This window comes from Bradyrhizobium sp. GW821-FHT12B03 (genome assembly GCF_058807535.1).
In genome coordinates this window covers 54,500-112,170 of record NZ_JBXAQU010000026.1, presented here as the reverse complement: position 1 = coordinate 112,170, position 57,671 = coordinate 54,500, and the positions used below count along the sequence as shown (strand labels likewise).

The 57,671-nt window shown below is 65.1% G+C and carries 44 protein-coding genes (1 of these 44 cut by a window edge); 24 read left to right on the top strand and 20 right to left on the bottom strand.

The window, feature by feature from the left end:
• Positions 1-45: 45 nt before the first annotated feature.
• The 7 genes from AC1RUR_RS34845 to AC1RUR_RS34815 all read left to right on the top strand — a co-directional run bounded on the left by AC1RUR_RS34845 (position 46) and on the right by AC1RUR_RS34815 (position 7,102).
• Complete coding sequence (locus AC1RUR_RS34845) at positions 46-852, top strand: FRG domain-containing protein (RefSeq protein WP_492852547.1); 807 nt, start codon at positions 46-48, stop codon at positions 850-852.
• A gap of 711 nt (positions 853-1,563) precedes the next feature.
• Positions 1,564-2,481 carry a substrate-binding periplasmic protein gene (locus AC1RUR_RS34840; protein WP_492852545.1) on the top strand — a complete coding sequence of 306 codons (918 nt, stop codon included), beginning with the start codon at positions 1,564-1,566 and terminating at the stop codon, positions 2,479-2,481.
• A 330-nt stretch (positions 2,482-2,811) separates the two neighbouring features.
• Positions 2,812-3,942 (top strand): helix-turn-helix transcriptional regulator, encoded by a 1,131-nt coding sequence (locus AC1RUR_RS34835; protein WP_492852543.1) that lies wholly within the window; start codon positions 2,812-2,814, stop codon positions 3,940-3,942.
• Positions 3,943-4,127: 185 nt separating this feature from the next.
• Positions 4,128-4,256, top strand: a complete 129-nt coding sequence (locus AC1RUR_RS34830) for a hypothetical protein (RefSeq protein ID WP_007600646.1) — start codon at positions 4,128-4,130, stop codon at positions 4,254-4,256.
• A gap of 7 nt (positions 4,257-4,263) precedes the next feature.
• Positions 4,264-4,503, top strand: coding sequence for a hypothetical protein (locus tag AC1RUR_RS34825; protein WP_492852541.1), 240 nt, complete (start codon positions 4,264-4,266; stop codon positions 4,501-4,503).
• A gap of 206 nt (positions 4,504-4,709) precedes the next feature.
• Positions 4,710-6,116, top strand: coding sequence for a 3-carboxy-cis,cis-muconate cycloisomerase (pcaB, locus tag AC1RUR_RS34820; protein WP_492852539.1), 1,407 nt, complete (start codon positions 4,710-4,712; stop codon positions 6,114-6,116).
• Positions 6,113-7,102, top strand: coding sequence for a Bug family tripartite tricarboxylate transporter substrate binding protein (locus AC1RUR_RS34815; protein ID WP_492852537.1), 990 nt, complete (start codon positions 6,113-6,115; stop codon positions 7,100-7,102). The genes pcaB and AC1RUR_RS34815 overlap by 4 nt, the downstream gene beginning before the upstream one ends.
• Before the next feature lie 58 nt (positions 7,103-7,160).
• Here the strand turns inward: AC1RUR_RS34815 and AC1RUR_RS34810 are convergent, their stop codons facing one another.
• The 9 genes from AC1RUR_RS34810 to AC1RUR_RS34770 form a co-directional block, all read right to left on the bottom strand.
• Entirely contained in the window at positions 7,161-7,958 is a 798-nt protein-coding gene (locus tag AC1RUR_RS34810; RefSeq protein ID WP_492852535.1) for an adenylate/guanylate cyclase domain-containing protein, read from the bottom strand.
• A 112-nt stretch (positions 7,959-8,070) separates the two neighbouring features.
• Complete coding sequence (locus tag AC1RUR_RS34805) at positions 8,071-9,279, bottom strand: adenylate/guanylate cyclase domain-containing protein (protein WP_492852533.1); 1,209 nt, start codon at positions 9,277-9,279, stop codon at positions 8,071-8,073.
• 109 nt (positions 9,280-9,388) lie between these two features.
• The gene (locus AC1RUR_RS34800) at positions 9,389-9,973 is read right to left on the bottom strand and encodes a HutD/Ves family protein (RefSeq protein ID WP_492852531.1); all 585 of its coding nucleotides are present in this window, start codon (positions 9,971-9,973) and stop codon (positions 9,389-9,391) included.
• Between the two features lie 29 nt (positions 9,974-10,002).
• Positions 10,003-14,991, bottom strand: a complete 4,989-nt coding sequence (locus tag AC1RUR_RS34795; RefSeq protein WP_492852529.1) for an NB-ARC domain-containing protein — start codon at positions 14,989-14,991, stop codon at positions 10,003-10,005.
• Positions 14,992-14,993: 2 nt separating this feature from the next.
• Positions 14,994-16,193 carry a toll/interleukin-1 receptor domain-containing protein gene (locus tag AC1RUR_RS34790; RefSeq protein WP_492852527.1) on the bottom strand — a complete coding sequence of 400 codons (1,200 nt, stop codon included), beginning with the start codon at positions 16,191-16,193 and terminating at the stop codon, positions 14,994-14,996.
• A 264-nt stretch (positions 16,194-16,457) separates the two neighbouring features.
• A complete protein-coding gene (locus AC1RUR_RS34785) occupies positions 16,458-17,612 on the bottom strand; it encodes an ABC transporter substrate-binding protein (RefSeq protein WP_492852525.1) in 1,155 nt (384 codons plus the stop codon).
• A gap of 27 nt (positions 17,613-17,639) precedes the next feature.
• Entirely contained in the window at positions 17,640-18,488 is an 849-nt protein-coding gene (locus AC1RUR_RS34780) for an amidohydrolase family protein (protein WP_492852523.1), read from the bottom strand.
• A gap of 25 nt (positions 18,489-18,513) precedes the next feature.
• Positions 18,514-19,353 (bottom strand): shikimate dehydrogenase, encoded by an 840-nt coding sequence (locus AC1RUR_RS34775; RefSeq protein WP_492852521.1) that lies wholly within the window; start codon positions 19,351-19,353, stop codon positions 18,514-18,516.
• A 227-nt stretch (positions 19,354-19,580) separates the two neighbouring features.
• Positions 19,581-21,668 (bottom strand): adenylate/guanylate cyclase domain-containing protein, encoded by a 2,088-nt coding sequence (locus AC1RUR_RS34770; RefSeq protein WP_492852519.1) that lies wholly within the window; start codon positions 21,666-21,668, stop codon positions 19,581-19,583.
• A 312-nt stretch (positions 21,669-21,980) separates the two neighbouring features.
• Between AC1RUR_RS34770 and AC1RUR_RS34765 the strand changes: the two genes are divergently transcribed.
• Genes AC1RUR_RS34765 through AC1RUR_RS34750 form a run of 4 tightly spaced genes read left to right on the top strand, consistent with a single transcriptional unit; the run spans position 21,981 to position 24,520 of the window.
• Positions 21,981-22,286 carry a BufA1 family periplasmic bufferin-type metallophore gene (locus AC1RUR_RS34765; RefSeq protein ID WP_492852517.1) on the top strand — a complete coding sequence of 102 codons (306 nt, stop codon included), beginning with the start codon at positions 21,981-21,983 and terminating at the stop codon, positions 22,284-22,286.
• A gap of 47 nt (positions 22,287-22,333) precedes the next feature.
• Complete coding sequence (gene bufB, locus AC1RUR_RS34760) at positions 22,334-23,242, top strand: MNIO family bufferin maturase (protein ID WP_492852515.1); 909 nt, start codon at positions 22,334-22,336, stop codon at positions 23,240-23,242.
• On the top strand, positions 23,232-24,011 hold the full coding sequence (locus tag AC1RUR_RS34755; protein WP_492852513.1) for an HvfC/BufC N-terminal domain-containing protein: 780 nt from the start codon (positions 23,232-23,234) through the stop codon (positions 24,009-24,011). The genes bufB and AC1RUR_RS34755 overlap by 11 nt, the downstream gene beginning before the upstream one ends.
• Entirely contained in the window at positions 24,011-24,520 is a 510-nt protein-coding gene (locus AC1RUR_RS34750) for a DoxX family protein (RefSeq protein ID WP_492852511.1), read from the top strand. Before AC1RUR_RS34755 ends, AC1RUR_RS34750 begins: the two co-directional genes overlap by 1 nt.
• Before the next feature lie 208 nt (positions 24,521-24,728).
• On the opposite strand, the gene AC1RUR_RS34745 is transcribed toward AC1RUR_RS34750, so the two are convergent.
• Genes AC1RUR_RS34745 through AC1RUR_RS34735 form a run of 3 tightly spaced genes read right to left on the bottom strand, consistent with a single transcriptional unit; the run spans position 24,729 to position 26,811 of the window.
• Positions 24,729-25,577, bottom strand: a complete 849-nt coding sequence (locus AC1RUR_RS34745; RefSeq protein ID WP_492852509.1) for an SDR family NAD(P)-dependent oxidoreductase — start codon at positions 25,575-25,577, stop codon at positions 24,729-24,731.
• A 9-nt stretch (positions 25,578-25,586) separates the two neighbouring features.
• Positions 25,587-26,138 carry a carboxymuconolactone decarboxylase family protein gene (locus tag AC1RUR_RS34740; protein ID WP_492852507.1) on the bottom strand — a complete coding sequence of 184 codons (552 nt, stop codon included), beginning with the start codon at positions 26,136-26,138 and terminating at the stop codon, positions 25,587-25,589.
• Positions 26,116-26,811: a TetR/AcrR family transcriptional regulator gene (locus AC1RUR_RS34735; RefSeq protein WP_492852505.1), complete on the bottom strand. Its 696-nt coding sequence runs from the start codon at positions 26,809-26,811 to the stop codon at positions 26,116-26,118. Before AC1RUR_RS34735 ends, AC1RUR_RS34740 begins: the two co-directional genes overlap by 23 nt.
• 162 nt (positions 26,812-26,973) lie before the next feature.
• Between AC1RUR_RS34735 and AC1RUR_RS34730 the strand changes: the two genes are divergently transcribed.
• The 6 genes from AC1RUR_RS34730 (at position 26,974) to AC1RUR_RS34705 (ending at position 33,931) form a co-directional block, all read left to right on the top strand.
• Positions 26,974-28,185: an ABC transporter substrate-binding protein gene (locus AC1RUR_RS34730; protein WP_492852503.1), complete on the top strand. Its 1,212-nt coding sequence runs from the start codon at positions 26,974-26,976 to the stop codon at positions 28,183-28,185.
• Between the two features lie 3 nt (positions 28,186-28,188).
• Positions 28,189-29,082 carry an MBL fold metallo-hydrolase gene (locus tag AC1RUR_RS34725; protein WP_492852501.1) on the top strand — a complete coding sequence of 298 codons (894 nt, stop codon included), beginning with the start codon at positions 28,189-28,191 and terminating at the stop codon, positions 29,080-29,082.
• Between the two features lie 11 nt (positions 29,083-29,093).
• Complete coding sequence (locus tag AC1RUR_RS34720) at positions 29,094-30,062, top strand: Bug family tripartite tricarboxylate transporter substrate binding protein (RefSeq protein ID WP_492852499.1); 969 nt, start codon at positions 29,094-29,096, stop codon at positions 30,060-30,062.
• A 25-nt stretch (positions 30,063-30,087) separates the two neighbouring features.
• Complete coding sequence (locus AC1RUR_RS34715) at positions 30,088-30,627, top strand: VOC family protein (RefSeq protein WP_492852497.1); 540 nt, start codon at positions 30,088-30,090, stop codon at positions 30,625-30,627.
• Between the two features lie 116 nt (positions 30,628-30,743).
• The gene (locus AC1RUR_RS34710; protein WP_492852495.1) at positions 30,744-33,065 is read left to right on the top strand and encodes a caspase family protein; all 2,322 of its coding nucleotides are present in this window, start codon (positions 30,744-30,746) and stop codon (positions 33,063-33,065) included.
• A 53-nt stretch (positions 33,066-33,118) separates the two neighbouring features.
• Entirely contained in the window at positions 33,119-33,931 is an 813-nt protein-coding gene (locus AC1RUR_RS34705) for a class I SAM-dependent methyltransferase (protein ID WP_492852493.1), read from the top strand.
• A gap of 24 nt (positions 33,932-33,955) precedes the next feature.
• Here AC1RUR_RS34705 and AC1RUR_RS34700 read toward each other — a convergent pair whose 3' ends face one another.
• Positions 33,956-35,515, bottom strand: a complete 1,560-nt coding sequence (locus AC1RUR_RS34700) for a L,D-transpeptidase (RefSeq protein WP_492852491.1) — start codon at positions 35,513-35,515, stop codon at positions 33,956-33,958.
• 227 nt (positions 35,516-35,742) lie between these two features.
• Positions 35,743-35,988, bottom strand: coding sequence for a hypothetical protein (locus AC1RUR_RS34695; protein WP_492852489.1), 246 nt, complete (start codon positions 35,986-35,988; stop codon positions 35,743-35,745).
• A 279-nt stretch (positions 35,989-36,267) separates the two neighbouring features.
• Between AC1RUR_RS34695 and pstS the strand changes: the two genes are divergently transcribed.
• Complete coding sequence (gene pstS / locus AC1RUR_RS34690) at positions 36,268-37,320, top strand: phosphate ABC transporter substrate-binding protein PstS (RefSeq protein WP_492852487.1); 1,053 nt, start codon at positions 36,268-36,270, stop codon at positions 37,318-37,320.
• A 17-nt stretch (positions 37,321-37,337) separates the two neighbouring features.
• Here pstS and AC1RUR_RS34685 read toward each other — a convergent pair whose 3' ends face one another.
• Both AC1RUR_RS34685 and AC1RUR_RS34680 read right to left on the bottom strand, forming a co-directional pair.
• The gene (locus AC1RUR_RS34685; RefSeq protein WP_492852485.1) at positions 37,338-38,354 is read right to left on the bottom strand and encodes a fatty acid desaturase; all 1,017 of its coding nucleotides are present in this window, start codon (positions 38,352-38,354) and stop codon (positions 37,338-37,340) included.
• A gap of 378 nt (positions 38,355-38,732) precedes the next feature.
• The gene (locus AC1RUR_RS34680; protein WP_492852483.1) at positions 38,733-40,169 is read right to left on the bottom strand and encodes a lipopolysaccharide biosynthesis protein; all 1,437 of its coding nucleotides are present in this window, start codon (positions 40,167-40,169) and stop codon (positions 38,733-38,735) included.
• 261 nt (positions 40,170-40,430) lie between these two features.
• On the opposite strand from AC1RUR_RS34680, the gene AC1RUR_RS34675 reads away from it, so the two are divergent.
• Positions 40,431-41,519 carry a glycosyltransferase family protein gene (locus tag AC1RUR_RS34675; protein WP_492852559.1) on the top strand — a complete coding sequence of 363 codons (1,089 nt, stop codon included), beginning with the start codon at positions 40,431-40,433 and terminating at the stop codon, positions 41,517-41,519.
• Positions 41,516-42,583 (top strand): endo-1,4-beta-xylanase, encoded by a 1,068-nt coding sequence (locus AC1RUR_RS34670; RefSeq protein WP_492852481.1) that lies wholly within the window; start codon positions 41,516-41,518, stop codon positions 42,581-42,583. The genes AC1RUR_RS34675 and AC1RUR_RS34670 overlap by 4 nt, the downstream gene beginning before the upstream one ends.
• Positions 42,584-42,596: 13 nt before the next feature.
• Here AC1RUR_RS34670 and AC1RUR_RS34665 read toward each other — a convergent pair whose 3' ends face one another.
• The 3 genes from AC1RUR_RS34665 to AC1RUR_RS34655 all read right to left on the bottom strand — a co-directional run bounded on the left by AC1RUR_RS34665 (position 42,597) and on the right by AC1RUR_RS34655 (position 47,900).
• Positions 42,597-43,544, bottom strand: a complete 948-nt coding sequence (locus AC1RUR_RS34665) for a DUF6492 family protein (protein ID WP_492852479.1) — start codon at positions 43,542-43,544, stop codon at positions 42,597-42,599.
• A 95-nt stretch (positions 43,545-43,639) separates the two neighbouring features.
• Positions 43,640-44,434, bottom strand: coding sequence for a protein-L-isoaspartate O-methyltransferase family protein (locus AC1RUR_RS34660; protein WP_492852477.1), 795 nt, complete (start codon positions 44,432-44,434; stop codon positions 43,640-43,642).
• A gap of 1 nt (position 44,435) precedes the next feature.
• Positions 44,436-47,900 carry an ATP-binding protein gene (locus tag AC1RUR_RS34655; protein ID WP_492852475.1) on the bottom strand — a complete coding sequence of 1,155 codons (3,465 nt, stop codon included), beginning with the start codon at positions 47,898-47,900 and terminating at the stop codon, positions 44,436-44,438.
• A 135-nt stretch (positions 47,901-48,035) separates the two neighbouring features.
• Between AC1RUR_RS34655 and AC1RUR_RS34650 the strand changes: the two genes are divergently transcribed.
• The 4 genes from AC1RUR_RS34650 to AC1RUR_RS34635 all read left to right on the top strand — a co-directional run bounded on the left by AC1RUR_RS34650 (position 48,036) and on the right by AC1RUR_RS34635 (position 56,729).
• The gene (locus AC1RUR_RS34650) at positions 48,036-54,491 is read left to right on the top strand and encodes an amino acid adenylation domain-containing protein (protein ID WP_492852473.1); all 6,456 of its coding nucleotides are present in this window, start codon (positions 48,036-48,038) and stop codon (positions 54,489-54,491) included.
• Between the two features lie 140 nt (positions 54,492-54,631).
• Positions 54,632-54,799, top strand: coding sequence for a hypothetical protein (locus AC1RUR_RS34645; RefSeq protein ID WP_015688246.1), 168 nt, complete (start codon positions 54,632-54,634; stop codon positions 54,797-54,799).
• A 221-nt stretch (positions 54,800-55,020) separates the two neighbouring features.
• Entirely contained in the window at positions 55,021-55,752 is a 732-nt protein-coding gene (locus tag AC1RUR_RS34640; RefSeq protein ID WP_492852471.1) for a 4'-phosphopantetheinyl transferase family protein, read from the top strand.
• Positions 55,749-56,729, top strand: a complete 981-nt coding sequence (locus tag AC1RUR_RS34635; RefSeq protein WP_492852469.1) for an LLM class flavin-dependent oxidoreductase — start codon at positions 55,749-55,751, stop codon at positions 56,727-56,729. Before AC1RUR_RS34640 ends, AC1RUR_RS34635 begins: the two co-directional genes overlap by 4 nt.
• Before the next feature lie 76 nt (positions 56,730-56,805).
• Here the strand turns inward: AC1RUR_RS34635 and AC1RUR_RS34630 are convergent, their stop codons facing one another.
• On the bottom strand, positions 56,806-57,671 hold the 3' portion of the coding sequence (locus AC1RUR_RS34630) for a histone deacetylase family protein (protein WP_492852467.1). It continues 160 nt past the right edge of the window; the window shows 866 of its 1,026 coding nt (coding positions 161-1,026); its start codon lies off the right edge, out of view; it ends in the stop codon at positions 56,806-56,808.

Sequence of the window (57,671 nt, the reverse complement as noted above, 5' to 3'; positions counted from 1 at the left end):
GATATAAAACGCACGTCTAGGTTTATTTGACGTAGGAGGCGCAGATTGGCGGGCACCGAGGTTAGTTGGGAGGATTTCAAGAAAGAAGCTTCATCACTCGCAAAGAAGGCGCGCGACGAAGGCTCCATAGTTTTGTTTCGTGGTCAGGCGTCGAGTGAGTGGCGATTGCAGACCACCCTCGAAAGAAGCGGTTTGTTAGAAGGGGTGGCCGACTATTACAGGATAGCCTTACGGGTAAAGCCTGAAGTCGAGGCTTACACAGGACTAACGTGGAGCGAGGAGCCTTCGATTTCTGAAATCGAGCGCGGCGTGTTGGCTGGTTACGACAGTTTCAGTTCGATCATGCTGCGCGGCTCGTTGCCCCACTACTCATACCTAGCCTATTTGAGGCACCACGGCTTCCCTTCTCCTCTCCTGGATTGGAGTGCATCAGCGATGGTAGCGGCGTTTTTTGCGTTTCGAAGTGCGGACGCCGACAACGTGGCGATCTACGCCTTTCGAGAGCGGGATGCTAGTGGGATGAAAACAGGCGGAAGCGATGAACCCGCAATAAGGCTGCTTGGCCCTTACGTTGCGGCTCCAAAGCGTCACTTCGCTCAACGCTCATATTACACCGTTTGCACACAATGGCAGGAAGTCAGCCCACACTTCCTTGAGCATACAAACGTCTGCAAGCCATTCGATCCCAAGGCCGATTTTCAGCAGGACATTCTCTTCAAATTCGTTCTGTCAAATGACCAGCGGCGTGAAGTCATAAGGGAGTTGGCCGAGTACAATCTAAGCCCATATACTCTCTTCGGTTCAGAAGAGGGACTTATGGAAAGCTTGGCGATGCGCGCAGAACTCGACTAACCGATTTCGAGCTAGGTGGGTGACGTCGATCTATCGAGCAAGCCAGTAAGACTACGTCCAACGAATATCTTGGTAGGCCTCCCACTATCGGGATGGCGGTCGGGAAGGCGATAACGAATGGCATTACGATGTACACTTAATTCCTTCGTGCCCGCGAAAGGGGTCATTCGAATGCACTGGCACCGTAATCCCCGACACTCGAGGCAGAAATGGTGGGGCCGTTGACGGGCGATTCGATGAAATTGCGGTGACAGCGCACTGGATTTACGCGCCTTCGCACCCGCAAATGCGGCTGAGCCATCGAGTGCACTGTTACCGCAATATATCAATTAAGACCCAATACGTGCACTGGACCGTAGTCAGGCCGCGCCTGTAGCTCAATGGTTAGAGCCGGCCGCTCATAACGGTCCGGTTGCAGCTTCGAGTCCTGCCGGACCCACCAGCCTTCGCTCGCAAAGCGAATGAAGGCTGCGACGCTGAAGCCCACTTGGGCGAAGGCGGGCGTTGCCACGAGCTACGGCTCGGCAAGCCCCGCTTCCCAACCGCAAGGCCGAACACGGCTCGCGCTCCCAACTCAATTATCGAAAGCACCTTCGTGCAAAGTAACAGGGCTCCGGCATCGATGCCTTTGGGCCAATCCTGCAAGAAAGATTTTGACAGGTCGGGCAAATCACCGACACTATTCCATCATCGCGCAACTCTCAGATCGTCATGGCCTTGCCCAACGGGCCCCTCGGCGCGATCACGGAAGCTGTCGCGGAAAATCCGCAGGGTGCTCGCGGCGAAACGAATGTCGGACCCACGCCCCTCATCTTGCAAAGTCAGTCGATGCCATTCCGTATGTCCCAGGCTTCCGGCGACCGTCCACGCAACTACGTGCAGCACCTCCTGATCGCGGCTCTGCTCGCGTCGTTTGCCGTGATGCCTGCCCGCCTCCGGTCGGAGCCGATGAAACCCCTGGTCATGGCCACGAACCAGCCGGACACCACTTACGAAGGCAAATGGCAGCGGCGGGTCTATCAGGAGGCGTTCAGGCGCCTCGGCGTTCCGATCGAGGTGACGCTGCTGCCGACGCCGCGCATGACCGCGATGGCGGACTCCGGTGCCGTCGATGGCCAGTTCGTGCGCGTTTTTGCCTACGCGGACGCGCACCCCGAGCAAATGCGGGTGGAGGAGCCGATCTATCACGTGGTGTTCGGGCTGTGGGTGAGCAATCCGGCGCTCAACCTGTCGCGCCCGGAAGATCTGGCCGCAACGAGCTGGACCGGGATCTACCGACGTGGTGTCGAGCAGTGCCAGAACGTCTTGTCCGGAGTGCTGCCAAGCGACCGGCTGTCCAGCGTGGCGACGCCGGAGCTTGGGCTGCGCATGTTGCTCGCCGGGCGCGTCGACTTCTATTGCGAGCTGGACGCCGCCGTGCTGAACGCGCTGTATCTGCCTGAATTCAACAATGTCACCTCGGTTCGTCCGCTGCTCACGTATGGCGATACGATCGCGCTTCATCCCTATCTGCACAGGAAACATGCAGAGCTGGCGGGCCGCCTGGCCGCGGTCCTGAAAGAGATGAAGGCGGACGGTGCGCTGGAGCGCTTTCGCCGCGAGGTCAAATACGAATTGACGGGGCAGTGATCCCAACGCGCGGCGCCGTTCCACGTCACGGCGCGCGGATTCGAAGGCTCATGAATTGAGCAGCACTTTCACCGCCCCCCGTTCCACTCGACAAAGTGCCTGTTCGCTATGCGCATCTGGCCGTCTCACACGAGACTGGCGCGCCAAATCTGGGCTGGCCTGCGATATTCCACACCTGTACAACGCTCGACCAAGGCGGGAGGCCATCGGCTCGCGCCATAGACACGCTGAAGGCCATCGGGTCTCAGAGCATATTGGTGTCCCACAGGCGGTTGATGCGATTGCTCCGTTGCATCAATATCGCAGTCCGTCGAACGAGCGGTGTCGGGAATGGTCGATCCGGAACTTTTGTCGCAGTTGATCGGCGATATCTACGACGCAGCACTCGACCCCAGTCTGTGGGTCGGCGTTCTCGAGCAGGCGACGCAATTCATCGGCGGAACTGCGGCTGGACTCTACTGGAAGGACATCACCGTTCAGGGTGAGCTTCACTACGTCTACAATGTCGAACCATCCAGCGTGGACGCGTATTTCAACAAATATATCCGCCTCGATCCGAGCTTGACGGCTCAATTCTTTTTCCAGGTCGAGGAGATTTACAACACGACCAACGTCTTGCCCTATAGTGAGTTCGTCGAGACGACTTTCTACAAGGAGTGGGTCAAGCCGAACGGATGGGCCGATCATTTGGCTGCCACGCTCGACAAGACCGCAACGAGCTTCGCTCAGTTCGGAGTCTTCCGAAACGAGCGCCAGGGGCTTGCCGACGACACGATGCGGCGGCGCATGCGCCTGCTGGTTCCTCACGTGCGCCGCGCGGTGTTGATCGGCAATGTCGTCGACCTTCAAAAGGAAAAGGCCGGAAGTCTGTCAGACGCGCTCAACAGGCTCGACGCCGGCGCGTTTCTGCTCGACGAGCATTGCCATATTGCATTCTCCAACACGGCCGCGCAAACGCTGCTCGATGATGCGACGATCTTGCGAGCCGTCAACAATCATTTGATCGCCGTCGACCCGCATGCGGCGCAGGTATTGCGCAACGTTGTCGCCGCCGCGAGCGGTGGCGATGGCGCTGTCGGCGCGGATGGTGTTGCCATTCCGCTGTCCAGCAAGCCTGGCCAGAATTGGGTGGCTGATATCCTGCCTCTGACATCAGGGGCCCGCCGTCGAGCCGGGGGCCTTCACGCTGCGGTCGCTGCCGTCTTCGTCCGAAAGGTATCAATGGCCGCGCCTGATCCGACCGAAGTGGCGGCGCGACAGTTCCAGCTCACGCCGAGCGAAGTGCGGGTCCTCGATGCGGTGCTGAAAGTAAGCGGAGTATCCGAGATAGCGGAGGCGCTCGGCATCAGCGAGTCCACCGTGAAAACTCACCTCCAGAATATCTTTGGCAAGACCGGCGTGCGCCGTCAGGCTGACTTGATCAAGCTCGTTGCGGCCCATGCCAGACCGCTTCCCCGGTAACAGAGGAGCCACCGGGCGGCCTCAGGAAATTGTTTTTGGGCACCGGACATCCGTGGTCCTGGTGGACGGAAGCGTGCCGGTGCTGGTGGTGCCGAAGCCGGCATAAGTGTAGGGCTTACCCGGCACAGCCCGGCCATTCCGCCGAGCACCCGCACAAGACCGCTCTCTGGCGGCAGGAGACTATCATGACCAGCGAAAAAGGCCCGAACATCAAGAAGAAGCAGAAATGCAAGAATTGCGAGGGCAAAGGTCTGCTCAAGAAGGGCGACAAGGTGGTGAAGTGCCAGCGCTGCAAGGGCACGGGCGTGCGGTGATGCCGAGATGAAGATCTCGCTGATACCAAGGCCGCAGCGCCAGGGAATTTCAGCCGAGCAAGACGCCGGCCTGACCCGCCACAACCTCCACCGCTCCGGCACCCCCTTTGAGCGGATGCACCCCGCGATCCCCGAAGCCGATCGTCGACTGCGTCTTCACGCAGATCCTTCACCGCAGGCGCTACCAAGCTTTGCCGGCGCGCGTTCTTCGATTCAGAACGCACATATCTCAACAATGCATTTTTGAGAGATGGCGAGGTGACCTAGGCTCGATCGATATTGAGCCATACGGTTGCGCAATGGGGCGTGACGGCGGAGGGACGGATACCGACCGATGCGGCTAATTTTTCAGCGGCGATTGCTCTCCGGATCATCAGACAACGTTCGCGACGACGGAGCGCGCGTGACCGGAAGCGACGCGACCGCCCGGCGATCGACGCGTGCGGTATCGCCATGCTGAATTTCGAGCCCGCGACGGTCTTCGGCAGCCGCCACCTCGCCGACATCTTCAGCACCGCGCCGATGCGTGCCATTTTCGCCGAGAGCAATTCGCTGGCCGCGATGCTGCTGGTCGAGACGGCGCTGGCGAAGGTTCAGGCGCAGCTCGGGGTGATCCCGGCCGAGGCCGCGGCGGCGATCGCGTCCGCGGCCCGAGCCGAGCGGCTCGACCTCGACGAGCTGGCCGCGGGCACGCTGCGCGCCGGACTGCCGATCGTGAATCTGGTCGAGCAGCTGATCCGGCTCACCGGCAAGCCCCATGGCGAATTCGTCCATTGGGGTGCCACGAGCCAGGACATCATGGACACCGCGCTCGTGATGCAGATTCGCGACGCGCTCGAACTGGTCGAGCGCGATCTGGAGAGACTGATCGCGGCGATCACGGAGCTGGCGCGGACCCACCGCGACACGCCGATGGTCGGCAGGACCAAGCTTCAGCACGCCATTCCGATCACCTTCGGCTTCAAGGTTTCGGTCTGGCTGTCGGGCCTGCTGCGCCACCGCGAACGTCTCGCCGAGCTCAAACCACGAGTGCTGCAGGTGCAGTTCGGCGGCGCCGTCGGCACCTTCGCCTCGCTCGGCGACGACGGCGACCGCATCCGCGCTGCGCTCGCCCGCGAGCTCAGGCTCGCCGAGCCGCTCGTGGCATGGCACGCCGCGCGCGACGCCCTGGCCGAGACGGTTTGCCTGCTCGGACTGATCTCCACCAGCCTGAGCAAGATCGCGACCGACGTCGTGCTGATGGCGCAGACCGAGGTCGGCGAAGTGCTGGAGCCGGGCGGCCAGGGCCATGGCGGCTCCAGCACCATGCCCCACAAGCGAAATCCGATCATCTGCGAGCAGCTTCTCAGCACCGGATCGGCGCTGCGCCGGCTCGCAAGCGCCATGCTCGATGCTTCGGTGCACGACCATGAACGGGCGACGGGACCGTGGCAGGCCGAATGGCTGCTGCTGCCGGAAGCCTTCATGCTGATCGCCCGGGCCATGGACAACGCCATCCGGCTCTGTAGCGGGCTCGTCGTCCGCCCCGATGCGATGCAGGCCAATCTCGGCCGGACCCAGGGACTGATCGCAGCCGAGGCGGTCATGATGGCGCTCGCGCCGCATGTCGGGCGCCATCATGCGCATGAGATGGTGGGCGCGGCCTGCACGCACGCCATCGCGTCGGGCCTCACCCTGGCCCAGAGCCTTGCGCGCGATCCGGCCGTGACGGCCCACCTCGCGCCGCACGAGATCGAGGCGGCCGCGGATCCGGCCCGCTACGTCGGCCTGTCCGGCCGCGAGGTCGACCGCGTCCTCGCGGCATCCGCCGACCGGCCGCGCCGCGCAGCGCCAGAGGCGAAACGGAGCGGACCCCCATGAGGCTGAAGCGCATTCGCCCGTTCGTTGCCGCAGCCGCGGTGCTGACCATGCTGAATGCGGCGAAGGCCGAGGCGCCGTTTCCATCACGGCCGATCACGCTGGTGGTCCCGTTCGCGGCGGGCGGCCCGAATGACGTGATGAGCCGGATCGTATCGGAGCACATGTCGCGGCAATTCGGGCAGCCGATCATCGTCGAGAATGTCGCCGGCGCGGGCGGCACGACCGGCTCGACGCGCGTCGCCAAGAGCCCGCCCGACGGTTATACGCTGGTCAGCGGTCACGTCGGCACGCATGCGGCATCGGTCGCGCTGTATCCGAGCCTGCGCTACGATCCGCTGGTCGATTTCACGCCGATCGGCCTCGTCGCGGAAACGCCGATCCTCGTCGTCGCCCGCCGGGACCTCGGCGCGGACAGCATGGCGTCGTTCATCGCGATCGCCAAGGCGCGCGGCCCGGACCTCACCCTGGCCCATGCGGGCGTCGGCTCGATCAGCCACATCAGCTGCCTGCTGTTCACCGACGTGGTCGGGTTCAAGCCGGTCGGGGTGCCCTATCGCGGATCGGCGCTGGCGATGACCGACCTGATCGCAGGCCGCAGCGACTTCAGCTGCGCGCTGCTGGGCGACGTTCTTCCCTTCCTGGCCGACGACCATTTGCGGTTTCTGGCCGTCTCGGCGCCCGCCCGCGTTCCGCAATTGCCTGATACGCCGACGGCGGCGGAAGCGGGGCTCGCACGGTTCGTCGCGTCGAGCTGGTTCGCATTCTACCTGCCGAAGAGCGTGCCGGAGGCCATTCGCGACCGGTTCACCGATGCGCTTCGCGCGGCGCTCGACGACGACGGCGTGCGCAGAAGGCTCGAACAGGCGGGGTTGATTCTGCCGCCGCCGGATCAGCGAGGCCCCGCCCCGCTCAGGCAGCGGATGACCGACGAGATCGCGCGCTGGCAGGACATCGTCAAGACCGCGCAGATCCGGCTCGATCAATAGGCGCGGCCGGTCCGCCCTCGAGATTCCGAACGTATCTGGACTGTCGCGGCCAGCCGCCTCAATCCTCGATCCGATACAACCGCCACCGCTCCGGCACGCCCTTGAGCTGGTGCACGCCGTGATCCCTGAAGCCGATCGCCGACTGCGTCTTCATCAGGTCCTTGACCGCGCTCGACACCAGAACCTCGCCGGCGCGCGCCTTGGCGGCGACGCGGGTGCCGATGTGGAAGGCGAGGCCGACCATCTCGCCGCCGCTCACCGTGTACTCGCCGGCATGCAAGCCCACCCTGATATCGAGGCCCAGCGTGCGCACCGCCTTGCGGATCGCGGTCGCGCAACTGATCCCGGCCGCCGGCGCCTTGAACGTCGCGAGCACGCCGTCACCCGTCGTCACCACTTCCTTGCCGCGCGAGGTCTTCAGCTCCTTGCGGACCGCGGCGTAATAGTGGCCCATGATCTTGGTCCAGCGCGCATCGCCGAGCTTGGCGGCCTTTGCGGTGGAGCCGACGATATCGACGATCAAGATGGTGGCGAGTGCCTGCTTGGGCTCGGCACCGCCGCCGGCCGTTCGGCGCCGGTTCGCAATGGGCCCGGCCAGCGGCTCGTAGCGATGGCTGCGGCGCCGCGCGATCGCGGCCTTGGCATAGTCCTGGGCACGCTGCGCCGTGCCGCAGCGGATGGTCTTTTCCTGCGGCGAACGCGTCCAGTAGACCCTGCGCCCGTCTCCGGCGCCGTGGACCTCGACGGCGCCCCATTTCAGGAAGACCGCCGAGCCGACGCGCCTGACACACCATGCCTTCGACGTGTATCCGGAGACGTTGGACTGATGGACTCCGATGCGAAGAAATTTCGGCATGAACGCGCGGCCAATCGTAGGAACGTTCGGGCTACCCAGGGTAAAGGGTAGTCGGACATTCCCGCGTTGGCAACAAGACTCCCCGATCGCAGATTTGCCGATGGCGTTCGCGTCAGCTCGCGCTGGAGCCCGGCTCAAACGCGAACAGCTCGATCGGATCGCTGAAGCCGCGCACCGCGTGCTGGCCGACCCGCTCCAGCTCGAATTTCGGCTCCACCAGCTCGGCGAAGTCGCGCGACAGCAGCACCTTCTTGCCAAGCTGCTTGGTGAGCGCTTCGAGACGCGAGGCCATGTTGACGGCGGGGCCGATGACGGTGAAGTCGAGCCGGGTGGTCGAGCCGATATTGCCGTACATGACGTCGCCGACATGGACGCCGATGCCGTAGTTGAGCGGCGCGCGGCCGGTGCCGTTGTTCCGCTCGTTCAGTGCGGCCATGGCCGCTCGGGCTTCGGTGACGGCATGCAGCAGATTTGCGCAGGCATTGGGCTCGTGAAGCGGGAAGATCGCGAGCAGGCCGTCGCCGATGAATTTCAGGATCTCGCCGCCGTGCCGCGCGATCGGCTCGGACATCGCGTCGAAATAGTCGTTGAGCAGGTCGATGACGTCGTCGCGCGGCCAGTTGTCGGAGATTTTCGTGAAATCGCGCAAGTCGCAGATCATGATGGCGGCGCGCACCGTGGTGCCGGTGCCGCGCCTGGTGGCACCGGCGAGGATCAGCTCGCCGGCGTGGGCGCCGACATAGGTTTCCAGCAGGGTTCGCGCCAGGCGGTTCTTGATGCGGATCTCGCTGACCAGCGCCAGCACCGGCAACAGCTTCTTCAGCGCGGCGATATGCGCCTCGTCGAAGCCGCCGGGCCGGTCGGTGGCGAAGGTGACGAGATGGCGCTTGCCGAGGGTGTGGTAGAGCGGCCAGGCCACATAGTCGGTCAGGCCTTTCGTCCGCATCTCGTCATAGAGGGCGTGCTTGCGGCCGAGCGCGGGATCGCGTTCCAGATTCTCGCGCACCTCGGTCGCACCCTCGAACATTTCGCTGGCGGGACTGCCGATGAATTCGGAGCGCTCGCGCACGTCGTAATCGACCCGCGCGATCTCGGCCTCGCGCATGCCGTCGGACCACATGAAGCGGGCCCCCAGCCATTGCGGATGATGGATCAGGACATGAAGCGTCGACCGCTTCAGCGGAATGCCGGCCTGCTGGAGGCGGATGCACATCTGCGCAAAGATATTGTCGATGAAGCGCTCGTCGCGCGTGCCGTTGGTCAGCCAGTCGACGACGCCGTCGGACAGCGTCGTGGCGGGATTCTTGTCTGGCGTGGTCATATCCTGCCCCTTCGCGGCGGTCTGCACGTGGGGAGATATCGTGCGCCGGCCGGGCCGCGTCAACCTGGCCAGTTGCCCGGATCGTGCGCATCAGCAAGGCGATTGCGATCTAGCCGGCCAGCTGGATCGAGCCTAGCACCGCAAGCCCCGAAACGAGCGTCAGCTGCGCTGCCTCGGTCAGCTCCGCCTTCAGCGTGCTGCCATCGGGGATGACAAACTCCCCGTTATCGAGACGGATGCTGCAATTGCCGGACACCGCGTAAACCAGATGCGTGCCGGCAGGCAATGACCGCTTCCCGGGCTCCCGGAGCGCCAGAAGCTCGATCTCGGCCGCACCGCGCCGGGCCATCAGGTTCACGACCTCGACCGGACCTGCCTCGAGCTCGGTCACGATCTCGAGCTCGCCGGTGAAGCGCACGGTCGTGAAAGGTTCGCGCTCGTCGAATTCCCGTCCCGGTGCCTTCAGCACCAGTCCGCGCCCCTCGACGACCATCTGCAGGCGGTCGATGCCGGGCATGTAGGAGAACGGGCCGGGCGCCACGATCGGCGTGAACGCAAAGCGCCACAGCAGGCTGTCCCAATCCTTCGTCGGGCTACCTGCGCGATGGGCATCCGCGATATCGGTAAAAATGCCGCCACCGTTCTTCCAGGGCGAGCGGGTGTAATCTTCGGATTTGAGCAGCGTGGTTTTCATGTGGTGGAGACTGTCCGGAACAAGGCACGTCAGCCGATCCGCTCATGTTGCGCGGGAACGGCTGATTTGGGCGACGATAGCTTGATCCGGCCGTATCGCAAATAGAACCAGTTCAGCGGGAAAAGATGCACCAGCGCGATCAGCCAGCCGACCACCACCATGAAGACGCCTGTAACGATGACAGTGGCGCCCTTCTCGGTCCCGAAGAGATAATGGAGCAGCCATAGCAGTGCGCTCACGACGGTCATGAACAGGACCAGCAGGATCGCCAGCGCCAGTGCCACGCCCGCGGTGGAAAGCAGCCACCAGCCGATGTCGGCAGGTGGCGCGGTGAGCCAGTCGAGCAAAATGCTGCCGGTCGTCCCCTTGAGCATCTCGCACATCGTTGGCCCAGAGCAGGCCAACTTGAGAACCATTCGCAAGCCCGTAATCCCGGCAAGACCCGCGCCGATCGAGATCGCGATTGCGAGCCAGCGCAGCACGGGCCAGAGCTGCCACACCTTGAAAAGCAGCCTGGAGCCGACATCGAGCTGCTTCAGCAGATCGGCGTGTTCCAGTTCCTTGTTGGACGTTCTCAGGGCGATATCCCTGACGGCAAGGAAGTCCCATTGGACCTTCGATTCGTCGCTGAACGACAGATGGGACAGGCTGGTCTGCACCTCGTCCGTCATCATGCGATAGCCACTCAGCATCAGGGCATAGGCCTCGCTGTCGGAAAACGCGTCGAGATCGGTGCGGATGGCAGCCAGTCGCGACTGGACGGACCGAGGGATTCCGTAACTGGTCAACGGCTTCGAGGCGTTCTGCTCCCTGATCGCCTCGTTTTCCGTCGGATCCTGGCAATCGACCCAGTCGATCTGACTGGCGTCCAACCCCTTCTTGAGGTGTAGAAATGCGAGGCCGTTCAGCGCCGAACCGCGCCGAAGCAGATCGACTTCACGGAATTCGGATGCCCGCACGCGGGCCATCAGGATGTCGCTGGAGCGCAGACTTACCGACAGAACCTCGCCGCTTGGCACGTTTTCACTACCGGTCTGCCCGCTCGCATCGCTGACGAGCATCACGGTGCATTCCTGCTCCAGGAGCCCGACGATCCCCTGATTGTCGTGCGTGCCGCCATCGACCAGGCGGATGATGCGGTCGGGATACAATCCTCGCAATTCGACGGGGTCGAACAACGACGGCACGCACGCCGATGCCGCAACGGCCTCGCCCAACGCAACACGCCGATGGTCCAGCGGCGCCTCCCAATAATACATGCGGCGAAGGATATCGTTGCGGTCGACGGGAGAGCTCGCGCCCAGAGGCGGCTCACCCATCCAGCTGACCGCGAACTGCCAGTTATGGCCGGTGTTCAACGTCGTCGCGTTCAGCAGCAGGATCGGAGCCTTTGCGGCGCGATCCCAATTGTCCACCTTGGGGTTGAAGTCGCTGCGGCCGCCTTCGGGCGCGATCTGCAATTCGTTCAGCCAACGGCGTCCATCCTTGTGCCCGTCGCGCACGCGCGAATAGATGTGTTGTTCGAATAGCAAGCCAAGTCGCGTCGTTCGCGTATAGCCGGGGACGATCAGGGACTTCAAGTTGACAAACCAGTTGGCGAACAGCCGCAGGCGAAGGTTTTCCTGAATCGCCTCGACGAAGTCGCGCGCAACACGCTGCACCAGGTCGATGTAATCCTGACGCGTGATCTCGGTGTCCGGCTTTTCCTGCAGCAGACGGCGCACTTCCAGATAATAGTGCGCGCCGACGATCGATCCTCCGGATACGCAGGACAGGACCTCGACATAGCGCAGCATGTCGAGTTCGGCCATGCGCGCGAGAACGCCGATGTGGAACAGCGACGCGCGGAAACCGCCCCCGGACAGCGCGAGGCCGACCTTGCCGATCGTCGCCCCGCGCATGGCGTGGACGGCATCGCCGAACAAGATCTGCAGCGTGCGATAAGCTTCCTTTCCCTCGGACAGGTCCTGCTGCTGCGCGGTCGCCACCGAAACCAGCTGGCGCGTGGTGCTTTCGAGCTCCCAATCCGGAGGATTGAGCGCCAGACCCTCGCGCAGCCAGTAGCGTGCCTCGTCGTAGCGCAGCAGGCCGAAACAGGCTTCGGCCAGCGTGGCGACGAACCACCAATTCGTCTTGAGTGCGGCATTGGCCTTGATTTCAGAGGCCGGCACGAGCTCGGCGATCAGCCGTTCACGGATCGTGCGAGCGTCCGCGGCATGGCGAACCGCGTCGTCCGGGCTACCCTCGCGCTCCTGCTGAGCGAGAACATCCAGCATGAAAGCGGCATTGATCCCGGTGTAACCCCAGTCTTCCGCGATATCGCGGTCGGCGCCCGCGGCGTACCATCTGACGGACCGTTCGAGGTCGCGCCGACGCCCGGTCAGCTTCCACCGGTATTTGTGGAGCGCGCCGGCGAGACCGAGGGTCTCCGAGGACGGCCGTGACGCATGGAGGTCTGCCGATTCGAGAAGCTTTAGTGCCTCGTCGAACCGCGTCTCCGCCGGAAGGTCCGGATCGCGGTAGGTGCACAAGGCCTGTCTCTGAATCAATCTCAGCCGGACGCGCTCCTGCCGCTTCGCCTCCGGAAGCTCGCTCGCGATCGCGAAGAGCTCCCTGGCGTAGGTAAAGTAGCGCTCCTCCTTGAGGCGCTCGGCAAGCTCCCTGATCGTATCGAGCGTCGCATTTTCGCCCCGAATGATCCGCCTTGCCTGCTCGACCGTCGGGTTGGCCTCCCCACTCCTGCCTTGCCTGGCGGCCTTGTCGGCCGAACTGGCGATCTTTGCGTTGCGCGACCAGCCGCCCAGCTTCTCGTCAAGCCTTCCCTCCGTGAGCAAGTACGCCTGGACCAACGGATGCAGCGCCACCGGCTGAGACAACGGATCGACCAGAGCGAGATTGGCAAGACGCTGGAGTCGGGCCAGGGCCGCCACCGAATCTTTACCACCCTCGGTCTCGACATGCTTGCCCTTGGCGATCGCGATCAGCAAAGCCTCCTCATCCGGCTTCAATCGCGAGACGGTTTCCTTGAGGCTCTGAGCAATTGATGTGCTCCGCGTTGCCGACAGCAATTGATCGAAGGCCACAACGTCGTGACGGTCGAATTCTTCCCTGAGCTGCTCACAGGCCTGCGACAGCGTCGCGCCTTGCGAGATGCGGCGATCGAGCGCCGACCGCACCAGGGTTGCCCCCAGCGGCAAAGTCACCAATTCGCGTGCATATTTGTAGCGCGCGCTTTCCGCCGGCGTCAGAAAAATATCGTTGGTCTTCAGGACCTGAAGGGCCTGATCCTCCGTGAGCGGCCCGACATTGATCACCTTCCCCTCGAACCGGCCGGCGACGCTCGCATCGCGGGTGATGACGATCTGCGTGCATTGCGCCCCGAGCTTGAAAAACTCCTCGACATATTCCATCAACCAGACGTCATCGACGACGAGTAGATAACGGCGATCCGCGAGAGTTTTCTGGAGCCAGGCGTCGCCGCTTTGACGACCGCCGCCGAAGATCTTCCGGAACCATTCCTGAACGGCCTCGCGCGTCCAGTGGCGGTCGGCGTTCACCCAGAGGATACCTCCCGGATACTTGTCAACAACCTCGGGGTCTCTACAGACTTTTGCAACCAGCGTCGTCTTTCCGGTCCCGCCTCCACCGCACACGGCCAGCCGCGTCAGTTGCGAGGAGGCCGCACGCACGACCTCGTCCTTGAGCTCCTTGATCGCCGCCGGACGGTCGACCCAGGAGTCCGCGACCAGCGGGGCGAGCTGCGGTGCGAGTTTGTACAAGAACGGAAATGCGGCCTGGATCTCGCCGGCGAATACGCTGCGCACGCGGCTGGTCTCCGGCGCCAGCAGCGCGAGGTGGAGCGCGATGCGACGATACGCGTCGATGAGCTTCTGGGTCGCCGGATCCGGAGGCGCGGTGTCCGGACCGATCACCCGCGCTTCCCGATAGTTGTATCGGGGGATGTAAGGGATCTGGAGATTCCAGAGCGGCCGATCCATGTCCTGGAACGGCGCTGGGACGAAACCGCCCCGCTCGACCTTGTCGGCAAAGCTGGCCGAAAACTCGGCGAGACGATCGGACTCCGAATTGTCGATCCGCGTCGGAATCACCAGCGCCTGGACCGCCCGATCATCACGCGCCTGCTTCACATCGTGCTTGTTCAGTCCGGAAATGACGCGCACCACGCCGTCGACGTTCTGAAAATTCGGAGCGCAGAATGCGACCACGGCGTCGGGAATGTGGCGGGTGCAGATGCCGCCCATTTCGGTGACGCCGGTGCGGCTGTCGATCAGGACGACGTCGGCGATCGCGAGAAGCTGGTCGCGAAACCAGGAGAAATATTGCTGTCCCTCGTATGCACCGTAGAACTCGCTCCAATCGAAGCTCTGGATCATCGCCGCATAGTCGCCAAACTTGTCGGCGGGTCGGGCACCCGCGGAGAGCAGGAAGACGCCGTTCTCGCCTTTGTCGGGCGCGTGTAGCTGTTGCAGAAACGGCCCGAAGACGGACCCAGCCAGGACACCACCGACATTTCGCGACGACGCGCGGGGCTTCACCGCGTAATAGAGCTTGTCGAGGAACGCCTCGAACGTCTCGGGAGGCTCCTCTTGTGGACTTTCGACGATGTCGCGAAGAAGAAACTCCGGCACATTGGCATCCAGCAGCACCTTGCGGTTCTGTTCCGCTGCCTGCGCCGCTTCGATAGTCGTCTGCTGCGAGGAGTCATGTTCGCTCGCCGGGGACCGCAGCTTGATCTGCGCCTTGAGCCTCTGCGCGGAGAACCCGGGATAGGCATCCCTGTAGGCGACGACCATGTCGATCAGCCCCAGATGGGACTGCAGCGCGGCAAGTTCCGATTCATGGCCCGGCAGGCAGAAAAATGTTTCGAGGCCCGGCGCCTCCAGATCCCAATCAATCAGGACGACGCGGAGGCCCATCTGGTGGAAGGTCTCGGCGACGTTGGCGATCGCCATGGAGCGGCCGACGCCTCCTTTGTAGGAGTAGAACGTGTAGATCATGGCTAGCTCCCCGGCGTCAGCAGCGGATTCGTCCCGCTCCGCTTCTTCTGGAAGTAGTAGTAGCCGAGGCCGCTCCGGATCAGGCGCTCGACCTGGACGGCGTGCTGGACGTCGATCCCGCAGAACGCGAACGGTTCGAAGGTGAGAATTTCCGGAATGAGATGAGCGTCCAGAACCGGCCTGCTGTTGCCCAGCAGGCTGCTGTAGAGCTGGTAGGCACCGACCGCCTCGACCGGCGAGATCGATACGATCATCGACTGCTGCTTCTTGGCGTAGGCGTCAAGTCTACGGAAGATTTTCTGAACGACGGGATGAAACAGCGAAACCGGATCGGTGACCACGACCGAGGGCCCGTCGGACAGCGTCTCTACGAACCGCCGTACCGCGGCCGCGTCCGGCAGCTTTTTGACTTCCTCCACAAGATCGATCGGCCGCCAATGAAACCGATGGGCGGCATCGAGACTCGCGTTGACCTTTTCCCGGACATCCTGCGCCAGATCGATGATGGTCTTGGCCGTGCCGAACGGTTTCCAGTCGAACGCACTCGCACCGTATCGCGCCTTTGCATCCGCCAGAGCCAAGCCAACCGATTGCAGAAACTCACCTAGCGACGGCTCGCTCGCGACCATCTTGTCGTTGATGATCCTGTCGAGATAGTCCGCCCCGGCGGCGGGCTCGGATGTCAGCACCGTCAGTGCGAGCGTGACGGGTTGCGAGGGCAACCCTTCGAGAACCGCATTGCCGATATCGCGCACGATCCGAGACCAGATTGCGTCTGCTGGCGCCGCGTCGACCTTGGCGACACCGAGATCGCCTGCGATCTTGTCATAGACACCGCGAAGAGCCGTAAAGCCCTGGAGAACGGTCAGCGGACCATAGTCGACGCCGTTTTCCAGGGGGATGTAGAAGAGCTTTCGCTTGCGGCCGTCCGGCATCGTCGGGTTGGTCTGCTGGTGCTGCCGAAACGCCTCGATCTCGGGTGCAACTTCGTTGGACTGATGTGCATTTGAGGACCAAAAAACGACGAAGTTCGCCGAGTCCCGGGCCTCATTCTGGAAGACAGGTCGCCACTGCTCACCGGGCGGAATCGAGTTGGGCGCCAAGAATGGCTTGATGGTCGGGAAGCGCGTCCGGATATCGCTAAAAAAGCGCTTCGCCCAGACTTCGTCCTTGCTGCTGTAGGAAATGAACAGATCCGACATTTGCCGCTCCGGGCAGGAAATCAATTTCAAGTGGCAGAAAATGAACGGATATTCCTTCGGCTGCATCGGAACGGCAAGAGGCTTTCTCGGAATATTTTCCGAGTCCCCTCCGATTGGTGTTGGCTGGAACTTACCGGGGACCGAATCTCGGCCCTTCAATCGGCAATTGAAGGTGCGACGCCCGTGGCATCATCGGGGAGACACCGCGCAGTTTCGTAGCCCGCATGAGCGAAGCGACATGCGGGCTACAGGTCTAGGTGACCCTCACTCGCCCTTGCCGGCCTTCAGCTTCGGCAGCGTCTCGACGATCTTCTGCTTGCCGTCGACGATCTCGGCGAGGAAGCTGGCGCGGTCGATGTCGCCGTTCTGGTCCCAGCTGGCTTCCATCAGCATGCCGGGCGCCTTGTCCGGCGTCAGCGTCAGGCCTTTCATCGCGGCGCCAAAGGCCTTGCTGTCGAACTTGCCGATCTTTTCGGTGACGTATTTGACGAGATAGACCGCGGTGTAGCCCTTGATGCCGTTGTGGTCGGGCCGATATTTGTAGCGTTCGCTGAACTTCTTCGTGAAGTCCTCGATGGCCGGGATCGGGGCGTCGGCGGACAGGCCGACATGGCCGCGCACGCCGTTGGCGGCGGGGCCGGCGAGCTCGACCACCTTCTGGCTGAGCAGCGTGGTCTCGCCGAACAATGGCGTCGTCAGGCCCTGCCGCTTCGCCTCGATCAGGAAGCGGGCGCTCTCCTCCTCGTTGGTGTAGACGAACACGGCATCCGCCTTGGCGCCCTTGAGCTTGATGACGTCGGAGCCGAAATCGACCTGGCCCTGCTCGGTCGAGATGTCGGCGGCGATCTCGATATTGCGCGCTTTCATCTCCTTCACGAAATTGTCGTGGCCGCCCTTGCCGAAATCATTGTTGACCCAGACCAGCGCGACCGTCTTCACCTTGAGCTTGTCGTGCAGATAGTTGGCGATCTTGGGCATGGAGAATTGCTGGCCGAAGGCGGTGCGGAACACCCAGGGTTTGCCCTGCGTGGTGATGTCGGCAGCCTCGGCGCCGACGATCTGCGGGATCTCGGCCTGCTGCGTCAGCGCCATGTTGACCTTGACCGAGCCGGAATAGATCGGCCCGAGCACGACGTAGGGGTCCTTGTCGAGAACCTTCTGCACCTGGGCGCGCGAGATTCCGGGATTGCTCTGGGTGTCCAGATGCTCGGTCTGGATTTTCCGGCCGAGAATGCCGCCGGCATTGTTGATCTCCTCGACGGCGAGCGCAACACCGTCACGCCAATTGGTGCCCGACACAGCGCCGGGTCCGGAGAGCTCAATGACGTCGGGGATGTAGACCGTGGTCTGCGCGCAGGCCGCGCCCGCCCACAGCGATGCCACGATGGCGATACCGAGCCTCCCTTTAAGATGCCTCATCACGTCCCTCCCCTGTTTGCTCTGTTGTTATCTTGTCTGGTCTGCAGCTCCGTCGAAGCCGAGCAGCCGTGCCGGCGTTCGCCACAACAGGCGATGCTGGTCGCTCGCGTCCGGAAACAGTCTTGTCAGCACCGCGAGCAGCGGGCCGTAATCCAGCCGTTCAGCGGCGCGCAGGAACGGATAGTCCGAGCCCCAGACGCAGCGATCGAGCGTGAAGGCGTCAACGAGCGCTGCGATGAACGGCCAGGTGTCCTCGTAAGGATGCGGCTGCTGCGAGAACTTGTAGTAGCCGGAGAGTTTCATATGCGCGTCGCGCTCGCGGCCGACCGCCAGCAGCGCCTGGAAGGCCTTGCCCTGTAGCCCCTGCCCGACCGAGGGACGGCCGCAATGGTCGAACACCAGACGCACGGGTGATTTTTCGATCAGCGGCAACAGATCGAGCAGCTGGTCCTGCTCGACCTGGATTTGCAGGAACAGGCCGAGGCTGGTCAGCTTCTCCAGCAGCGGCGCGGCCTTGAGATAATAGTCGGCGCCGTGGAACGGCACATTGAATGCGACACCGATCACGCCGGCGGCTTTCAGCCGTTCCAGCTCGCGGATCCCAACGTCGTTCTCGACGACGGCGACACCCCTGAAGCGGCCGCCGCCCTGCCTCAGCGTATCGAGCAGGATGCGGCTGTCGCTGCCGTAGCCGGTGTTGGTGGCCACCACGAGCGCGTGCCTGACATCGAAGGCGTCGAACACGCGGATGAGCTGCGCGGCGGGCGCGATCTCCTGACCGCCCGGCCGGTATGGCGTGTCGGCGGAATAGGGAAAGCGGACGGGATCGATGGCGTGGATGTGGCAATCGATCCTGGGGGACGCCGGCATTGTCATGGCGCAAAACTCCCCGGTGTTCGTATCAGAACGTCGCCTCGATGGCCTTGATCAGCTCCGGCGTCACGTCGGGCATGATTCCGAACCAGGCCTTGAAGGCAAGCCGGGCCTGGTTGAGCAAGAGGCCGAGCCCGTTCACGGTGACGCAGCCGCGCGCACGGGCCTCCGCCAGGAACGGCGTTTCCAGCGGCGTGTAGATCAGATCGGCGACAAGCGTTTCGGGCCTCAAGCGCGACAGGTCGATCTCCAGCGCATCCTTGCCGACCATGCCGCGATCGGTGCAATTGACGAGCAGGGCGACATCGCCAAGCGCGGCGGCGCGGTCGTCCCACGCGACGATGCTGACCGCGGAGCCGAACTCCCTGGCGATCGCCTGCGCCTTCTCCGCGGTCCGGTTGGCGATACGGATCTCGCGCGCGCCGTTCTCCAGCAGCGCCACGACCACCGCGCGCGAGGCGCCGCCTGCGCCCAACAGCAAAATCGGCCCGGCATCGCCGCGCCAATCGGCCTTCGCATCGCGCAGGCTCTGCACGAAACCGTTGCCGTCATTGTTGAATCCGGAAAGCGTGCCGTCCGCTTCGACGACGATGGTGTTGACGGCGCCGATGCGTTTTGCGGTCTCGTTGACGTGGTCGAGCAGCGGCATCGCCGTCTGCTTGTGCGGCATGGTGACGTTGCAGCCGCGGAAGCCAAGCGCGATCAGCCCGTCGAGCGCGTCCTCGAGCCGCTCCGGCTTCACCGCCAGCGGCACATAGGTGCCGCGGATGCCGTGCGCCTTCAGCCAGTAATTGTGAATGACGGGCGAGCGCGAATGCGCGACCGGCATGCCGATGACACCCGCAAGTCCAAATCCGTCCAGCGACATGCTGCGCTTCCATCCCTGAGACCGCCGGCGCATTTTCGCGGGGCAGCTTGTTCCTCCATGGCCACGCCTTTCGGCGCTCGACCATGCTATTTGGTCGTTTGTCCAATTCTATTATGCGGAACGGTCAGCTCGCGCAATCTGAATCTCGCGGGGGTGCGGCATGCCGGGGACCTGGTGCCGAAGGCCGGCAGGCATCGATCCCCACGTGCAATGCCGGCTTCAGCGCGTCATTTCGACGTCAATGCCGCGACCGGACGCCAGCCATCGTCAGGCGCGGCGGCGATGAATTGCCAGCAACGGCCGCGCATCAGCTCGGCGGGACGATCGTGCGCGCGTTGCTGCAACACGGCTTCGAAATCGGCGAGCGCAGCGACAAACCGGCGCGCCCGATAGTTGGCGAGACCGTGCTCGTAATCCGCGATCCAGCCGGCTTCGGTCACACCTTGATCCACGATTCCGACCAGCTCGTGGACGGAAAGCCCCTCCTCCCGTCCGTAAACCGCGATGCTCTCGATCTCGCGCGTGAGGATGCCCCCGCGCGCCAGGCGTTCGGTCGCCTCGCCGATCAGGATGCGCGTTCCGTAGGATTTGTTGGCGCCTTCAAGCCGGCTGGCGACGTTCACGGCATCGCCGATCACGGTATAGTTCAGTCGCAGCTCCGAGCCGATATTGCCGACCAGCATGCGACCCGAATTGATGCCGATGCGGATCTGAAGCGGCTGGCCGAGATCGTCGACAAGGCCGGACTCGTCCATCGCCCTGCGGCAAGCCAGCGCCGCGCGACAGCAGCGCAAGGCGTGATCTTCCTGCGGCTGCGGCGCGCCCCAGAATGCCATGACGGCGTCGCCGATAAATTTGTCGATGGTGCCGCCATCGGCGACGATGATTTCCGAGGTGAGGTCGAGATAGCGCGACAGCAGCGGCACCACGCGGTCACCCATCCGCTCGGACAGTCCGGTAAAGCCGGCGATGTCGATGAACATCACGCTGAGCTCCTGGATGCTGCCGCCGGGCCTTGCCTCGACGCCCTGTTGCAGGAGCGCACGGACCAGATCCGCCGGGATGAATTTTCGGAAAGCGGAAAGGCCGGCCGCCATCTCGGCGATCGCGCCCGACAGGCTCGCGATTTCCTTGAGGCGCGAGGGGTGGCGGCGGACCTGCTCCAGCGCGAACGCTTCGACATGGCGAAGCTCGCCGACGACGCGCGACAACGGCGCGGCGATGACGGAGCGCGCCAACATCGCCGACGCCAGCGCCGCGAGCACGGCGCCGACGGCAAGGCCGAGGATCAGGCGACGAAGCGTGGTCTCGACGGGCCCGAGGAACTCCGCTTCCGGGATCACGGTGGCGAGCGACCAGCCGGGAAACGGCAGCGGCGTCAGCGCGACCTCGTAGGCCGCGCCGCGCGAGGTCAGGCGGCTCCGCCAGGCCTCCTTGCGGCCGGCCTCGCCTGCCTTTTCGAGCGCTGCGCGCGCCAGCGGGAGCAGCGTGATATCGCCGCGCGCCGGATGCAGCTCGTCGGCCTCCTTGTCGGGGGCCGCGACGAGATCGCCGCTGCCATCGACGATGAAAGCGGTTCCGGTGCGCCCGACCTCGAGCTGCGACAGGAAGCGCGCGAGCCTCGTATATTCGATGACGACGGCCAGAACACCTTGCCGCTCCTGGTAGACGTCGATCGGTCCGGCAAAGGCGATCGACGGCCGCTCGCCGGTCGGATGGTCCGCGACCCTGAACCATTGCGGGTCGTCCGCGGTGAGCCCGGCCTTGAACCAGGCCTGGTCAGCGACGCGGAAATCAGTCGGCTCGAACCGGCGGTTGGCGAATTCGATATCCCCGGGCACGACGTCGTATTCATCGACGCGGCGCTGACCGGGATGATCGGTCAGCGAGATCTCCATCATTTCCAGCCGCCGATCGCCAAGCTTATGCGCGGCAAAGAACGAACCGTCGGGCCAGCCGAAGGCAACCCAGGAGATCGTCGCCTGCGACTGCAATTGCGAGAGAAAGACGAATTCGCGCTTGTCGGCCTCGCGGGTGTCGAGCACGTTCTGGAGGAACAGGGTGCGGATCGCGGTGTGCGCCGCGCGCGCCTCGTCGACGATGGCCGAGACCTCCTTGCGCACCGCCGCCACGATCTGCTCGTTGATGGTTGAGGCCAGCTGCCGGCTGGTCGCCTCCGCCGTGCGCCACCACAACAGGCTGGACAGAGCGGCGGTCAGCAGGATCGCGGCCAGAACGAGCGCGGACACGGCGAGGCGGATGCTGACGGTCAGCCCCGCGATCTCCCGAATTCGCCGTGCGGGATCAACATTCATCGCCGTTTTGCCTTCTCAGGGCCTGCGCATCATCTGACATCGTTCTACGCCGCCGGCCGTCAATCGTTACCTCTGGCAGCTGCGGGCCGTCCCCGCCAATGCCCGCCGGCTAACGTCTCGATAGCGCCAAGGCATTGGATTGGCGCCGGCGTTTGCCCGTTAATCCCGGCCCAAGCGCACCAACCGGGCGCCCCGACCAACCGGTCTCACGGACTCGTGAGCACCCCGGCAGTAACGCCGGCTGCGCGCGAGGCGAACGAGACCATGCGCCTTCGCCTGCCAGGCGATGCCATCTCGAACAGGAGAACTGCGATGTCTGCCAAACACGTTGTCACCACGCTCGCTCTCGCCGGCGCCATGTCGACCGCGCTCGCGACGCTTGCCGCCGCCGGCCCGCTGACCAAGGCCGAGGCCGAGGCCGCCGTCGCCGCCAAGAAGGAGAAGTGCTTCGGCGTCGCGCTGAAGGGCCAGAACGATTGCGCCGCGGGCCCGGGCACGACCTGCCAGGGCACCTCGACCGTCGATTTCCAAGGCAACGCCTGGAAGTTCGTCCAGGGCGGCACCTGCACCAGCATCGACCTACCGGGCGGCAAGAAGGGCTCGCTGAAGCCGGTCTGACGGCCCGGCCGATCCATCACGCCACACGAAGGAAGCGGAGAGGTACCATGATCACGGCCATCAAGCCCGCCACCGTGCCGCTCCGCTTTTCACGTCCGATCGGCGGTGTCGCCGGAACGAGCTTCAAGACCGAGCACCTTCCCGCGATTCTCGAAACCGGCCCGCAAGCCGGCTTCTTCGAGGTGCACGCCGAGAACTACATGGGCGCCGGCGGACCGCCGCATCGCGCGCTGGAGATGATCCGCCGCGACCATCCGCTGTCCCTGCACGGCGTCTGCATGTCGATCGGCGGGCCCCAGCCGCTCGACAAGACGCATCTGGCGCGCTTCCGCAGCCTTGTCGCGCGCTACCAGCCCGCACTGGTCTCGGAGCATCTGGCGTGGTCGACGCATGAGACCAGCTTCTTCAACGATCTCCTGCCGCTGCCCTATACCGAGGCGACACTGGCCTGCGTCTGCGATCACATCGACCAGGTGCAGGAGGCGATCCGCCGTCCGCTGCTGCTGGAGAACCCGTCGACCTACCTGACCTTCCGCGAGTCCGCGATGAGCGAGACCGATTTCATTGGCCGCATCGTGGCGCGCACGGGATGCGGCCTGCTGCTCGACATCAACAACGTGTTCGTGTCCGCGACCAATCACGGCTTCTCCGCGCTCGACTACCTCGCCGATTTTCCGCTTGCTCACGTCGGAGAGATTCATCTCGCCGGTCACGCGGAGCAGACCGACGATGACGGCAACCTCCTCCTCATCGACAGCCATGACGGCCCCGTCGCCGATGCGGTGTGGAAGCTGTTCGAGATCATCATCGCACGGCGCGGTCCCCTGCCGACGCTGATCGAATGGGACAGCAGCATCCCGGCATGGCCGATTCTGCGAGCCGAGGCCGCCGCCGCGCAGGCGATCCTCGATCGCTGCAAGCTGGCCGCGGCAGCGGAGGATCGCCATGCGGCGTGATGCTGACCTTGGATTTGCCGCAGCCTTCGCGCCGCCGCTGCTCGACCCCGCGCGCGAGGTGCCGATGGCCGTGGCCGGCCGGAACGGCAAGCCGGCAGGCCGACGCTATGACGTCTACCGCAACAATGTCACGGTCAGCCTGATCGAGACGCTGGCTGCGATCTACCCGGCGGTGCACCGCATCACGGGACCCGATTTCTTCCGCGCCATGGCACGCTTCCATGTCCGCAGCACCCCGCCGGACTCGCCGCTGCTGTTCGAATATGGCCGCGACTTTCCGGACTTCATCGAAGCTTACGAATATGCGCAGGACATGCCCTGGCTTGCCGACGTCGCACGGATCGAGCGGGCCTGGCTCGATGCCTATCACGCCGCCGACGCGCTGCCGCTGTCGCCGGCGCGGCTGTCCGCCATCGCGCCGGAGCGACTTGGCGATCTCGTTCTCGCACCGCATCCGGCCACACGGATCGTACGATCGCCATATGCGGTCGTGACGATCTTTGCCGCCAATCGCGTCGACGCGCCCACCGCGCGCGTCGACGCGTCCACCCCGGAAGACGCCCTGATCACACGTCCCGAATTCGACGTCGTGGTACGCCACCTTCCGCCCGGCGGCGCGATCTTTGCCGCCAGCCTGATGTCCGGTCAGGCGCTCGGCGCGGCCGCAATGGCGGCGTTCGACGCATCGGCTGAATTCGACATCGCCGCGAACATCGCCGGCCTGATCGAGGCGGGCGCATTCACCTCGCTTGCTGCTGGAGACGCATGATGATCACGGACCAACGCATGACGACCGGCGGCAGCCTGCCGTCACCCGGGCTGCTCGTCGACAAGGCCAATCAGCTGGTGCAGACGATTGCGACTCCCTCGCTTGTCCAGCTCGTGCTGCGCGTGGCGCTGTCCGTGCCGTTCTGGCGCTCGGGCATGCTGAAATGGGGCGGCTTCCTGAAGCTCAACGACACCGCGGTGACGCTGTTCAGCGACGAGTTCATGCTGCATCTGCCCGGAGGGCCCTACCACTTTCCAGCGCCGGCGGTGATGGCCTTCCTGTCGGGCTGCGGCGAGATCATGTTCCCGATCCTGCTGGTGCTGGGTCTCGGCACGCGGTTCGCCGCGCTCGGGCTCCTGTTCATGACCGTCATCGTCGAGCTCACCGTGCCCGACGGTTGGCCGATTCATCTCACCTGGGCGGCGATGGCGCTGGCCCTCATGGCTTACGGGCCCGGCAACATCTCGCTCGATCATCTGATCTGTCGCGCACGATCGCAGGCGCAATAGGCCCCCCTCCTTTGTGTCCGCAAGCACGCCGTCATCCTGAGGTGCGCGCCCTCGCGCGCCTCGAAGGATGGGCCGCGGGCGCCTGTAGCCCATCCTTCGAGGCTCACCTTGCGATGCGAATGCATCGCAGGGTGAGCACCTCCAGCGACAACCGCTTTGCGGTTGCGCGGGGATGACGTCGGTGGGTGTGGTTGACGTCGTTAGCCTCTCACATCCCGCTCAGGCCGCTATCGACCGCCAGCGTCTGCGCCGTGACGTAGACGCTCTCGTCCGACAGGAAGAACAACACGGCATAGGCGATCTCCCAGGCGGTCGCCTGGCGGCCGAAGGGGACGTGGCCTTTGCCGCGCGAGGGACGGCCGGCGCCGGCTTCGCGGCCGTTGGGGGTGTCGACGAGGCCGGGATAGACGAGGTTGGCGCGGATGCCGCGGCGCGCGCCGAGATGGGCGATGTTGCGCATCAGGCCGCCGAGCGCAGCCTTGGAGGAATCATACACCGCCATCTGCGAGCCGGCCTTCAGCGCCGCGATCGAGGAAATGAAGACGATGGCGCCGCCATCGTCGAACTTCGGCAGGCCTGCGCGGCAGCACAGCATCGGGCCGCGGACGTTGACGTCGTAGATTTTGTTCCACTCCTCGGGGCTGACGGCATCGAGGCCGGTCTTGCCGAAGGTGCCGATGTTGAGCACCATGCCGTCGAGGCCGCCCATCGCGCCATGCGCCTCCTCGATCATGCGGACGACGTCGGCTTCGCTCGTGACGTCAGCGGCGATGGCAAAGGCCTCGCCGCCTTCGTCGGTGATGCGCTTCACCGTCTGCCCGGCGGAGCTGCGGTTGAGATCGGCCACGGCAACCTTCGCCCCCTCGCGCGCGCATAAAATGCTCATGGCGCGGCCGTTGCCGATCGGATCGGTGGCGGCGTCGAACACGCGCTGGCCGCCGCCGACGATGAGGATGCGGCGGCCTTTCAGGCGGCCCCTGCCCGGCGCTTCGCCCAATGATTCAGCGCTGGGTGGACGGACGTAACGCTCCGGCTTGCTCTCGGAATTTTCGGCCATGCGACCCGCCTATTTCTTGCCGCCGTCATAGACCTTCATGCCGGCCGCGGGATCGAGATCGGTCTCGGTCGCCTCCGTGAGGCGCGCCATCATCATGTAGAAGCCGAGCGCGACGATGGATTCGACGATCTCCTGATCGCTGAAATGTTTTCGCGCGGCGGCGAAGGTCGGCTCGGGTACGCGGACGTTCTCGACCACTTCGCGGCCGAACTTGAGCAGCGCGCGCTCCGCCTCGCTCAACGCGGCAGAGTCATAATCGCTGCGCTCCACCGCATCGATTTGCGCTTGCGTGCAGCCGACGCCGAGCGCGATCGGCACGTGCTGGCGCCATTCATAGGCGCCGCCCTCCAACTGCGCGGCCTGGAGGATCAGCAGCTCGCGGTTGACAGCGCTGAGCTTCTGCTTGTGCAGGATCGAATTGCCGAGCCGCATCGCCGGGATCATGTTGGCCTCGGCATGGGCCATCATGCGAAAGATGTTGAGCTTGACCGGCATGCGGTCGAACGAGGCGCGGATGTCGCCGCTCGTCGTCTCCGGGTCAATCAGGGGCAGCCTTGCCACGCGTTTCTCCCTTGGCTTTGCGCTTCTTGTTGTCCTCGCCACCTGCCGCGATCAGCGACAGGAAGAAGGCGAGATAGCGGTCGATCGCCTCGATCACCTTCGGCCGCGCAGACGGCGTCGCGCCCATCACGTAATGCTCGAGACGGATGTAGATCAGGCCCGCCGCGAACAGCCGCGCGGTCTCGCGCGGATCCGGCGTCGAAATCAGGCCGGCGAGCGCAAAGCCACGGAAATAATCCGTCATCAGGCTCTGCTCGCGCGCATAGAAATGATCGGCGAATTTGGCGCGGATGCCGGGCACGCGGTTGCGCTCCGCGGTGATCACCTTCTGGAACTGGTGCTCGCGCGGGTCGGACCATTGCGCGACGAGGTCCAATGCAAACTGCCGGCAGAACGCGGCGGGCTGCCGCGCCAGCTGCTTGTAGCGCGGCTCCTCCAGCCGGCTCGCCGAGCTGGCCGGACCGTGCTCGGCCACGATCGCTTCCAGGATCGCGGCCTTGCCGACGAAGTGATTGTAGAGGCTGCTCTCACGGATGCCGACGCGGCGCGCGAGCTCGCGCATCGAGGCGCCGCCATAGCCGCTCTGCGCGAACAGATGGAGCGCTTCGTTGAGAATGCGCTCGCGGGTCGTGGGCGCGGCGGCTTCCGCCGCGCTGGTGGTGTGGACAGCCATGATGCCTTGACTAACGAACGATCGTTCGCTAGTCAACCGGACGAACGATCGTTCGTTTGCCAGCCTGGCGAGAACGATCGCGGCCCGCAAGTCCGCGGGCGCTGTTCTCGCGTTTCAATTCCGCCCCTTGAGAGGCGGAGAGCAATTTGGGGAGACGATGTCATGGCGCGCTTTGCCCGCCTTCGCCTGGGTGCGGCCTGCATCCTGTTGCCGCTGCTCGCAGCCGGCACCGTCCAAGCCCAGAACGCGAAATACGATCCCGGCGCCGACGACAGGACCATCAAGATCGGCACCACCGCGCCGCTGAGCGGCCCGGTCTCGGCGTTCGCGCAGATCGCGAAATCCGCCGAGGCCTATTTCCGGAAAGTGAACGACGACGGCGGCGTCAACGGACGGCGCATCCAGATGATCATCGCGGATGATGCCTATAGCCCGCCGAAGACGGTGGAGCAGACGCGGCGGCTGGTCGAGAGCGAAGAGGTGCTGCTGATTTTCGGCGGCGTCGGCACGCCGACCAACAGCGCCGTGCACAAATATCTCAACGACCGCAAGGTGCCGCAGCTCTTCCTGGGCTCGGGCGCGGCGAAGTGGGACGATCCCAAGAACTTTCCGTGGACCGTCGGCTGGCAGCCGACCTATCGCGACGAAGCGATCGCCTACGCCAAATACATCAAGGCGAGCCATGCCAATGCAAAGATCGGTGTGCTCTATCAGAACGACGATCTCGGCAAGGATTATCTGAAGGCGCTGGAAGAAGGGCTCGGCGGCGGCGAAGCCATCGTCGCGCGTGCGGCCTACGAGACCTCGGCGCCGACGGTCGACACGCAGATCCTGCAACTGAAGACCGCGGGCGCTGACGTGGTGCTGGTGGCTGCGACGCCAAAATTCGCGGCGCAGGCGATCCGCAAGATCGGCGAGATCGGCTGGAAGCCTGTGACCATCATCTCCAACGTCTCGGCCTCGATCAGCGGCGTGCTGGAGCCGGCCGGGAAGGACAATTCCACCGGCATCATTTCCAGCCAGTATCTGAAGGACGCAACCGACCCGGCCAACAAGAACGATGCCGGGTACAAGGAATGGCTGGCGTTCATGGACAAGTATTTGCCCGACGCCAACAAGAGTGACTGGCTCAACGTCTACGGCTACACCATCGCACAGACGCTGGTGACGGTGCTGAAAGCCTCCGGCGACGACCTCACCCGCGCCAATGTGATGAAGCAGGCGACGAGCCTCAAGGACGTCAAGCTGCCGATGCTGATCAACGGCACCGCGGTGAGCAACTCGCCGGAGCGCACCACGCCGATGACGAGCCTCCAGCTGATTCGCTTCGACGGCACGCGCTGGGTGCCGTTCGGCGATCTCCTGAAGAACTAAAGCATGCGGCAGGTCAGGGTCGGCAGCATGCGGATCGATCTCGTCAGCGAGATCGCTTCGCTCGCCTTCGACAAGACCTGGCTGTTCGCCAACGTCACCGACGCGGTGATCGCGGAGAACCGGAGCTGGCTCAATCACCGCTATATCGAGCCGGAGACCGGCCGCTTCATCCTCAGCCATCACTCCTATCTCGTACGCACGCCGCGCTGGACCGCCATCGTCGACACCTGCTGCGGCAATCACAAGAAGCGGCCGCGCGTGCCGGTATGGAACGACCTCGACCAGCCCTATCTCGACAACATGCAGGCGCTCGGCGTTGCGCCGGAAGAGGTCGACTTCGTGATGTGCACGCATCTGCATGTCGATCACGTCGGCTGGAACACGCGGCTCCTCGACGGAAGCTGGGTACCGACCTTCCCCAACGCGCGCTATCTGATGGGACGCGAGGAGTACCGGCATTTCGAGGCCGCGCACAATGCGGCGCCGAGGAGCCCGGTGAACCATGGCTCGTTCGAGGATTCCGTGCTGCCGGTGGTCGCGGCTGGGCTTGCCGAGTTCGTCGAGACCGACCATCGCCTGTTCAGCGACCGCGACGCCGCCTTGCGCTTCGCGCCGGCACCCGGCCACACCGCCGGCAACATGCAAATCCACCTCAATGGCGGCCACGACCATGCGGTGATGTCCGGCGACGTGATCCATCATCCGATCCAGTGCGCGGCGCCGTGGCTGTCGAATGCCGCCGATGTCGATCCGGCTGCGGCGGTGGCGACACGGATGGCGCTGCTGGAGGAGCTCGCGGATACGCCGAGCTATCTGCTCACCGGCCATTTTCCGGCGCCGACCGCGGGCCGTGTGATCCGGCACGGCGATGCCTACAGATTTCGTTTCGAAGATTAGGGAATGCCATCATGATGCTGCGCACGGTCACGCTTTCGTTTCTCGCATTGCTGTCTGCCGCGCTGCCGGCACGCGCCGAGGATTCCGCCGCCTACCCCACCCACAAGATCAGGATGCTCTTGCCCTACGCGGCCGGCGGCGGCGGCGACGTGGTCGGCCGGCTGCTCGCGGACAAGATGGGCAAGCAGCTCGGACAGAGCATCTATATCGAGAACCATACGGGAGCTGCCGGCACGCTCGGCACGCAGATGGTCGCGACCTCGCCGAACGACGGCTACACCATCACCGTCGGCGGCATGACCACGCATGTGCTGGCTCCCGCGATCTATCCAAAGCTGGCTTACGATCCGATCAAGGATTTCACGACGATCGGCCGCGTCGGCACCTCCTCGATCATGCTGGTGGCGACCAAGGATTTTGCCGCGAACGACATCAAGGGCCTGATCGCGCTCGCCAGGAAGGGCGAGCCGGTCCAGTACGGCAGTTGGGGTGTCGGCTCGACCGGGCAGTTCTGCGCGGAGATTCTGGCGCAGCAGACCGGCATCAAGATGGAGCACGTGCCGTTCAACGGCATCGCGAAACTCGCCGGCGACCTGCTCGGCGGCCACATCTCGCTGGCCACGCTCGACATGGCGACCGCGACGCCGCTGGTGAAGGACGGCTCGATCAAGGCGCTGGCGGCCTGCGGCGAGCGCTCGCCGAGCCTGCCCGATGTCGCGAGCTACAGGGAGCAGGGCGTGCCGTTCGACCGCAGCCTGTCCTGGGCGATGTATGCCCCTGCCGGCCTTGCCGAGCCGATCGCGAAAAAACTATCGGCGGCGCTGAAGGAAGCGCTCGGCGATGCCGAGGTGAAGACGAAGCTCTTGGGGCTCGGCATCACGCCGCAATTCGTCCCCGGCGACGAGCAGCGCGACATCAACGCACGCGACATCGCGGCCTGGAAGCAGGTCGCCAAGGATGCCGGCATCGAAGTCAAATGAACCAAGCAATAGAGGGAGCGCGGGCATGAGCCGCATCTTCGGCGCAGTGCGCCAGAACGGATATGTGGTGCGGGACATCAAGGCCGCGATGACACACTGGATCGACACCATGGGCGTCGGCCCCTGGTACTACATAGACCGGGTCAAGACCGACTGGTTCCGCCATCGCGGCCAGGACTCCGCCGTCGAGATGAGCATTGCGCTGGCCAATTCCGGCGACCTCCAGATCGAGCTGATCCAGCAGCGCAACGATGCGTCCTCGCTGTACAAAGAGTTCCTCGACGCCGGCCACGAAGGCCTGCAGCACATGTCCTACTGGAGCCATGACTACCAGGCGCTCTACGACAAGGCGCTCGGACTTGGCTACAAAGTGGGCCACGAGGGCCAGATTGGCGGCGACAAGGGACGCTTTGCCTATTTCGACACCCAGGCGCATCCGGGAACCGTGATCGAGATCTCCGATATCAGCGGCACCAAGGGGCCGTTCTTCGAAAAAGTCCGGCAAGCGGCGATGAACTGGGACGGCTCGCGGCCGATCCGGGAGGTCGGCGGCGCGAAATCGTAACGTCCATCGCCGGCGCTGCGACGAGGAGAAGCGCGGGCCGGCGCCAAATAGAAATTGTATTGCGGCCCCGGTCGGATATTCTCGACGATATTGCAGATCCCGGCTTGGGGGCCGTGATGCGGTTTTTTTATCTCTTTGTTCTCAGCGCCGCTCTCAGCACTTCGGCGCTCGTCTTTCAGCCGATCGCGGCATTCGCCGACCAGCGCATGGCGCTGGTGATGGGCAATTCGGCCTATCAGCGCGCGCCCAAGCTTGCCAATGCGACCAACGACGCCAACCTTCTGGTCGAGACCTTCAAGAAGGCCGGTTTCACCGTCGTCGATGCCCGCAACGACCTCTCCGCCCAGGACATGCGGCGCACCTTGCGCGATTTCGGTGCCAAGGCCCGCAGCGCCGACATTGCCGTCGTCTATTACGCCGGTCACGGCATCGAGATCGACGGCAGCAATTATATCGTTCCGGTCGACGCCCAGCTCGAGAACGATACCGACGTCTATGACGAGACCATCGGGCTCGACCGCATATTGGTCGCGATCGAGCCGGCGAAGCGGCTGCGCCTCGTCATCCTCGATGCCTGCCGCGACAATCCGTTCGCCAAGAACATGAAGCGCACGATGGCCTCGCGCGCGGTCGCGCGCGGCCTTGCCAAGGTCGAGCCGTCGAGCCCGAATACGCTGGTGGCCTTCGCCGCCAAGGCCGGCCTCACCGCACTCGATGGCGACGGCAAGAACAGCCCGTTCGCGACGGCGCTGGCGCATCACCTCGCAACGCCGGGCCTCGATCTGCGCAAGGCGTTCGGCTATGTCCGCGACGAGGTGCTGCAGGCCACGACCAACCGGCAGGAGCCCTTCATCTACGGCTCGCTCGGCGGCGACGACGTCGTGCTGGCACCGGCAGCAGCGCCTGCTGCTCCGCCGCCCGCGCCGGTCGCGTCCACCGATGCGAGCGCATCGCGTGACTACGAATTCTCCGAGCGCATCGGGACGATCGAGGCCTGGGACCTCTACATCGCCGCGCATCCCAGCGGGTTCTACACCGATCTTGCGAGAGTTCAGCGCAACAGGCTTGCCGCAGCACCGCCGCGCACGGCGCCGGCCACCGCCGAGATCGAGCCGAAGAAGATTCAGATCGCACCCGCCCTGCCGCCGCAGCCGGAGGCAACCAAGCCCGTTGCCGCGCCGAAGCTGGCGGCCGCACCGGCCATCGTCACGCCCCTCGCGCTCACCGCCCCACCGGCACCCGAGACCAAGAGCGTCGCCGCCGTGCCGGCCTCGACCTGCACCACGCGAACGGCGCGGCGCGGCAACGATGCCGTCGGCGGCCCCTTCATCCCGGTCTCGATCAAGCCGAATGTCGAGGGCGCGAGCGTTCGCACCATCGCGGTCTCTCCCAACGGAAGGGAGATCGCGACCGCCGGCGACGACGGCGTGATCCGGCTCTGGGATGCATCCTCGTTCCGGCAGACCCGCGTGCTGCGGGGACATGCCGGAGCGGTCTACGCACTCGACTACTGGACCGACGGCACGCAGCTCGCCTCCGCCGGATGGGACGGCAAGGTCAAGGTGTGGGACCTCAGAAGCGACGGCCAGAGCCTGACCTTCGATGCCGGCGCCAAGCAATTCGCGGTCGCCTTCGCGCCGGAGCCGTCGCTCAAATATGTGGCGTCGGCCGGCGAGGACGGCGTCGTACGGATCTGGAATCTCGGCACCCGCGAGCTGGCCAGGAGCAGGCTGGATCACCAGAGCCCCGATCCCGCGCGCGCGGCGGTGCGTTCGCTGAGCTATGCGCCCTCCGGCTCCGGCGAATTCGTCTCCGCCGGCTATGACGGCAGGATCAGGTTTTATCGCACCAGCGGTGCCATCGACGCAAAGGACGCCTACGGTCGCAAGGCGCTGCGCGTGGCCTACTCGCCCGACGGAATGCGCGTCGTCACCGCCGGCTCGGATGCGGAGTTTGGCTCGGCCAAGGTCTGGGACGTCAGGAGCGCGACGTCACGCCTCCTGACCGGGCACAAGGACTATGTCGTGTCGGCGAGCTGGTCGGCGGACAGCAAGCGCATCGTCACTGGTGGCGGCGGGCGCGACAAATCGGTAAACCTGTGGGATGCCGACAGCGGCCGATTGCTCGCAAGCTTCGCGGGCCATCAGGAAGACATCGAAGCGGTCGCGTTCTTCCCGGGGGGTACCCGGCTGATCTCCGCGAGCGAGGACAAGACCATCAAGGTCTGGGATGTCGCAGAACGACGCCTGCTCCTGACCGCCATCGGCTTCGGCGACGACGGCTTTGTCAGCTTCACGCCCGAGGGCTGTTATGCCGGTTCAAACGGCGTCGAGAGCCGGCTCAGCATCTCCAACGGCAGCCGCTACGAGCCGATGTCGCTCGAAGCGCGCAAGGCGATGCAGGAACCGGCCGGGTTCACGTCATTGCTGGCGCGCTAGAGGGCGACCCATGGTAGCCTGAGCTCGCGCTCCAAACCTTCAGCGAGGCAAGCATGTCCAGCACTGACAAGGTTTTCGCCGGCTCGATTCCGAAAATCTACGACGAGTATCTCGTCCCGCTGATCTTCTCCCACTACGCTGCCGACATCGCGAGGCGCGTCGCCGCTCTCTCTCCGTCGACGCTGCTGGAAACCGCCGCAGGCACTGGCGCGGTCACGCGGGCCGTGACGGCGGCGCTGCCTCCCGGCATCCGTTACGTCGCGACCGACCTCAACGAGCCGATGCTTGCGGTCGCGGCGCAGCACCAGAGCGGGGACCCGCGCGTGACCTGGCGCCAGGCGGATGCCACCGCCCTGCCCTTCGACGCCGCGGCGTTCGACCTGGTCTGCTGCCAGTTCGGCGCCATGTTCTTTCCGGATCGCGTCAAGGGTTACGCCGAGGCGAAGCGGGTGTTGCGGCCGAACGGCACGTTCGTGTTCAACGTCTGGGACCGCATCGAGGAGAACGTGTTCGCGGACGAGGCGACGGCGGTGCTCGCAAAGATCTTTCCCGATGATCCGCCCCGTTTCATGGCGCGGACGCCCCACGGCTATCACGACAAGGCCGTCATCAAGGCCGACCTGGAGCAAGCGGGCTTCGGCGACGTCTCGATCGAAACGCTTGCCGCGGTGAGCCGCGCGCCGACGCCCGAATATGTCGCGTTCGCGTACTGTCAGGGAACGCCCTTGCGCAACGAAATAGAGGCCAGGGATGCGAGCAAGCTCCAGGCTGCAACCGACGCCGTCGCCGAGGCGATCCGTGCGCGCCATGGAGCAGGCCCCGTCGAAGCCAAGATCCAGGCGCTGGTGATCACGGCGCGGCCGTAGTCGCGGGACGCGTCAGCCCGCGTCCTACCAGAAGCTCCGCGGCATCGGTTGCGCCGGCTGATAATACTGGTACTGGCCGCCGCGCTGGCGGCGCGGATTGACCGGTTGCGGGTTCGGGTCGCGCGGCTGGAAGAAGAAGCCAAAACCGTTGCCGCCCCAGCCGTCGTCGCTTGCCATTTCCATCGGCGGCGCGGTCGGCTTGCGGGTGATGAAGCCGCCCTGCGGATGATTGCTCAGGACCGCCACGAACTCGGTGCGGTAGTTGGTCTCGGCGCTCAGCGGCTCGTCCGAGATGACGATCGACGAGCGCGGCAAGGCGGTCGGGCCGATGCGATCCCACACGTCCTGCGGGATGGTGATGCGGTCGAGCGCGTTCTTGGCACTATCGCCGTTGTCGATCGTGACCACGCTCCAGCGCAGGCCGGTATCGTTCTTCGCCATGGCGGTGAAGATGTGCGTGCCGAGCGGCTGGTCGGGATTGCGGATCGTGACGGGAACCTCGATGCTGGTGTCGAACACTTCGCCGCCACCATCCGGCGCCGGCTTGTGCGTGTTCCGCCGCACATAGAGTTTTTGCGTCGCGCGGCTGATGTAGACGGACACCGGCTCGAGCGCGAGCTTGGCGTCGGTCGCGGCTTTTACAGCCTCGGTCTTCTTGGCCGCGGCCACCTTGGCGGCTTCCTTCGTCGCGGCGACGGCGTCGCGCTTCGGCTGGGCGGCGGCCTTGGCGGCGTCGAGCTGGGTTGCCGCATCCACGGCCCTGGCCGCGGCCTTCTGCTTCAGCTCATCGGCCTTTGCCTTGGCCTGGTCGTTCCTGGCATTCGCAACCAGCTTGTCGGCATAGGCGTTCTCGGCGTCGGCGCGCGCCTTTTGCTGCTCGAGCTTGCGGAGCGAAGCCGGGAGCGATTGCGCCTCCTTCGCGGCCGCTGTTGCAGCCTTCTTGGCCTCGTCGGCTGCCCGGATCGCCTCCTCAGCTTCGCCGGAGAGCTTGCCGATCCGGTTGGGCGCCGCCGCAATGGCTTCACGCTTCGGCACGAACAGCGAGGGATGGGCGAAATCGACCGGGGCGGCGTCATCAGGCGAGATGATCACGCGCATGCCGATGTTCGTCTTGTCGAACAGCCCCTCGGCAAAGCCGAAGGGCATCCGCACGCAGCCGTGCGAGGCGGCATAGCCCGGCAGCGGCCCGCCGTGCAGCGCGATGCCGTTCCAGGTGATGCGCTGCATGTTCGGCATCCAGGCATCGTCATACATGGTCGAGCGGTGGTCCTTGTCCTTCTCGACGATGGCGAAAACGCCGGCCGGCGTCTCGCGCCCCGTGGTGCCGGTCGAGACCGGCGCGCGCAGGATCCAACCGTCGGCGTCGTAGAAGGTGACCTGCTGGCTCTTGATCGACACGATCGCCATGATCGGCTCGCCGGCCTCGCGCGGCGCCACGGCTTCGGCTGCCTGGCGCGCCTGCTTGGCCGCGGTCGCCGGACCCGCCACCGCAAATGCGACCATCGCCGCCAACGTCACAATTCCGGGAGGTCCCCAACGCCGCATCGCCAGGGTGGATTGCGCCGTTGTCTTCAGGTTTTTCATGCGATCCTCGGTCGAAATGCCAGTCCGCGCCGGTATCGGCCAAATGTCAGTCAGATTGCGATCTTTGGATTAAGAAATCGCAGCCGCCATCCGTTCCGTATCCAGCGATATTCGGCCCGTTCCGCCGGCAAATCTCTCATATACGACGGCCCGCGCGGGCGGAAGGGCGGCCTGTGGCCGGGGCTGGCGTGAAGCTGACGGTCAATGCTGCGGCACAATGTCCGTCTTCAGGGGCGGCGCGGACGGGAGCCGGGCGAACGACGTCCCCCCTCGATGAGCCGCGCCATCCCGGCCCCGAGCGCCCCGAACAACGCAAAAACCATGAGGGGAAGCACGCGCGAAGCGGCCGGCGCAACCTGTTCATGTTGCACGAGCAGGAGCACCAGAAGCACGGCGATGCTGAGAAGCACGCAGATGAGCGCCGCCGCAACGCCGACCTTGCGCAAGACGAAGGCAAGCTCGGTCGTGGTCATGATCCTGTCCGGCGCTGTTGAGCGGTCCGCAATCTAGGCTCCGCCAGGGCGGCAGGATGTGACCGGGATCACGGAGATTTGCGTGATGTGGCGTTACTCAACCGATTGTATGACCTTGCCGGTGCTCACCGCGATCCATTTCGACGCTTGAGCAGGATAGACGTTCCGTCATCACGGTCCTGCATCACACAGAGACCGAACCAGATGGTTTTTGTTTCCATTGCATTCTTGTGACATAAACCACAGAGGCTTTCGCTGCGTGCTGCTAACGTCGCACGCATGATGAAACATATCGGACTACCGATCGCGCTCACGGTTCTGCTCCTCGCGACGCAAGGCTTCGCTGCCGAAACCACCGGTGCAGGTTCGACTTTCGTGTCGCCCGTGATGACGAGATGGATCGACGCCTACAAGGCGAAGACCGGCAATGCCGTCAGCTATCAGGCGGTGGGATCCAGCATCGGCGTCGGCCTGGTCAAGAAGGCCGCCGTCGATTTCGGCGCGACCGACATGCCGCTCGATCCAAAGGAGCTGGAGAAGCTCCACATGATCCAGTTCCCGATCGTGATCGGCGGCGTCGTTCCGGTCGTCAACATCGACGGCGTCAAGCCGGGCCAGATTCATTTCACGGGGCAGGTGCTCGCGGACATCTATCTCGGCAAGCTCAAATCCTGGAACGATCCCGCCATTCGCGCGATCAATCCCGAGCTGACGCTTCCGAACACGCCGATCACCGTCGTTCACCGCATCGACGGCTCCGGCACGACATTCAACTGGTCGAACTATCTTTCAAAAGTCAGCTCGCAGTGGAGAACGACCGTCGGCGAAGGCACCGCCGTCGAATGGCCGGTGGGGCTCGGCGGAAGGGGCAATGACGGCGTCGCCTCGCTGGTCGGCCTCGTTCCGGGCTCGATTGGTTACCTCGAATATGCCTATGCCCTGCAGCGGCTCGACAAGATCTCGTTCGGGGTGGTGCAGAACAGCGCCGGCAATTTTGTTGTCCCCGACGCCGCCTCGTTCCAGGCAGCAGCCGCAAGTGCGGACTGGAAGGCCGAGAAGGATTTCCATCTCGTTCTCACCAATGCTCCGGGCGAGGATGCCTACCCGATCACGGCCACGACATTCGTGCTGATGTCCAGGCAGCCGAAATCACCGGAGAGATCGGCCGCAGCCATCGACTTCATCCGCTGGTCGCTGGACAGCGGAAAGTCGCAGGCCGAAACGCTCAACTACGTTCCGTTGCCGCCGGCCCTGGTCCAGCAGGTCGAGCAATACTGGCAGCAGAATTTCGAGGCGGGCACCATGACGGCGGCGGCCAGCGGCAAGCGCTGACGACGCCGAACGTGCTGTCACCGACGGCCGACGGACAGACCAGCCTCCCCAAACGAGACCAGCCGCAGCCGCTCCTCATCCCACAAGGCCAGCCGCACGGTCCGCAAACTCTGGAGCAGCGTTATTCGCCCGATTCCGGCGAGCTGCGGATGGTCGCGCAACACGTCCGGCAAGCGATAACAGGGAATTCGACTGGACAAATGATGGATGTGGTGGACGCCGATATTGGCCGTGAACCATCGCAGGACGCCCGGCAAGTGGTAATGGGAACTGCCGTGCAGCGCAGCGTCGTGAAAATTCCAGGTCCCGTCATGGGACCAGTATGTGTGCTCGAACTGGTGCTGGACGTAAAACAGCCAGACACCGATCGACGCCGCCAGAACGATGATCGGCAGATGTACGAGCAGCAAGGGCCCATAACCGACCAGCCAGATCATCGCGGCGACGAGAACCGCGATCGCGATGTTCGTGCCCATTGTGCTCAGCCAGGGCTTCCAGCCGCCGCGCATCATCCCGAGCGGCAATCGATGCTTCAGGATGAACAGATACGAGGGACCTACGCCAAACATCACCATGGGGTGCCGATACAAACGATACAGCGTCCGACGCCATCGCGGCTGCGCGAGAAACTCGCGCACGGTCAACGTATCGATGTCGCCCAGGCCCCTGTGATCGAGATTGCCGGAGCCCGCATGATGGTGTGCATGGTTATGCCGCCAGTAACCGTAGGGCGTCAGCGTCACGACACCGATGGCCCGGCCGACCCAGTCGTTCACACCACGGCCGCGGAAGAACGAACCATGTCCGCAATCGTGCTGGATCATGAAGAGGCGGACCAGCAAGCCCGCCGCGGGCACCTCGAGCAGCAGGGCCAGCCAATAGCCGTGGTCGAGAGCGACCCAGATCAGAGCCCAGATGATGAGGAACGGCACCGCCGTGATCACCAGCTCGAGGACACCGCGCGCACTGTCGGGCTCGCGATAACGGGCGAGCAACTGCGCCGATGCGCGGATTTCCGGCGTCCTTTGAGTCATAACTGATCTGCTCCTGAAAATGCCCGCCTTGAGAGGCACGGTTGCTGCCCACGGCCGCCTCCGGCCGTTGTGCCCCGCGCATTCTCATATTGATCCGTGCCTGGATATCGGGCCGAGCGACATTGCTCACGCCAAGAGCCAGCGCTCCCGCCGACAGTACAATACCCCGCGACCGAGGCCGAAAGCCAGCACTACCATCCTGTCGTCAGCAAACGGCGAACATATTTGCCGGCCGGCCCGCAATTTTTCGGGATCTGAGCGATATTGAACCGTGGCCGCCCCCGGAGCACGGCATGCTCACCGTGTCGCGCAGCCGGCGAATCGGCTGCCTTCGGCGGCCCTGGGTCAAGCATACCGCAGCCTCGTGAGACATCGCGGCTAGACGCCCAGCGCCTTCCGGTTGAAGGTCCGCAGGAGGCGCAGCGACAGCGTTCGCACATTTGCGACATTGAGGAGCCACGCCGTGGCGGCGTAAGCGAGCCCGCCGGCGAGGCTCACGATGGTCAGCGCGACGGGGCCGGTGCCGTCGACTTGCGATCTCGCGATCAGGATCGCGCCCGCCATCGCCGCGGCGGAGGCAGCAACGCCGGCGAGGCGGTTGACGTCGAACGGCACGGGATGGGCACGGTGCATCAGAACGATTGCGACGACGAAGCCCATCGCCTCGGTCGCGAGCGTCGCCAGCGCCGCGCCATGGAGGCCGTAGCCCGCAACCAGCGCGAACATCAGCGCCACGCTCACCACCAGCGTGAGGAAGGACTGCGTCGCCAGCATGAAGGGCCGCTCGGCAAGCTGAAAGCTGATCTGCACGTAGAACTGATTGGCGATGCCGAAGAGGCGGGCGAGCACCAGGGTCGGCAGCAGCGCCGACACGCCGGCGCGGAAATCGACGCCGACGAGCGTGCCCGCAACCTGGTCGGCTGCAAGCGCCAGCCAGATGGCGACGGGTGCGACGACGACGAGCAGCAGCTCGAGGCTCTCGGTGAGCCGTTCGCGAGTCGTCTCGCCGTTCTTCTCCGACAGCGATCGGAACACCAGAGGCACGGTCGCCGCGGCGACGCTCGAGGCGATCATCACCATGAACTGGCGCGGCAGATCGGCGGCGACGCCAAAGATGCCGGCGGCGTCCTTGCCGAGGAGATAGGCGACGATCAGACGGTCGCAGGTCGAGTACAGCGCGACCGAAAGGCCGGCCAGTGTCAGCGGCAGGCCATAGCGCGCCAGCTGCATGAACTGGCTGCGCTGGAAACCTGCGATTCTGGTGCGGTCGCCGACGAGATTGAGGATGATGCCGGTCAGCGAGCCGAGGCCGAACGCTGCGAGCAGGCCGATGCCGCCCCAGCCGAGCCAGATGCCGAGCAGGCCAAAGCCCACGCTCGATACGCTGCGGACGATCGAAATCGCCGCGAAACGGTAGGGACGCAATTTGGCGCGCTCGAACTCCTGGCCGACATCGACCGCATTGGCCATGATCGCGACGAACATGCTGGCGAACAGCAGCTCGACGCTGACGTCGCTGCGGAACAGAAAGACCAGCGGGGTGGCGGCGCAGAGCACCGCGACCGTGAGCCCGAAGGCGACCATCGCCGTGCCGCGAAAATCCACCTCCGCCGACATCGCCTGATAGCGGGACACCGACAGCTTGATCCAGGCGAAGAAGACCGCGCCCAGAATGCCGGCGAGGCTGATCCCGACGACGTAGACGCCGTATTCCGCGGGCGTCAGCAGCCTCGTGTAGGCGGTCACGGCAAAGAAGCCCACCGCCGCAGGCAGGATGTAGGCGACGAGGTAGATCGAGAAATGGCGGTTCAGCATGCGGGCACGGGACCGGCGGCGTCTCGAGGATTAACGGGGCGTTAAAACAGTTGGCCTTTGCTGCGGCATCGCACTGCGCCACCAGCGCCGGTCAGGATAGTCGCATAAGCCTGCAAATCGGATCGCGAATGAAACGTGTCCGCGGTTATCGCGCGTTAGCGTTAAATTTGCCCTGTCCTTGTAGGAACCGGCGGGATCACAGAAAAGAAGCAATAATATCAAACGGTCGCCCGACTTCTCCGATGCCTGGACGTGACTGACATGGACGTTGCCGAACGAACACAGGCGCACCCGACCTCCTGGCCGCATGGCGGCACCGACGCTCCGCTGGTTCCGGCGGGGTTCGGCACGCAAAGGCGCGACAGGATGGTCCTCAACCTCTTCTTCGAAGAGCGGGACGATCGCTGGTTTCCCGGCGACCGCCACATCCGGCCGCTGCTGCGGCGCCTGGTCATGGGCAAGTCCTTCATCAGCGGACAGCGGCGCGTGCTTCTCAATCTGTGCGCGGGCCTCGACCGTCTCGGCATCCGCTATCGCGTCAACGATTACCGCTACATCCGGAAGCACCCGGAGGAACTCGCCTGCATCATCGGACGCTCGTTCGTGCTCGACTGGTCCAGGTGGAAGAACCCGCTGCTGCTCGGCGTCGCCATGTATGACCACCCGGTCGATGCACCGGAGCGCCTGAAGGACCTGCAGGTGAAGCGCGTCCTGGTACCGTGCAAATGGTACGCCGACATGTTCCGTCCGCACTGGCCCCACGTCGACGCCTGGCCCGTCGGCATCGACACCGACCTGTGGACGCCGGCGCCGGCCGACCGCAAGAGCGTGGACGTGCTGCTCTATGACAAGGTTCGCTGGGACTATGAGCGATATGAGCCCGAGCTGATCGAACCTATCCGGAGGCATCTCGAAGCCAGCGGCCGCACGGTCGAGGTGATCCGTTACGGTCACTACAAGGAAGACGACTACAAGGCGGCGCTTGCGCGTTGCCGCAGCATGATCTTCCTGTGCGAGCATGAGAGCCAGGGCATCGCCTGCCAGCAGGCGCTGTCGAGCGGCGTCCCCGTCTTTGCGTGGGATCGCGGCGGACCATGGCAGGATCCGAAGTATTTTCCGCACAAGGTGAGGTACGAAGGCGGCGTCTCGTCCGTACCCTATTTCGACGCACGCTGCGGCATGACCTTCACCGATGCGAGCGGTTTCATCTCCGGCTGGAGCCGGTTCTGGTCGCATGTGAGCGCCGGTGACTTCGCACCGCGCGATTATGTGATCGAGAATCTGACGCTCGAGAAGGGCGCGCTCCACTATTACGAGATCGCCGAAGCCGTGATGCAGAACCAGGCGTGACCAGGCTCGACAGACGCGAATTTCTTCTCGGCAGCGCCGCAGCGCTTGCGGCGGGCGCATCCGCGTCAGCGCTGCCGGCCTCGAAACTGGCCCAGCGCCGTCCGGGCTTTGGTGCTGCGGCCACGCTCTGGGATCTGCAGGCCGATCCACGGCTCGGCGAAGCCATCAGCACCTACTGCACGCAGGTCGTGCCGGTGCTCGAGCTGAAATGGCCGATGCTGCGGCCGGACGCGCATACCTTTGCTTTCGAGCGCGCCGACGCCATCCTGGATTTCGCGCAGGCGAACGATTTGACGATGCGCGGTCACGCGCTCGCCTGGTATCACGACATTCCGGACTGGACCAAGCAGATCAAGAACTCCAAAGGCGTCGAGCGCGCCTTCGTCGACCACATCGGCACCGTCGTCTCCTACTACAAGGACAAGCTGACGTCGTGGGACGTCGTCAACGAGCCGATCCCGGACAATCCACGCAGTCCGAAAGACCGGCGCGACACGTTCTGGACGCAGCATCTCGGCAACGGCTGGATTCCGCTCGCCTTCCGCACTGCGGCCGCGGCCGATCCCCACGTGAAGCTCGCGATCAACGAATACGACATCGAGTCGGTGAAGGACTCCTTCATCGCCAAGCGCGCAGCCTATCGCAACCTGATCATGGAGCTGCTCGACCAGGGCGTTCCGCTCCACGCCGTGGGATTGCAATCGCATCTGCATGCCGAGCTCGAGATCGACACGCACGGGCTGGCCGAATTCGTCACCGAGCTGCGCTCGTGGGGCCTGGACGTGCTGGTCACCGAGCTCGACGTCGACGATCAGAAGCTGACGGGTAGTCCTGCAGAGCGCGACGCCATCGTCGCCAAGCGCGTCGATGATCTGCTGACGGCCGTTTCGACCAGCGGCCCGGTGCGCTCGATCCTGACCTGGGGCCTTTCGGATCGGTATAGCTGGATCAACGGCACCTTCGCCCGCAAGGACAAGCAGCCGAACCGGCCGTTGCCGCTCGACGGCGAGTTCAAGCCGAAGCCGTTCATGGACGTCATCAGCAAGTTCACGAAGAACGTTTGAGCGGCGCCGGGCCCTAGCGCGTCGGCACTTCGAATCCGACCTCGTCTCCCATGTGATCGGGCGACAGGCTCGGGCCGCGGCGGTCGCGCGAGTTCAGCCGAAACACGTCGCGGATGTCGTCGATCGAGGTCGACGAATAGGACTGGATACAGAGCGCGACCTGCTCGGGCGCGGCGGCGCGCATCATCGCTTCGATGGCCGGACGGTCCAGGCGCGTGTCATCCCAATGCGAGACCGCGATGCTGTCTTCCGTCACCCGGTGCGCCGACAAATGCTTCGGCGAATTGGCCACGAAGTTGCCGTAGAGCAGGTACTCGGAAAACTTCTTCTTCCGGCACAGCGCGAGGGCCCAGCCGAGGCCCGTCGCCGACTTGATGGCGTCGGTCATCGCGCGCGCGGTGTCCCTGTCCCAGACCAGCGCGTTGCCGACATAGTCGTCCGCGGGGAAGGTGCGGTCCTTCACGCCGAGCAGCTGGTCGACGGTGCGCAGCCACAGCACGTGCAGCGGATGGTCGGGATCGATCCCCCTGCGCGTGACGAACAGCGGCGTCTTCTCACCGCCGGCATACTGGCCGACGTCGAATTCGCGGAAGAACAGATTGTCCGAATCCAAGATGCAGACGCGCTGCTCGGGCGCGTTGAGGACGCCGGCGATCTTCAGGATCTGCTGGATGTGCCAGCCGTGCACGGGTGACGACAGCAGCGACAGCCAGACGCGTCGTTTGCTGATGAACTGCAGCGCCGGCGGCAGCGCCCAGAGCCATTTCGGCAGGTAACGCGAGGCCGGAACGATGACGCGCTTGTCGGAGGCGAACCGCGCGAACAGCGGCACGTCCTCATCGTTAACGAGAACATAATGCCGCGTGTATCCCGAGAGCCAGGTGTCGATGCTCTCGCTGAGCAGCGAAAAGCGTTCGATATCCTTGGCATAGCTAGCAGTCAGCAGTGCAACGGAATGCATGGAGCGTGCTCAAATGGCCATCAAGCCACAGTCATAGCCGCACCGGGAGGTGCTGGAAACTCACAATCGCAATCAAGGTAAAATGAAACGAAGCATTACCCATCCGACGGCAGTCCCTGCTCGATGCCGCGAAACCGCAGCGGCGCCAAGGCGGAGGCGCGCTGCCACCAGTCGGCGACGCGGTCGTCCAGCGCGGTGGTGCCGCGGCCATGGCCGGGGAAGATCCGGATCTGCTGGACCGGCTCGGCCTCGAACCCCCTGCCCTTGCGCGTGATCCTGATGACCGCGCCCTCGCGGTCCCGCTGGGTCAGCGGCACCAGAAGGCGGCCGCGCGGGCGGAGCGACTGGAGCCAGAGCGGATGCGGATGCGAAAAGCCGGCATGCACGATGATCACATCGGCGGGCTCGCCGACGTCCTCGCGCCCATCGCCGTCGATGACCTCGACATTGCGATAGTCGCGAAGATAATTCGCGGCACGGGCAGCAAGCCGCCCGTCGCATTCGATGGCACGCACCCTGCCCTTCGGACCGACAATCTTCGACAGCACCGCTGAGAAATAGCCGAGCCCGCAGCCGATCTGGATCACGCGGTCCTTCTCCCCGACGCCGAGCACATCGATGAAATGCGCCCACAGGCTCGGCAGACCGGTGTCGAGCTTACGGCGCGCGTCGATCGCGACCAGCACATTGTCGTAGAGATGAACGGGATCGGCGTCGGGCGTCAGCCGATAGCTGCGCGCCGCCTCGCTCTTGATGCGCCAGGGCCCTCTCGCCAGAAAATGCTCGCGCGGAACGGTGGCCAGGGCTTCGAGCAGGCGCTTTGAGGAGATCCGCTCGCGCTTTGCGATTCCTTCCACGTAGCGCGCACGCGCGGCGGCGAGATCGCTCATCTCAGGGATCGACCTGCTCACGAACGGGCGCGTCCGTCCCGAGCTCGTTGACCAGCTGCATCGCCTGCTTCAGGTCCGGCGTATAGAAACCTTCGCTGAACTTGCCGACGATCGGCGCGAGCAGGAGACTTGCATGCTCGCGCTTGCCGGCCTCGAGCGACAGGCGCGCGAGACTGACGGCGGTGCGAAGCTCCCACGACAGCGCGCCCTGCTTGCGCGCGATCTCCAGCGACAGGCCGAACAGATCCTCGGCTTCCTGCGCCGAGGCCGGGTCGCCGTCCGACAGCGTGATCTCGCCTTGCAGGCGATAGACCTCGGCAAGGTAGGAGTGATCGCCGGTCCGCCTCGCAGTCGCGAGCGCACCGTCCAGCGCGCGCAGGGCGGCATCCCGCATCCCGACCTTGGCATAGGCTTCCGCGAGCAGGCAGCGAAACCAGCAGCCGGCGAGCCAGGAATCCATCGCCTCGTATTCGTCGAGCCCAAAGCGCATCTGGCCGAGGCCTTCGTCGGCTTCGCCGAGCTGGGTGAGCGCCCAGCCGCGCAGGATCGCCGCCTGCTGCTTCCAGTGCAGGAAATTGTGCTCGGTTGCGATGATCATGGCGCGGTTGGCGTAGTCGCGCGTGCCCTCGACGTCGCGCAAATGCTGGCACAGATAGGCGCCGAACACGAGCGCGAAGGCGAGCGTGAAGGGATGGCGGATCTTCTCGGCATTCGCGATCGCCTGCTCGCTGTGCTGGCGCGCCGCGTCGGGCCGGCCCAGGAACCACAGGAGGTAGCCGAGATAGGACAGCGAGACCACGCCGGGATCCGTGCCGTGGCGCTCCATCAGGTCGGAGTGCAGGTCGGGGCTGTAGAGGTTGATGCAGCGATGCAGATGGTGCTGCGAGGCGGCAAAGCGGCCGCGATAGAGCATGGTCATCGCGATCGAGCGGTGCGCCTCGATCAGATAGCCGGTCTGCTGCGCCGGCTGCGTCCGTTCGTTCAGCCGCTCGCGCTTGGCGAACTTCAGCAGCTCGACGCTGAGATCGTGCGCGCGGGTGAGATCGGCGCGGATGAAATGACAGACCCAGAGGCCGCGCGTGGCGGCAAAGGCCTTTTCGTCGTCGTCGAGCTGCTGGCCGAGCTCGAGCGCGCGGATGTAGTTCTCCTCGACCTCCTGCACGGCATAGCCCTTGGCGGCGATCAGCGCGTTGCCGAGCGCGATGCGCAGCTCGAGCTCCATCTCGTCGGCGCCCTGCATGCGCGCATTGGCCTGCACGACGTTGAGGCCCCGGCGCAGATGGCCAATCGCTTCCAGATTGGCGCCGCTCTTGGCCGCCTGCTTGCCGGCCTTGAGCCAGAAGCTCGCGGCGCCCTCGCTCTGGCCTGACTCGGTCAGGTGATGGGCGAGCAGCTCCGGCTCGCGCTCGGTCTTCTCCGGATACATCTCGGCAAGCACCTGCGCGATGCGGGCATGCAGCTTGCGCCGCTCGCTGTGCAGCAGGCTCGCATGCGCGGCGTTCTGGATCATCACGTGCTTGAACGAATAGAGCGCATCCGGCGGATGGCCGCGGCGCATGATCAGCCCGGCCTCCTCCAGATGGTTGAGCGCGGCCTCGATCTGCTCCGCCGGCGTGTTGGCGACGGCCTGCAGCGTCTCATAGGAGAACTCGCGGCCGATGGTGCCGCCGATCTGCGCGATCCGCTTGAACGGGCCCATCCGGTCCAGCCGCGCCATCAGCGAATCCGTCAGGGTTGCCGGGATCGCGAGCTGCCGCCATGGACCCGACAGCACGTAGCGCCCGTGCCGCTCGGTCAGGAGGTTGGATTCGAGAACGGTCTTGGTGAGCTCCTCCAGGAACAGCGGCACGCCGTCGGTCTTGACGATGATCTCCTCGACGACCTCCTTGGGCAGCTCCCTGCCGGCGACGCGCTCGACCATCGTGGTGCGCAACTGCCGGCTCAGGCGGTTCAGCACCAGGGTGGTGATGTGCGAATGCGCGTTCCAGCTCGGCTGGAATTCGGAGCGCGCGGTGATGATGACCAGCATCGGCTGGTTCTGCGCCCGGTCGACGAGGAGGTCGATGACCTCGCGGGAGGTCGGGTCGACCCAGTGCAGGTCCTCGAACGCGATCACCAGCGGCATCTCGCGCGCGAGGCCGACGAAGTAATTGACCAGTGCCGCGACCGTCGCGTCCTTCTGCTGCTGCGGCGACAGCTCGAGCGGCGGATAGCGGTCTCCGGTCGGTATCGACAACAGCGCGGCAAACAGCGGCGTGACCTGCTCGATGTCGCCATGAGCGGCGGCGATCGCGGTCTCCAGGCTCGCCAACGAGTGCGCGGACACATCCTCGCGGTCGAGGCCGAGCGAGAACTTGAGTTGCTCGGAGAACGGATAGAACGCCGTGGACGTGTAGTAGGGCGAGCACTGGAACGAGACCTGTCCGTGGCGCTCGCCCGCGATCCGCTCGAAGATCTCCTGGATGACGCGCGACTTGCCGATGCCGGGCTCACCGAACTTGACCACGACCTGGCCGTCGCCGTCTCTGGCCTGCTGCCAGCGCCCCATCAGCAGCGCGATCTCCTCCTCGCGGTTGACGAGCGGCGTCAGCCGCGTGCCCATCGCGGCCGCGAAGCGGGTCTCGACGCGCGAGGCACGCACCACGTGCCAGGCCTGTGCCTTCTCCGAGATGCCCTTCAGCGCATGAACGCCAAGATTGTGGTAGTCGAACTTCCCCTTCAGCAACGACTGCGTCGAGGTCGAGATCACCACGCCGTTGGGCGGCGCCAGGGCTTGCAGGCGCGCGGCGAGATTGACGGTTTCTCCGACCGCGGAGTCGCGCTCCTCGGTGCCCTGTCCCACGAGGTCGCCGACCACGACAAGACCGGTCGCGATCCCGATGCGGACGGCGGGCGAGTGGCTGAGCGCGCCGCGCGGCTCGATCGCGCGTGCGGTCGACAGTACCCGCACGATCTCGAGCCCCGCGCGCACCGCGCGCTCGGCGTCGTCCTCATGTGCGGTCGGATAGCCGAAATAGACCAAGATACCGTCGCCGACGAAACGCGCGGCAAAGCCCTCGTAGTGCTTGACCACGCGGACGCAGGTTTCGCGGAAGCTCGCGATCATGTCGCGCACGTCTTCCGGATCGAACTGCGCCGACAGCGAGGTGGAATCCACCATGTCGCAGAACATGGTGGTGAGCTGACGCCGTTCGGCGCCGACCTCGGCCCGGGTCTGCGGGAGCACCGCCGCGGCCGGCGCCTCGGCGGTTTCAGCCTGGAACAGCGCCGCCATCGCCCGCTGGAGCCGCTTGCGGTCGCCAAGCGGCAATCCGAGCTCGACCAGGTCGGATTCGGTGAGATCCCCCATGACATCGAGGTCGAGGCGGTGCTCAGCGAAGAGATCGGAGTAGTGACCGAGCCCGACGCCTTCGAGCCAGCGCTTCAGCCCGCCTTCCGTCCCCGCAACAGGCTCATTCTCCAGCATGGTGATTCTGCCCGACCTTCACTCCGTCGAAGGGCTTTAGGCCCCTCAACCACAGATTTTGGGGCCCGAACTTCACCTCAGACTGGACGCGTTCCCTAACTCTTGGGAAGAATAGCTCAATCAGATCAAAAAGGAATGGCATTGTCGGACATTGCATCCGGAGCGGGATCGATCGGCGCGAGCGGCGAAACGAAGATCTTTTCCCATACCAGCGGCCTTCTCGACTTCTACGCCCGCAGGACGCCTGCGGCGCCTGCCCTCCTCGCGCCTGGCCGGCCGCCCCTCACCTACGGCGCGCTAGGCGAGCGGACGCAGGACCTGGTCCGCACGCTGCGCGGGCTCGGCATCGCGCCGGCAGACCGGATTGCGGTTGCGCTGCCGCGCGGCGCCGACAGCGCGCTGGCGCTGATCGCGGTCGCGTCCGCATGTGCTTGCGTCCCGGTCAATCCCGATCTGACCGCGGACGAGCTGCAACGTTACTTCGGCGAATTGAAGCTGACGGCGCTGGTCACCCGGGCCGACATGAACTCGGCCAGTCGCGACGTCGCCAGGGCGCTCGATATCGCGGTGATCGATTTCGTGCCGGGACCGAAAGAGGACCTCGGCGGCTGCGCATTCATAGGCCCGACGATCGGGCCCGCGAGCACGAGCGGCGCCTCGCGCGGCGACGACGATGCCTTCATCCTTCTGACGTCGGGCACGGCGGCGCGGCCGAAAATGGTGCCGCTCACGCATCGCAATGTGTGCCTGTCCGCCTACAATGCCGGACACGTGCTGTCGCTCGCATCCCACGATCGCCTGCTCAACGCCCTGCCGCTGTTCCACGCCCATGGCCTGATCTCCGGCCTGCTGACGGCGCTGGCGGCGGGCTCCAGCGTGATCTGCACCGAGGGTTTCGACGCATCGTCCTTCTTCGGCTGGATGCGGGAGCTGCAACCGACCTGGTACACAGCGGTGCCGACCATTCATCGCGCACTGCTGACGGCGGCGGAGGCCAATCCGGACCGCGCCCGATCGTCATCGCTACGCGTGATCCGCTCGGCGTCGGCCTCGCTCGCGCCCGCGATCCTTGGCGGACTGGAGGCGACGTTCGGCGTTCCCGTGCTCGAAACCTACGGCATGACGGAGGCGGCCTCGCAGATCGCGGCCAATCCGTTCGAGCTGCGCAAGGTCGGATCGGTCGGCCGCGCCGCGGGCCCGGAGATCGCGATCATGGACGAGGCGGGCCGCGCGCTTGCGAGCGGCGAGCACGGCGAGATCGTGCTGCGCGGGCCGAACATGAGCCGCGGCTACTACAATGACGAGGCGGCGACGCAAGCCGCGTTCCGCAACGGCTGGTTCCGGACCGGCGATCTCGGCTATCTCGATGCCGACGGCTATCTCTTCATCGTCGGCCGCATCAAGGACGTCATCAATCGCGGCGGGCAGAAGATCTCGCCGCTGGAGGTGGAAGAGGTCCTGCTCGGCCATCCGGCGGTGCTGGAAGCCGGCGTGTTCGCCGTCCCGCACCCGAAGCTCGGCGAGAACGTCGCCGCCGTCGTGGTGCTGCGTCCGGATTCCGAGGCCACCTCGGACCAGTTGCGCCAATTCGCGCGAAAGCGCCTCGCGGCCTACAAGGTGCCGAGCCTGATCCGCAGCGTGGCAGCGCTGCCAAAGGGCGCCAGCGGCAAGGTCAAGCGCAATGCCTTGGCCGAGCTGATCGCGACAGCGCAGGACGGCAATGAGGCGCAGCTGCCGCGGACCACGCTGGAGACGCAACTCGCCGCGATCTGGGCCGGTCTGCTGGAGCTGCCGCAGGTCGGCGTCGATCAGGACGTCTTCGCGCTCGGCGCCGACTCGCTCGCGGCGACACAGATGCGCTCGCGCCTGCGCGAACGCTTCAACGTCGACTTCTCGTTCGAGGACATCTTCGATTGCGCCACGGTCGCTGCGCTTGCGGCCCGGCTAGAGGCTGCAACCCATCTCGAAGCGGCGCTGCCGGCCTGGCGACAGGGCGTAGCAACGGCAGCAGACGCACCGCTGTCGTTCCAGCAGCAGCGGATGTACGTGCTCTCGCGGCTCGATCCGACCCGCTACAATTACAATGTCGTCGAAGTCGCGCTGCTCAAAGGCCTGATCGACGTCGCCGCGCTTTCTGCGAGCCTCACCGCGATCTGCGCCCGCCATGAGGCGCTGCGCTCGGTCTTCGTCGAACGGCAGGGCGAGCCGGCGCAGCTTGTGCTGCAATCGCCGCCGCGATTCGAGCGGATCAAGCTCAAGCCCTGCCCCGCGGACAAGCAGGCCGCGGTCGTCAGGCGCGAGGCGCTCAAGCTCGCGCAATATGAGTTCGACCTGGCACACGAGCCGCCGCTGAAGGTCACGCTGCTGTCGTTCGGCCAATCCAGCCACGCGCTGGTGGTCAATTTGCACCACCTGGTCACCGATGGCTGGTCGCAGCGGCTGTTCTGGGAGGAGCTCGCCGCCCATTATGCCGCAGCGCGCAAGCAGAGCGTGGCAGCGCTGCCCTCGCCCACTTTCCAGTATCGCGACTTCGCGCTGTGGCAGCAGAGCTGGGCGCGAACGCCGGCGGCAAAGGAGCAGCTCGACTACTGGCGAACGCAGCTCGACGGCGTCACCACGCTGCCGCTGCGGACCGACCGGCCGCGGCCGGAGATCTGGAGCGGTCATGGGGCCCGTCAATATTTCGAATTCTCCAGGACGCTCTCGGGCGATGTCCGCGCACTGAGCCAGGACCAGGGCGTCACGCCCTTCATGACCCTGCTCGCGGTGTTCCAGTGCCTGCTGTTCCGCCACACCGCGCACGAGGATGTCGCGACGGGATCGCTGATCGCCAACCGCAACCAGATCGAGAGCGAGCGCCTGATCGGTCTGTTCGCCAACACCCTGATCCTGCGCAACGATTTCGGCGGCGACCCCAGCTTCGGCGAGATGTTGCGGCGGGTGCGGCAGGTCACGCTGGACGCCTATCGCAACCAGGACCTGGCGATCGAGGAGGTGCTGCGTGCGCTCCAGGTCGCGCGCCGGAGCGACGGCAATCCGCTGTTCCGGATCATGTTCATCCTCCAGAACGCCTCGATCGAGGCGGCACGTTTCTCCGGCCTGTCGACGCGGCGGCTGGAGGTCGACCCCAAAGTGGCGCGCTTCGACATCACGCTCGAACTGGTCGAGGCCGACGGCCGTTTCACCGGCTTCTTCGAATACGCCACCGATCTGTTCGACGCGGCCACGATCGAAGACATGGCCGCTCAATTCAAGACCCTGCTCAAGGCCGTCATCGCCAATCCGGAGCAGCGCATCTCGCGCCTGCCGCTGCTGAGCGAAGCCGAGCGCCGGCAACTGCTGGCGAAAGGCCACGGCATGCCGGCCAATTTCACCACGCGCGGCAATTTGAGCGAACGCTTCGACCGTCAGGCCAGGATGACGCCGAACGCCGTTGCGGTGTCGGACGGACACACATCCCTGAGCTATCGCGAACTGGCCCGGCGCAGCCAGGCGGCCGCGCGCTGGCTGGCCCGCGGAGGCGTCGGCGCGGAGAGCGTGGTCGCCTTGCTCGCCGAGCGCGGACCCGATCTGCTCGCCGCCATGATCGCAGTGCAGCGCGTCGGCGCGGCCTTCCTGAACCTCGATCCCGACCAGCCGCCGGCGCGGCTTGCGACCATCCTCGGATCGAGCTGCGCCCGCGTGCTGCTGACCGGGCGCGCCCAATCGGCGATGGTCGAGGCGCTGCTCGAGCCGCTGGTCGAGCGCATCCAGGTGGCAGGGCTCGACGAGGCGGTCGCACCAGGGGCGGCCAAGCCCCCCCGCGCGGCGCGGCGCGCGGCATCCAGCCTTGCCTATCTCATCTATACGTCCGGCTCCTCCGGTGCGCCGAAAGGCGTCATGATCGAGCAGCGCGGGCTGTCGAACCATCTGGCGTCGCTGATTTCCGAACTCGGCCTCACCGCGAGGGACGTGATCGCGCAGACCGCGCCGCAGAGCTTCGTGATCTCGATCTGGCAGTTCCTCGCCGGACCTATGGTCGGCGCCCGCGTGCACATCTGCGGCAATGCGATCGTCCAGGACCCGATCCTGCTCGCACAGGAGATCGAGCGCGAAGGCATCACGGTGCTCGAGATCGTGCCGTCGCTGCTGCGCGTGGTCCTCGATCGCATGGACGAGGCACGGGTCCAGCGCGCCTTCGCGAGGCTGCGTGTCCTGATCTCGACCGGCGAGCCGCTGCCGGTCGATCTCTGCCGCGCCTGGTTCGCCCGCTGCCCGAAAGTTCCGCTGATCAATGCCTATGGCGCGTCGGAATGCTCCGACGACGTCTCCCTGCATCGGCTGACCAAGCCGCCGGCGACCGCGACGAGCAACGTTCCGGTCGGCGCGCCGCTGCCGAACACCCGGCTCTACGTGCTCGACGCCAATCTCCAGCCGCAGCCGGTCGGCGTGACCGGCGAGCTCTGCATCGGCGGCGCCGGGGTCGGACGCGGCTATGTCAACGATCCCGCACAAAGCCGGCAGCGCTTCATCCCCGATCCGTTCTCGCGCCAGGCAGGCCACCGGCTGTACCGGACCGGCGATCTCGCCCGCCGCCGCGCCGATGGCACGATCGAGTGCCTCGGCCGCGCCGACCATCAGGTCAAGGTCCGCGGCTACCGTATCGAGCTCAAGGAGATCGAGAACACACTGGCCGACCATCCGAGCGTGCGCGCCGGCATCGTCGAGCCGCGCCGCGAGGCCAGTGGCGATGTCAGGCTGATCGCCCATATCGTCGCAAGGCCCGGCCGCCCCCTCAGCGCCAGCGAGCTGCGCGAATTCCTGAAGAGCCGGCTGCCCGGCCATGCCATCCCCTCCGCATTCCTGTTCCTGGATCAGGTGCCGCTCAACGCCCATGGCAAGATCGACCGCACCGCGCTGCTGGCTCCGGCGCAGCAGGAAGCCTCCGGGCCGGATGCGGCCGTGCCGGCGCGGCGCTTCACCGAAAAGGTGCTCTCCGACATCTGGATCGATCTGCTGAAGGTCGAGAGCATCGGTGTCACCGACAATTTCTTCGATCTCGGCGGCCATTCGCTGCTGGCGGGCCAGGCGATGGCACGCGTCGCCCGGGCGCTCGGCGTCTCGCTGCCGATCAAGACCATCTTCGAGGCGCCGACGATCGAGCAACTTGCCCGTCGGGTCGACGAGGCCGTCGCGGCCAAGCCGCACAAGCCTGCCGCAAGCCTGCCAAGACTGACGGAAGCAAGGCTAGCCGGGAACGGCTCTCCAACGCTCTCGATCGCGCAGGACCAGATGATTCGCATCGAGCAGAACCTGCCGGGACTGCCGCTGTTCAACCTGCCCTTCGCCTTCCGGCTCGAAGGCCCGCTTGATCAGCCCGCCCTCGCCCAGGCCTTCGGTGACATCGTGCGTCGCCACGAATCGCTGCGGACAGGGTTCGGCTGGAGCGGCGGGGAGCCCGTCAGCCGCATCGCCACACCCAGCGAGCTCGGACCCGCCCTCACCGTCGAAATCATTGGCGACGGGTGGCCGCACAACAACAAGCGGCGCCATGCCCTCGAACTGAGGAAGATCAATCTGCTGATCGAGCAGGAGACCTACACCCCGTTCGACACCGCGCGACCACCGCTGTTGCGGGCGCGGCTGCTGCGGCTCCATGCCGACGACCATGTGCTGCTGCTGACGCTGCATCATGCCGTTGCCGACGGCTGGTCGATCGGCGTGCTGTTTGAGGAATTGTCCAGCCGCTATGCGGCACTGGCCGGACGCCCCGCGGCGCCACTGTCGAAACTGCAGCCGGCCTTTTCGGACGTCGCACGCTGGCAGCGCTGGTGGTGTGGAACCGACGCCGCCCGCCGCCAGGCCGCCGACTGGACGGAGAATCTGCGCGGCGCAGCGCCGGTCTTTGACGGCGAAGCAAGCCCGGGCGCGTCCTCCGGTCACCATCCGCTCAGGCTCGAGCCCGATCTGATCGCGCGGCTCACGGCGTGCGCCGGTCAGCAGAACGCCACGCTGTTCATGTGCCTCCTCACCGGACTGAAGGCCCTGCTGCTGGCACGGACCGGCCGCACCGACATCTCGGTCGCGACCGCCATGGCCAATCGCGCCCAGCCCGATACCGACCGAATCGTCGGTCCGTTCGAGAATACGGTGATCGTCCGCACGAAAATCACGCCGGATCTGTCGTTCGCGCAAGCCCTGGTCCGGGTGCGCCAGAGCGTGCTCGACGCGCATGCGCGGCAGGAGCTGCCGTTCAACATGCTGGCCGACCATCTGGAGCAGGAGGGGATCGACCCGGCCGCGCTGCTCCAGGTCTATTTCACGCTGCAAAATCCGCTGCGCCAGCCGCTCGATCTGCCGGAGATTGCGGTGCAATCGATCGGAAACGTCGCGCGCGAGGGGCAGCCGGTGCTGCCGATCGACCAGACCTGGCTGTCGCTGATGCTCAAGGAGCGCCCGACCGGAATCACCGGTTCATGCAATTACAAGGGCGAACTGCTCGACGGCCGTATGGTCGGCGAGTGGATGGAGGATCTCGTCGCGCTGCTTGAGGCCGCCGCCGCCCAACCCGGCACGCCGCTCGGCCGATTGCTCGATCGCAAGGCGGCATAATCGGCTGTACAGGACGGGCGAATACTGGTTCACTCGTCAAAGCTGTGAATGACCAAGTTGCATCTTGATTATTTGACGCCGGCGCGCAAGATTATTCTCGCGTTTTGATTTGGACGATTATTTTCAACCGGGGGAGTGTTATGGGTTTCATCAAATTTACCAAGGGCACCTCGTTGAGCGACAAGGACCGCAAGGCGCTCCAGAAGTTGCTCGCTGCCGAGAAGAAGAAGCTTCAGTCCGCACTGAAGGACGTCGACGCCAGCCTTTCGGTGCTGGGCGGGTCGAAGAAGGCCAAGAAGAAGAAGTAAGACTCGTCGGCCGGGACGCCGCACGAATCTTTTCGGATAACGGGCCGCTCGCCTGCGAGTTGGGGTCTCGCACAAGCTTGAGCTCGTAAACCGGCCTGCAAATCGACAAGAATTCGCCCGGACGGACCAGTAATAGCGGTCCGCTCAGTTGGTTCTTGCTCAATTGATTCTTCCGTCAGGACCGGGGATTTGGCCTCGGCCTGACGCCATGGGCCTGATTGATGGCAGACGACAGAATTGAACTGTTTGTCGGACTGATCGAGACCATTGACGCGCCGGGCGCAGCCGATGCGTGCCGACGTCTGCTCTCGGTCGACGAACGGGTTCGCGCCGACCGCTTCATGTTCGAGCGGCATCGGCGGCAATATATTTTCGCCCATGCCATGCTGCGCCTGGCGCTATCGCGGGTCGCGCCCAATGTCGCTCCCTCCGACTGGTCCTTCGGGGCCGGCCGCTATGGGCGGCCGTTTGTCGCTGCGCCCAGGACCTCGACCGCGCTGCATTTCAGCCTGTCGCATGCGGATGGCTGCGTCGCCTGCGTCGTGTCGAGGCATGAGGCCGTCGGCGTCGACGTCGAAACCGTGTCGCGGCGCGTCGCCCCGCTCTCCACCGCGAATCGCTTCTTTGCGCCGGAGGAGGTCGAAACGCTGCGCAGCCTGCCGGAGCCGGCGGCGATCGAGCGCTTCTTCGACTATTGGACGCTCAAGGAGGCCTATCTGAAGGCCAGGGGCTTTGGGCTCAATTTGCCGCTCGACGCCTTCGCGATGCAGGTGTCGCGCGAGGCCATCGAGATCAGCTTCAAGCCCGACATCGCCGACGATCCGCAGGGATGGCGCTTCTCGCTGTGCTCGCCATCTCCCTCGCACCGCCTCGCGATCGCCGACGGCTCCCGTGCGGACGGCGGCCTTCCCATCAGCCGCAATGCCTGGCCGCTCCAGGAAGCGGCTGAATGACGACCTCGCGGCTGCGCGTCTTTCCCGCGATCTCGCGCAACCGCGACCCCAAGAAATATGTCGGCGAGCTGATGCGGGTGGCTGAGTTCGCCGAGCGTAACGGCTTCGAAGGCATTCTGCTGTTCGAAGGCAACGACGTGTTCGTCGAGCCCTGGGCCATGGCCCAGCACATCATGGCGGAGACGACGCGATCCTCGCCGCTGATCGCCGTCAACCCGGTCTGTATGCATCCGTTCACGGCGGCGAAATTCGTCTCGTCCTTCGCTCAGCTCCACGGCCGCAAGGTCTATCTCAACATGATCACGGGGACCGCGGTCAGCGACCTGCAGGGCCTCGGCGACGACCAGTCCCATGCCGACCGCTATGTCAGGCTCGGCGAATTCGTCGCGCTGATGCGGCAATTGCTCTCAAGTCCGCGGCCGGTGAATGTCGCGGGCCGGTTCTACCGCGCGAGCAACCTGCAACTGCGCCCCCGCCTGCCGGCGGAGCTGATGCCGGAATTCTTGATCGCGGGCCAGTCCGAGGCGGCCCAGCGCGTGGCAACGGAGACCGGCTGCATCAAGATGCAGATGCTGCCGCCGGACCTCGATCGGGGACTTGATGCGCCCGGTATGAATTTTGGCATCTTCGCACGCGAGAGCCGCGACGAGGCGCGGCAGGCAGCGCAAGCGCGTTTCCGCGACAATCCCGACGATCGCGAGCTGCTCGCGCTCACCGTGGAGAACAGCGACTCCGTGTGGAAGCGCCGGCTGTACGAGGGGCAAAGCGGCGAGCTCGCGGACAATGGCTATTGGCTGCTGCCGTTCCTGACCTTCCAGGCGGACTGCCCCTACCTCGTCGGCAGCTACGCCGAGATCGGCGCAAAGCTGAAGGCGTTTGCGGCAAGGGGCCTGACCACCGTCATGCTCGACATGGTCGCGGACGAGGCCGAGATGCAGCACGTCTGCAAGGCGCTCGCGGCGAGCGGGATGTTTTAGATTTCTGCGAGCGCTGCTCTCTCGCCGTCATGGCCGGGCTTGTCCCGGCCATCGACGACCTCCGGAGAGGCGAAGTTCACCGCGCCTCTTCAAACCCCGCCAGCACCGAGGTCAGGTTGGCACCCAGGATATCCGAGAGATAGCCACCCTCCTGCACGAACACGGTCGGCAGGCCCATCCTGGCGATGGCCTGGCCGATACGGCGGAAGCCGGGCGTGGTGACGGCAAGGCCCTTTAGCGGATCGTGCTCGGAGGCATCGAGGCCGAGGGCGATGACGAGGGCGCCGGGAGCGAAGGATTCGATCGCCTTGCGCGCGACGTCCATCGCCTGGATGTAGCCGTCGTCGCCGGTGCCGATCGCCAGGGGGATGTTGAGATTGGTGCCGAGGCCCGGACCTTCGCCGCGCTCATGCGCATAGCCCCACACGAACGGGTAGTACGCGGTCGGATCGGCGTGGATCGAGATCGTGTAGACGTCCGGCCGCGCGTAGAAGATGCCCTGCGTGCCGTTGCCGTGATGGACGTCGACGTCGAGGATCACGACGCGCTCGTGCTCGCGCCGCAGATGCGCGGCCGCGATCGCGCTGTTGTTGAGAAAGCAGAAGCCGCCGGCCATGTCGCGATAGGCGTGATGGCCGGGCGGACGGCAGAGCGCGTAGGTCGCATCCTCGCCATCCATCACCATCTGCGCGGCGGTCACCGCCACGTCCGTCGCAGCGCAAGCCGCCGCCCAGGTGCCCGGGCCGATCGGTGCTGCGGTGTCGGCGGTGTGCCAGCCGAGCTTGCCGACGATGTGGGTCGGATAGGTCGCAGCATGCCGCACGGGATGGATGTTGCCGATCATCTCCGGACCGGAATCGCCGAGCGCGGTCCAGGCGTCCCACGCTTCGCTCAGGAACGACAGGTATTCCGGACTGTGGATGCGCGCGCGGGGCCCCTGCC

Coding starts and splice junctions, on each gene's coding strand:
- AC1RUR_RS34685 (WP_492852485.1), bottom strand. CDS start 38,354: ATGACTCAAAGGACGCCGGAAATCCGCGCATCGGCGCAGTTGCTCGCC.
- AC1RUR_RS34800 (WP_492852531.1), bottom strand. CDS start 9,973: ATGAAAACCACGCTGCTCAAATCCGAAGATTACACCCGCTCGCCCTGG.
- AC1RUR_RS34735 (WP_492852505.1), bottom strand. CDS start 26,811: ATGGCTGTCCACACCACCAGCGCGGCGGAAGCCGCCGCGCCCACGACC.
- AC1RUR_RS34660 (WP_492852477.1), bottom strand. CDS start 44,434: ATGAGCGATCTCGCCGCCGCGCGTGCGCGCTACGTGGAAGGAATCGCA.
- AC1RUR_RS34835 (WP_492852543.1), top strand. CDS start 2,812: ATGGTCGATCCGGAACTTTTGTCGCAGTTGATCGGCGATATCTACGAC.
- AC1RUR_RS34675 (WP_492852559.1), top strand. CDS start 40,431: ATGGACGTTGCCGAACGAACACAGGCGCACCCGACCTCCTGGCCGCAT.
- AC1RUR_RS34805 (WP_492852533.1), bottom strand. CDS start 9,279: ATGACCACGCCAGACAAGAATCCCGCCACGACGCTGTCCGACGGCGTC.
- AC1RUR_RS34795 (WP_492852529.1), bottom strand. CDS start 14,991: ATGATCTACACGTTCTACTCCTACAAAGGAGGCGTCGGCCGCTCCATG.
- AC1RUR_RS34645 (WP_015688246.1), top strand. CDS start 54,632: ATGGGTTTCATCAAATTTACCAAGGGCACCTCGTTGAGCGACAAGGAC.
- AC1RUR_RS34650 (WP_492852473.1), top strand. CDS start 48,036: ATGGCATTGTCGGACATTGCATCCGGAGCGGGATCGATCGGCGCGAGC.
- AC1RUR_RS34765 (WP_492852517.1), top strand. CDS start 21,981: ATGTCTGCCAAACACGTTGTCACCACGCTCGCTCTCGCCGGCGCCATG.
- pstS (WP_492852487.1), top strand. CDS start 36,268: ATGATGAAACATATCGGACTACCGATCGCGCTCACGGTTCTGCTCCTC.
- AC1RUR_RS34705 (WP_492852493.1), top strand. CDS start 33,119: ATGTCCAGCACTGACAAGGTTTTCGCCGGCTCGATTCCGAAAATCTAC.
- AC1RUR_RS34725 (WP_492852501.1), top strand. CDS start 28,189: ATGCGGCAGGTCAGGGTCGGCAGCATGCGGATCGATCTCGTCAGCGAG.
- AC1RUR_RS34785 (WP_492852525.1), bottom strand. CDS start 17,612: ATGAGGCATCTTAAAGGGAGGCTCGGTATCGCCATCGTGGCATCGCTG.
- AC1RUR_RS34755 (WP_492852513.1), top strand. CDS start 23,232: ATGCGGCGTGATGCTGACCTTGGATTTGCCGCAGCCTTCGCGCCGCCG.
- bufB (WP_492852515.1), top strand. CDS start 22,334: ATGATCACGGCCATCAAGCCCGCCACCGTGCCGCTCCGCTTTTCACGT.
- AC1RUR_RS34665 (WP_492852479.1), bottom strand. CDS start 43,544: ATGCATTCCGTTGCACTGCTGACTGCTAGCTATGCCAAGGATATCGAA.
- AC1RUR_RS34780 (WP_492852523.1), bottom strand. CDS start 18,488: ATGACAATGCCGGCGTCCCCCAGGATCGATTGCCACATCCACGCCATC.
- AC1RUR_RS34730 (WP_492852503.1), top strand. CDS start 26,974: ATGGCGCGCTTTGCCCGCCTTCGCCTGGGTGCGGCCTGCATCCTGTTG.
- AC1RUR_RS34810 (WP_492852535.1), bottom strand. CDS start 7,958: ATGCCGAAATTTCTTCGCATCGGAGTCCATCAGTCCAACGTCTCCGGA.
- AC1RUR_RS34640 (WP_492852471.1), top strand. CDS start 55,021: ATGGCAGACGACAGAATTGAACTGTTTGTCGGACTGATCGAGACCATT.
- AC1RUR_RS34775 (WP_492852521.1), bottom strand. CDS start 19,353: ATGTCGCTGGACGGATTTGGACTTGCGGGTGTCATCGGCATGCCGGTC.
- AC1RUR_RS34695 (WP_492852489.1), bottom strand. CDS start 35,988: ATGACCACGACCGAGCTTGCCTTCGTCTTGCGCAAGGTCGGCGTTGCG.
- AC1RUR_RS34830 (WP_007600646.1), top strand. CDS start 4,128: ATGACCAGCGAAAAAGGCCCGAACATCAAGAAGAAGCAGAAATGCAAG.
- AC1RUR_RS34840 (WP_492852545.1), top strand. CDS start 1,564: ATGGCCTTGCCCAACGGGCCCCTCGGCGCGATCACGGAAGCTGTCGCG.
- pcaB (WP_492852539.1), top strand. CDS start 4,710: ATGCTGAATTTCGAGCCCGCGACGGTCTTCGGCAGCCGCCACCTCGCC.
- AC1RUR_RS34790 (WP_492852527.1), bottom strand. CDS start 16,193: ATGTCGGATCTGTTCATTTCCTACAGCAGCAAGGACGAAGTCTGGGCG.
- AC1RUR_RS34715 (WP_492852497.1), top strand. CDS start 30,088: ATGAGCCGCATCTTCGGCGCAGTGCGCCAGAACGGATATGTGGTGCGG.
- AC1RUR_RS34750 (WP_492852511.1), top strand. CDS start 24,011: ATGATCACGGACCAACGCATGACGACCGGCGGCAGCCTGCCGTCACCC.
- AC1RUR_RS34700 (WP_492852491.1), bottom strand. CDS start 35,515: ATGAAAAACCTGAAGACAACGGCGCAATCCACCCTGGCGATGCGGCGT.
- AC1RUR_RS34680 (WP_492852483.1), bottom strand. CDS start 40,169: ATGCTGAACCGCCATTTCTCGATCTACCTCGTCGCCTACATCCTGCCT.
- AC1RUR_RS34825 (WP_492852541.1), top strand. CDS start 4,264: ATGAAGATCTCGCTGATACCAAGGCCGCAGCGCCAGGGAATTTCAGCC.
- AC1RUR_RS34745 (WP_492852509.1), bottom strand. CDS start 25,577: ATGGCCGAAAATTCCGAGAGCAAGCCGGAGCGTTACGTCCGTCCACCC.
- AC1RUR_RS34770 (WP_492852519.1), bottom strand. CDS start 21,668: ATGAATGTTGATCCCGCACGGCGAATTCGGGAGATCGCGGGGCTGACC.
- AC1RUR_RS34635 (WP_492852469.1), top strand. CDS start 55,749: ATGACGACCTCGCGGCTGCGCGTCTTTCCCGCGATCTCGCGCAACCGC.
- AC1RUR_RS34815 (WP_492852537.1), top strand. CDS start 6,113: ATGAGGCTGAAGCGCATTCGCCCGTTCGTTGCCGCAGCCGCGGTGCTG.
- AC1RUR_RS34720 (WP_492852499.1), top strand. CDS start 29,094: ATGATGCTGCGCACGGTCACGCTTTCGTTTCTCGCATTGCTGTCTGCC.
- AC1RUR_RS34655 (WP_492852475.1), bottom strand. CDS start 47,900: ATGCTGGAGAATGAGCCTGTTGCGGGGACGGAAGGCGGGCTGAAGCGC.
- AC1RUR_RS34710 (WP_492852495.1), top strand. CDS start 30,744: ATGCGGTTTTTTTATCTCTTTGTTCTCAGCGCCGCTCTCAGCACTTCG.